A 40,629-nucleotide genomic window follows, 5' to 3' on the forward strand; every position below is an offset into this window, starting at 1 on the left:
ATATCTGTAATCAATATGTCTATGCTATTTTCACGAATCAATTCTAATGCTTCTACTCCGTCAGCAGCAACCATCGTATCGATGAAATTAGAGAATTCCCTCTTGATCATCGCTTGAATACCTAATCTAATATTTTTTTCGTCATCTACTATTAATAACTTATACATTGCAGTTACCTCCCAGATGAGTTAACACGGTATTTTAATCATTACTTTTGTATGCTGCCCTTTCACACTTTGAATTGACATCCCGTATTCGTTTCCATAATGTATTTTAATTCTCTCATGTACATTTCTAAGACCGATACCGCTTCCATTTTCAGATTCTTCTGTGCGTGACGATGATAAGCTTATCTTCTCATGCAACTCAGCAACTTCTTCTTGCGTCATACCTATCCCATTGTCCGTTATTTCAATATAAATATTTTTCATTTCAACCGAAGCTCTTATATCAATGATTCCTTGTTTGTTATATATGATCGGTGAAATTCCATGTTTGATCGAATTTTCAACGATAGGCTGTAAGGACATTTTTAACACTTCATGTTCTTTCAATTCTTGTGGGATCGTCAGTGTTAATGTAAGACGATTATCTAGACGTAAGTTCATAATATCAACATAGTTTTGAATATGGCTTAACTCTTCAGACAAACTTACAAAATCGTTCTTCCATTTTAAGTTATAGCGCATAATATCACCTAATGATGTGACAGCATCAGATACTTCGTAATTGCCTTCAATTTCAGACATCATCTTAATATTTTCTAACGTATTATAGAGAAAATGGGCATCTATTTGAGTTTTTAATGACCTTAATTCCGCTTCTTTTGTAATAGCTTGTTTGTTAACTGCATCTGCAATTAAACTATTAATTTTTCCTAGCATATTACGGAAATGGTTAGCAAGCTCTCCAAATTCACTACGTTCATCTACTGTAACATCCACTTCAAAATTTCCCTTTTCAACTTTTTTCATCGAATCTATAAGCAAATACATATTTTTCAATAAATAAGAAATTAATTTATACGTGATAATAGACAAAATAATTACTAAAAGGATAATACCACTTAATACTAGATTTCTCGTTTTAGCTGTTTCAGAATATATACTTTCAAGAGATGTAATACTTAACATGTAACTGTTTAACTCATCCATATATGTCGACACTGCGAGGAATCGTTTTTCATTATTCATAAATTGAAAGGATGAAGTTAACTGATTATCAGTTCCAACGAACTTCTCTCTCAATTCATTAATATTCAAATTATTCTCTTGAATAAACGGATTAAAAGGATTATGAACTAGTTTCAAGTTTTGATCAAATACAACAATTGCAGACTCATTTTCGTTCACATTACTAAACATTTTCGGAAAAAAATTCTCTTGCAGCATACTAATTTCAATAATCGCTAAGTGCTCACCTTTAGGGTATTCCAATTCTCTTAAAACAGAAATTTTCGCATCACTAATGTTGAGCGAGCGATTAAGAATGTCAACGTTGTCATTATCGAACCACCAAAGCTCTATGCCATTTCGATTCATTACTTCCTCAAACCATGGCTTATTGTTTATACGACTTTCATCAAATATAACTGGCCACATTTCCTTTATATTAGGGTTAGCTGTATATATACGAATATCATTAATATTAGGGTTATTAAATTGTAACTTAATAATATTTGAATACACATTCGACTTAAAATAAAGTAAATCAGTCGTATTACTGTCATGGTTTTTTTTAATAAAATCAAGAAAATCACGATCTGAAATGACAATTTGCGCTGTTCTTCTCATCGTTTCAATATGGTTCATAATATTAATTTTCTCTAATTCTAGTAAATACTCTTGCTTTTTTGTTGCGTCTCTAATTGCACTGTTAGAGATTTGTTCAGTATAATATAGCGTAAATGCGATAACTGGGACCATAATAATAACTATATAGAGTATAATTAATTTTGTTTGTAATGATAATGAACGGTGATTTAACCGATAGGATGCTATTTTCCTGAAAATTTTCATCTGTTACACATCCCATAAAATGATAGTTAATTATATTATATAAGATTTTAATATAAAAAAGTGTGACAACTTCATTAGAAATGAAAATCTACCATAATTTTCAGCTCGTTCCACCTATAGGCATGTGGAATTTACTTTCTTCGACTAGTAAGTGACATAGAAGGCAACAACAATGAAAGCATTATTATATAGATTTTCATGGGCAACATGGTTTAAATAATTGAAGATGGCTAAACAAATTTAAAAAAGATATCTTCATACTAAGAATAAGCTTATATAGCTGGCTCTCGACTTCTAAAAATACAATATAAATATTGACTCATAGCTTCAAGTGAAAATGACAATTTTGCTTTGTAGAATAATTCTTAAATCATCGTTTACGCATAAATTGTTGCTTTAGAACAAGTAAACAACTAGATATCGTTGCGAAAACGATGTCTGTTGAGTAAAACGACATCTTTATCTTCTATTTTATTTTCGGAAAGAACCTTTTGTTTTAAAAGAGCTTACCATCATGTAACGGTATAACAAAAGACCACGACACTCCCCCCTGTCTAAAAGAAATAAAAAAAAATGCTTTCAAAGGATAATTCCTTCGTAAGCAGCTTTTTTACTCTTTTATTATTATTTTGAAGCATCTATTTTCGCCTTATTTTTTTCATATATATCTTGGCGATATTTATCAATTTTTTCCTGACCAAACTTATCACGTTTTTCAAGGAATTCGTCAAAAATCTTATCGAATTCTTTGTCTGATTCAGCTATTATTAGTTTTGGTAAAACTTTTCCCCACTCTTGAGCAATTTTTAGAGCCGCAACACCTTCTTCAGATGTTCCTGTTGGGTTATAACCATCGAATTCGGCGAAACTTGTCGTTTTACCCTTCGTCCAATCTTCCATCTGTTTGAATGGTTCTACAGATGGTGGCATCCATGGAAGAGTCATGTTTGTATCCATTAACATCCAATACTTATGAGATGCTCCAATTTCTAAGTCAAATTTAGCACGGTCAGCATCTAATAACTCTTGAACATCAGCCGTGAACTGAGGTTTTCCGTCAACAACCTCATATGTTTCACCTTCTATACCGAGGAAAGTATCTTTTTGACCTTCTTCACTAATTAAATAGCTCAAGAAGGCAATCGCTCTCTCCTTATCTTCTACTTCTTTAGAAATTAACGTTATTGTCCATCCAGAGATACTGTCTCCAGCAAGGGTTGGTTCATCACCGTTTGAGTTAGCTGGTCCGTCTACAGCTATATATACGCTGTTAGGATCTTGAGCATATAATGCTTGCTGTTGTGCAGCCATATCACTACGTTGATAAAGCATCGCAAAATATCTACCTTGTGCTATTTTTTCTTCCATTTGTGGACGTTTATCGATAAAAATATCATCCGCAATTAAACCCTTCTCATTTGCTTCTCTTAACGTTTTTAACCAAGATAAATATTCAGAATCTAATCTACGATCATACACTTTACCATCTTTTTCCCATGGTATCGCTAAGAAATTTTGTAAATAATCTTCTAATGAAGAGTTACCTACATCAGTAAACTCATTTAGTCCAAGTGGAATTAAAGGTGCGCCATTCACTTCAGGAAATTTCTCTTTTGCTGCTTCAAGAGCATTTATGAATCCTTCTGGAGTGCTCATGTCAGGGCTACCAATTGCTTCATACATATCTTTTCTAACTAAGAACGTTTGGTTTGATGATTTAAACTCACTATATTTTTCAAAGTCTTTCGGTGAAGATGATGCGTTCGGATAGCCGTAAACGTTTCCATCTTCTTGTTTATACCATTCAAGCTTCGCACCATCAGCTACTTTAAAGAAGTAAGGATCGTATTGGTCAGCTAGCTCATTTAATGGAAGTACTAATTCTCCCTCAATCATTTGCTTGACTGCATCTTCCCACCAACCAATTGTAATAAAGTCAGGTATTTTTCCAGAAGCAATCATCGTATTCATTTTTTCAATTTCATTACCTGCTGGCGATTGGAAGTTAATCGATACTCCAGTTTTATCTGTTACATATTTTGAGATAGCATCTTCTCCCCATTTATGAGCAAACCATGAGAAGTTTACATACCAATCAAACTCTATCGGAGATGTATCAGCCTGCCATGCAGGTTCATCAGCAGTTCTTGTCGTTTTTTCTCCTTCGTCTTTCTGGGAAGCGGTTTCATTTGTTTCCTTACTTCCACATCCTGCAATAATGGAAAGAAATAGTGCTAACACTAATAATAATGATAAGCCCTTTAAAGAAAATACTCTTTTCATAATAAACCCCTTTCTTTTCCTTTTATAAGTTAGAATCTGTTTATGATACTCGTTAGTTAAATACTTTCATAAAGAAAGAGGAACAATTTATTCTATCATAACATCCATTCCTCTTTCTATTAAGTACTCAGTACCATTCAGAGTCCAATATATTTAAATATCTTTTTTAAGTAAAAAGATATTCAAAACAAAATCATATTACCCTTTTACTGATCCAATTAACATTCCTTTAACAAAGTATTTTTGTAGGAATGGATATACTAGGACGATAGGCAATGTCGTAACGACCATCGTTGCTAGTTTAATAGATTGTGATGTAACAGTTCTTGTTGTTATGCCTCCAGGCGCATTAGCTAGCATCTGATTAGAACTGGATTCAGCTACTACCCTATATAAATACGTCTGTATCGGTTGTAAATCAGGATTATTAACAAATATTACCCCTGCAAAGTAGTCATTCCATTGATAAACACCTTGGAATAAGGCTATCGTCGCAATAACAGGCATTGACAACGGAATAATGACTTTAATAAATATCATAAAATCATTGGCGCCATCCATTTTTGCTGCTTCCTCTAGTGACGGTGGTAATTGCCTAAAGAAAGAGACGAAAATAATAAGGTGGAAGAAATTAAACAGTGTCGGGATAATGTATACGAGAAAATTATCAAATAAGCCAATATCTCTTATTAATAGGAAGTAAGGGATTAAACCTCCGTTAAAGAACATCGTAACAACACCGATAAACATGTATATCTTTCTACCAGTTAAATCTTTTCTCGAAAAAGCATACGCTACCATAGCGGTAAAAAACACATGTGCAATTGTTCCGATGACTGTCTTGGCAATTGTAACTCCAAATGATGTAACGATACCCTGGTTAGAAAATACTGCTGCATAGTTTTCTAGCGTAAATTCTCGTGGCCACCAGTAAATTCCTCCTTGCATCGCATCGACACCATCATTTAAAGAATTTACGATAACATACCAAATTGGGTAAATGGTGATAAAACATATGAACAGCATTAATAATAAGTTAAAAGTATCAAAGATATATTCGCTTTTTGTTCTTCGATTCAATTTAAATAGCTTTAACATAAGTCAGTCACCTCCTAGAATAACGTTGTTCCGTCTAGTTTTTTAGTAATCTTGTTTGCACCTAACAACAATATGAAGGCGATGACTGCTTTAAATAACCCAATTGCTGCTGCATAGGAGAAACGACCATTTTGGATACCCGTTGAATAAACGTATATGTCTATAACATTACTAGCGCTTTCATTTAATTGATTACGTAATATTAAGATTTGATCAAAGTTTGAATTTAACACACCACTGACAGCTAGGATAAATAAGATTGTAATTGTTGGACGAATCGATGGTAAAGTTACGTGCCACATTCTTTGCAAGCGACCTGCCCCATCAATTCTTGCCGATTCGTATAGCTCAGGAGAGACACCTGCGATTGCTGCTAAATAAATTATCGCTGACCAACCTAGCTCTTTCCATATATCGGATGTGATAACAATTCCCCAAAAGTATTTCGGATCAGCTAAATAACTTACTCGCTCATCGACGATTCCTAAACCTAGTAGAATATCATTAATAAATCCGATATCAGCTAACCATGTTGTGACAATTCCGCCTAACACAACCCACGAAAGAAAGTGAGGTAAATAGGTAATTGTTTGAACTGCTTTTTTGAATTTTAATGACGTTAGCTCATTTAATAATAGTGCGAAAATAATCGGTAATGGAAAACCAATAAATAGTTTAATTAAACTAATTCCAAGTGTGTTTTTCAGTACATTTACAAATTCCTCATCTTGCAAAAATTCCTTGAAATGCATTAAGCCGACCCAAGGCGCTTCTGCAATCGATTTAATAATACTGTACTCTTTAAAAGCTATAATAGCCCCATACATAGGGATGTAATTAAATATAAACATCCATACGACTCCGAGAAGAGCCATGACTTGTAAATATTTTTGTGAAATTATTGTTCTGGATACTTTTTTTACTTTTTCTTTTTTTGTACTGGTGATAATGACTTCCTCAGAAGCTTGGTCAATTTTTGCATCCATATGTTCACCACCTCTTATACTCGATGTGTTCTCTCTACATATATTGTAAGAAATGTTTTCGCTCCTTTTAAGTAAGGAAATTTTGTATTAGGTCACATTATTTTAGATATACATACCCTCAAAAGGATTGATATGAAAGCAATGGAATCGTTTTCTTAAATTGTTCACATTTTATAATTTACATCTTCTTTGTTGTTTATTTTTTACTAAATCGTTTTCGTTATGGCTATAATCGAGAACACAAAAAGGACAAGTAACCTGTTACTTGTCCTAGTAATAAACATACGATTCTACAGAAACGTTGTATATATTTTTTAGCTCTAATCACTTAGTAGAATGACTTACCAAAGCTTGTTATGAAGTTGTTGCTGATATTGTTTAAAGGCAGAGGAATTCGAAGACACTGTTCTTTTTTCCATCAGTTGATTAAAACGAATCATTTTTTCGTTTAACCTATTTGTTAATTTGATTTTTTCGTCTTCATTTTGAGTTGATGCAATCAACTGTTCGATTGTCATCATTTCTTTCTTTAATTCATCTGCTTCCTGCATCATTCCAGCATTTTTTAACAATTTATAGCTCATACGGAGGTGTTCTGGTATATGTGATAAATCTTCTAAGACTAGGGGCTTTCCCTTACCCGGAAGGTGATTAAAATCCCCGTCGCTATATGCCCTTTTTATTTTATCTTCGGCAATGATTGATACAATATCCATACTTTATCCCTCCTTTGTGTAATAATTCTTTATATTCTTATTATATCTTATAAGCTCCGTCGTGTTCACTTATTTAATTTTAACTTTGCTAACGCTTCAGCTAAGGCAGGGTTTTTCAAATCATCACTTTGTTTATCTTGTTTCTTTAAATAGTTCGATACTTCTCGTTTCGAAACATTTTTATTTTTCGAGCTTTTTCTACGTTCATTAAAAGTAGATAGTTTTTCACGATGACCACAGCTACAGACAAAAATTTGTCCTTCTCCTTCTCCACGTAGCTCTAGTTTTTTTCGGCAGTTCGGGCACCGTGCATTCGTTACTTTTGAAACATTTTTCCGATGACCACATTCACGATCTTGACAAACAAGCATCTTCCCTTTCTTACCGTTTACTTCTAGCATTGGTTTTCCACAATCAGGGCATTTTTTTCCTGTTATATTATCGTGCTTAAATTTCTTGTCACTATTTTTTATCTTATGAACAACATCCTTTGCGTAATGTTTCATTTCATTTATAAATGCTGTTTTTTGGAGTGATCCTTTTGAAATAGCCTCTAGTTTTTGTTCCCATTCTGCTGTAAGTTCCGGTGATTTTAAATCCTCAGGAACTAGGTCAAGCAGTTGTTTCCCTTTGGAAGTAATAAAGATACTTTTCCCTCTTTTTTCTATTAAAAAGCTATTAAATAGTTTTTCAATAATATCTGCTCTTGTAGCTACCGTACCAAGTCCACCAGTTTTTCCAATTGTATTTATTAATTGTTTATCGTTCTTTTTCATATAGTTTTTAGGATTTTCCATTGCAGACAATAAGCTAGCTTCAGTGAACGATTCAGGAGGTTTCGTTTCTCCTGTTGTTTGAGAAACTGCTGTTATTTGCAATACATCTCCTTTTGAAATGCTAGGTAACGTTTGTTCAGAAATAACATCGTTTACTTCGTCATCAAATTGATTTTCATAAACCTCTTTCCACCCTTGGTTTATAATACGCTTCCCTTTGGCAATAAATTGCTCACTAGCAATTGATGTAACTATTGTTGTTTGTTCATATTCAAATGGAGGGAATAGTACAGCTAAAAACCGTTTCACTACTAAATCATATATCTTTCTCTCTTTGTCACTAAGTGAGCTTAACATGGCTGATTGCTCAGTTGGAATGATGGCATGGTGATCAGAAACCTTACTATTATCAACAAAGGATTTCTTCGACTTAATTGGTTGTTTCAATATTTTCATTGCTAATTTTGCATATGGCTGAACACTACAAGCATCAACTCTATCCTTTAATGTTGCCACAATATCTGTAGATATATATCTTGAATCTGTACGTGGATATGTTAATAATTTATGCTGCTCGTACAGCTTTTGCATTATAGACAGCGTTTCTTTCGCAGAATACCCAAAGCGCTTATTAGCATCTCTTTGTAGTTCTGTTAAATCATAAAGCTGTGGTGCATAGCTCTTTTTAGCTGTTTTATTCACATCCACAACTTGTGCATGTTTATTTTTTACTGCTAAAAGAGTGTTTTCACATTTATCTTTTGAAAATGTTTTAGTGTCCTTTGTTTTATTATCTAACCACACTAGTTTCAAATGATCCTTCGTTACTGCTTGAATTCCATAATATGTCTTTGGATTGAAGTTACGAATTTCTTCTTCTCTTTTTGCAATCATTGCAATTGTTGGTGTTTGCACTCTTCCACAAGACAACTGAGCATTAAATTTAGTCGTTAATGCACGCGTTGCATTAATACCTACATACCAATCAGCTTCAGCCCGGGCTACAGCAGAAGCATATAGGTTTTCATAACTTTTTCCATCCCTTAATTTTCGAAAGCCCTCTGTAATAGCCTTATCTGTAACAGATGATATCCAAAGGCGCTTGATTGGTTTATTAATACGTACTTTTTCAAGAATCCACCTAGCTACAAGCTCACCCTCTCGACCAGCATCTGTGGCAATAACTACTTCCTTAACATCTTTCCTATTTAATTGTGCCTTTACAGCATTAAATTGCTTACTCGTTTTTTTAATAACTACGAGCTTTGCACGGTTAGGAAGCATTGGTAAATCTTCTAACTTCCATGACTTATATTTCACGTCATATGCTTCTGGATCAGCTAATGTGACTAAATGACCTAGTGCCCATGTGACGATGTATTTATCTCCTTCAAAAAATCCATTTCCTTTTTTCTTACATTTCAATACTCTTGCTATATCTCTGCCTACTGAAGGCTTTTCAGCTAATACTACAGTCTTACTCATCAAAAAATCCTCTCTTTGTTTGCTACCTTTTAGTTTAACATATTTGCTAAGAGCATTTCTCTGTATGGCCACCTCACTACGATACAAAATATATTGCCAATACCATTATGCTATTATTTCTAAACATACAACCAAAGCATTCATTTACATTACGAGTTTAACAGAGTACAATGGCTATCCATTGAATAGCATCAAGCTACTTACACTTTCTAAAGAAACTATAACGATTAAGCCCCTTCACCTTAAGCACTTGGCTGTAAGTAAAGGGGCAAATACAATAAATTTAGTGAATTATGCCGATGAAATGCCTAATTGTTTTATTTCTTTTAGCCACGTTTGTCTTTTGTCATCTGTTGATTGGCTTATAGGTCCGATTGTTGTAACCTTAACGGGATTAATTCCGCAAAACTTAAGCGTACTCCTTTTCATGGCATTATGTCCCGGCTTCCCATAAACTAAATTGTAATACCATTTTGGTGAATCCATTGTAACAATTAACCTCGTAGACCTCCCTTTTAATAGTTTTTCAGGAAGCGGGCCTTCAGTATATTTAAAAGCAAATCCCGGTGAAAAAACCCGATCTATAAATCCTTTTAATAATGCAGGCATCGTTCCCCACCATGTTGGATACGTAAATACAATATGATCCGACCATTTTATGAATTCCTGAGCCTTCTGTAAATCTTGCTCAAACTCCATTGTTTGACCATACCCTTTAAGAATTGGATTAAATTTCAACTGAGCAAGAGAAAGCTCTCGAACTTCGTTATCACCTTCTAATGCACCATCTTTATAGGCTTTCCCTAACGCTGAACAGAAACTATTACCATTTGGGTGTCCATTAATAATTAATATGCCCTTCAAAATAAAACCCTCCCAATACGAATTATTCACACTTTTTTCTAGCTGTTACTTAAGATCTAAACACGTATACATATAGCATTCAGGGAGCTTTTCTTCTATAAACATTGACTGCTGAGTAATACTACATCTTTATCTTCTTGCTTAGGAACTATAGCAACACAGTTTACGTAAAGAGCCTTACGAAAAGAATCTTCATATAAAAGACTCATTAAACGTTTATCTACGTTTGTCTTCGTTCAATAAAATTAATTCCTACACCCATCATCAACACACCCATCAAACATAAAATACTAATTGGAAAGATAAAATCACTCATTGAATAATCATATATAACTGCTCCCTTTAAGAGCTCCATTCCATAAGTAAGCGGTAAAACCTTCGAGATTGCTAATAAAACTTCAGATGTAACGATTTCAATTGGCCAATAGGCTCCACTAATCATCGCCATACTTACAGAAATAATTGGGATTAATGCATTAAAATGCTGAATATTTTTTACAAATCCTGTTAACATCACTGATAAAGCTACGATGGAAAAGACGTAAGGTACGAGGAGCAATAGCACTTTCCAAAACGCTCCATTAAAATCTATATTTGTTAAGTATCGAAAAACGAGAAATATGATGACAACTTGGAAATAACCTGCTAAAAATGTATACATCAGATTACCAACATACATTTCCCATTTACGTACAGGTGACAATATCATTCGATCCCAAACCCCGTCTTTTTTTTCTTGTAAAATACTTGATACATTAATGGCAATCGTAAATATAACAAAGAAAAGGGCACTTCCAAACAAACCTTGCACATTTGCATCATATAAGAATGCATCACTTGAATGAAAATATTCTTTATTGATCGTAAAAACTTGATTATTTTCTAATGAGTTAAATGCCTCTACTATAGGCTCAGTGCTGAAATCCTGTTGTTCGGCTTCCACTATTAAAGCCTGTATTTGCATATGATTGATATACTTTTGCTGTACGTATTGCTTAATGACCATTTGGTTTTCTGTGTTTGCAGCAATAATGAGATCGAATCCTCGCTCTTTAAGAATCACTCCCGCCTCAGCTTTTCCTTCTGCTACTATTTCATTTAGTTCTTCTTTGCTCATTAAATTAAAACTGAATGCATCAGATTTTTTAAGCTCATTTATAAAGTCAGTCGTTGCTTGTTCTGACAAGTCACTATATACAGGTACGCTAATTGATTGTTCAGTACCCTTACCTATAAACAATGCAATAAGCATACAAACAGCTGTCATAATAATATATGCCCATGGTTTTCGCATTAACAACCGGAATTTTGTCTTTAATATCGTAATCATAATGCACCTCTCCTTTTCGGAAAGCTCACGATTGAACATAATAGAAGAACAATTCCTATTATTAATAAAGTGAGTAATGATGGGATTACATCTGTTATAGAATACCCTTGTAATATTTTCAAATAAGCTGTCATACCTGCTCCATTAGGTGTGATTTTCGAGAAAAATGCCATAGACTCAGACATTTGTGCTGTAGGCATCATACTCCCACCTAAAAAAGCAATAACTGGAATACCAACTGAAGAGAAAAAGGTAGATATTTCTTCTGATTTGAAACGATAATTTAACGATGTCATAAGCACAGCGAGACCACCTGTCGTAAAGCATATTGACAATGTAACAACTAAGAATGCTCCTAATGAACTCCACGTTACTTGATAAACAAGGGCGACGACACCATATAATATACATAACTGGAAAAATGCTAGTAAGACAGCCGAACAAAATATACTTGTAAAATAGACCCTCCTAGATACGTTTGCTAACATGATACGATCAAAGACGAGCGACTCTTTTTCAACATGGGCAAATGACCCTATCGTTGTTGCGATATACAGAACGAACATGACACTCATCCCTATCGCATAGTAGCCGAGAGAAGTAACTGGCTCCCGTTTTGTCACAGTTTCCGTGTTGACCTCAATATCATTTGGATTGGCATATACTTGTTCTGTTATCACACCTTGTTTTCCCAAAGTAACAAATGTAGAAAGCTGATTTTGAAAAAACATTATTACGTCTTCAACTATTTTTGATGTTATATCTTTGCCTTCATTAACATAAAAACTTAGCTCTGGTATGGTATCTGCAGTAAAAAACATTGAATTCAATATGTCATACGTAAAGTTTTCTGGTGTTTCAATGATCACAGCATATGTGTCATCACTTTTTAACTGTTCAATCTCGTTCCCATCAAATTCTTCAATCGATAAGAACGATGAAAGCTCCTCATTTCTAAATATTTCATTTTTCATAATGTCAATCGGTGATAGTTCACTTGCAACTGCTGTAATGACTTCTTTTTGCTCATCCGGCAATTGTTTTTCTGCTAAATCATTAATAAAACGATTGATTTCATCCTGTTCACTTCCAATTTGAATAAGTGCTACTTTAGCATCGATTTCAAGATGATCACCATCCATCACACCGCTTAAAGCAAAACCTAAAATCGTGATTAATATTAGTGGCATACCAAGTAACAACAGCAATTCTGGCCGATTTCTAAGAAATAGTAACAATTGTTTTTTGAGTAAATACCAAAACATATTCATCACCTCAATTCCTTAATGCTCTTCCTGTTAAATGAAGAAAAACATCTTCTAATGTAGGGACTTTTACTTCAACCGAAGTGATCGTTGTATCAGTTTCCTCAGCGAGTCTAAACAATTCACTAAATAAATTCACTTCCTTAGCTACAATAATTGTAACTAATTGATTTTCAGTTGATAGTTTATTAATAAGAGGGTGATTCTTAAGTGAATAAATAAAGTCATCCTTCAACCTCTCAACTTTTATTTCTAGCGTTTTTTCATTTGATAAAATATTTTTGATTTCATCCTTTGTACCAGAAGCAATAATTCTTCCTTGGTCCATAATATAAATTCGATCGCAAATAAATTCGACCTCCTCCATATAGTGACTCGTATATAAAACCGTCATTTGCTTTTCTTGATTTAAATGTTTAACAGTCTGTAAAATATAATTTCTAGATTGTGGATCAATTCCTACTGTAGGTTCATCCATGATGATAATTTCTGGTTCATGTAAAAGGGCTACACCGATATTTAAACGACGCTTCATCCCACCTGAAAAGTTTTTTACTAATTCCTTTTTCTTCTCTTCAAGTCCAATAATTTGAAGAACTTCTTCAACTTGTTTTTTAAGCTGTGATCCTTTTAATCTATGAACACTGCCAAAAAATTCAAGATTTTCTTTCGCAGTTAAATCAGGATATAATGCGATGTCTTGAGGGACAACTCCAAGTATTTCTCTAAGCGACTGCGGATTTTTTAACACACTAGTATTGTTTAAGCGCACATCACCACTCGTAGGTGCTATGAGTGTAGAAATCATCGAAATAGCAGTAGATTTTCCTGCTCCATTTGGCCCGAGCAGACCAATTGTTTCTCCTCGCTCTAAAAACATATTTGCTCCATCCACAGCGACGATTTGTTTGAATTTCTTCTTCAACTCTACAACTTCTAACAATATTATCGCCTCCTCTTTCTAACTAACTATTTATATCGTACAGTCTTTCACTGACATTTCACACTGTCTGTCGTCACCACTTTGAATGATAAACATGACCTTAGTCACATGATTATTCAAATGTGCAAATTTTCGCCTTACTGTCCAATTATCTTCTTTTACTGTCTATGCTCATGCGCTTTCTGTCTGAATTTCTTCTTTTACTGTCCGTATTCATATGTTTACTGTCCGAACTTCTACTTTTACTGTCCAATTCATCACTTTTACTTTTACTGTCCGCACTCTTGCGTTTACTGTCCAAATCTCTTCTTTTACTGTCCGTATTCATATGTTTACTGTCCGAACTTACTTTTACTGTCCAATTCATCACTTTTACTGAAAGAAACGAAAAAAAGAGCCTCGTCGGCTCCCTACCTACACACTACGTTAGATCAATGTTTTCTCGGAATCCTAAATGCATTATCAAGCTTTGTAAACCCAATGTTAGGATAATAATCCATCGCTTGTTTTGAAGATAATAAAATAAGTGCCACTTGATCACCCACAAACTGTTGGGTGATCGCAATTAATTCTTTGCCAATTCCTCTTTGTTGAAATGGTGCTGACACAGCTAAATCAGATAAGTAACAACAATAATAGTAATCGGTTATTGAACGTGCAATACCCACAAGCTCATCTCCATTCCAAGCACTCACAACGATGTTAGAATGTGAAAACATCTTCTCAATTCTATCAAGGTCATCATAAGGTCGCTTTATACCAGAACTTTGGAGTACATGTGCAATATCTTGCGGACTTATTGGCATATTAATCTTGTAATTAATCACCGTACTTTTCTCCTTTTTATCTGCTTACGTAATATCATTTTTCACAGCAAAGATGGCAAGTTGTGTGCGATCCCGTAAATCAAGTTTCTGTAGTATTTGCGTAATATGGTTTTTTACAGTGCCAATTGACAAGTGTAGCTCCTGAGAAATTTCCTTATTTGTTTTTCCTTCGCCTACTAACTTTGTTACAGCAAGCTCACGGTTTGTTAATGGAATGTCTATTTTTTCCCGATGTCTATCTGTCAATAACCGAGGCATCACTTTAGCAGCTACTTCGTCATGTATAGTCATACCACCGTTTAAGCTACTATGTATTGCACTAACGAGTTTCGCTGGTTCAGCTGTCTTTAGCATAAAGCCATTTGCACCGTCTTTTAGTGCTTGCATTGCGTATTCATCATCATTAAACGTAGTTAATATTAATATTTTTACTTGTGGCCATCGCTGTTTAATTATTCTAGTAGCTTCGAGACCATTCATTTCGGGCATTCGTATATCCATTACAACAACGTCAACCAAATGCTTCTCCAATTGTTCAATTGCCTCATGGCCATTTCCAGCTTGAGCCACTACTTGAAATTGGTCTTCTTGTTCAATCATCATGACAAGTCCCTGCCTAACAATTGCCTGGTCTTCTACTACAATAATGTTATACATATTTATATAACCTCCTTTGCATATACAGGAAATGATCCTTTAACTACAAAATGAGACTCTGTTTGATTGAAGTTTATATCCCCATTTAGCTCTTCAACACGTTTCCGCATGTTACTTAGTCCAAATCCTATAGTAAAAGATTCAGTTTTAAAAATCTTATTCGTCACTTCAAAATAAAGATCTCCAACAGCTGATTTACCAATTGTTACAAATACTTCACGAGATTGTGCATGACGCATCGCATTTGTTAGTGCCTCTTGTATAACTCTATATAAAGTAACGCTTTGTTGATTGGATAAGCTCACAGATAAAGCTCCTTGTTTTGTCGTAAAATGCACGAGTATATGACTCTCTGATTCTAACTTTCTAATTAATTGAAGCACTGACGACAGACCTTCAAATTCCTCATCTTTTAGTGTTTTAACCGCATGCCTCGTTTCTTCTAAACTTTCACGAACAAGTTCTTTCAAAATTCCATATTCCTGTCGTTTTTCTTTCATCGAAAGTATTTCGATTTGCATAAGCAATGCTGTTAATTTATGACCGACCGAATCATGAATCTCACGAGCAATTCCTGTTCTTTCTTCTAATCGAGCTGCCCGTTCATTTCGTAAACTAATGCGTTTTAGATTTCGATATTCACCTAAAAGCTCCTCATACATGTCTTGTTTATAATTGGTCTCCGTCATTTTTTTATTTAACAAAATACTCAAATAATAACAAAATATGAGTATAACAACTAATTCAATATTTATAGCATTAGTAAAAATCAGCAGCATACCCATTAAACCGACACTAACAACTGAAAATAGTTGATATTGCTTTTGTGATAATAATGAAATAGCATCTATCGTTATATACAAAAATAGTAATTTACTAAATGTATTTTCGTCTTGAATAAACAAAACACTCGAAACAAACAACATGCAAAGAAGCAGAAAATAGAATATTATCTTTTTTTTAACAATAGGGATGAAAAAGAAACAGACGAACGACAAAGCACAAACCAAAATGGATATGTACCACCTTGTTGAATGAGATACTTCTACATAGAGAAACCCTCCCCACAAAGCTGAAAAAGTAGTCAACCTTATTAAAAAGGTTTTCATATATAACACACCACCTGCATACAATTTACCTAATTATTTTCTGTAGTTTTTATCCTTGTTGAACATAGTATATATTGATCATACCATTTTTTAACTTATAAAAAAATTCTAAAAATATCTTGCAAAACAGTCAAATCTATTGTAAATTTATATGCAATCAATATTTAATACATTAACTCATTCAACTTAAAAATGAATCAGGTGGTAAATGTATCCCACGTGATCCGGTAGCTCCTTCTTTTAGAGGTAGGAGTCTTAAAAACTAAGATAAATAAACAATTCATCTTATCAAGAGAGGTGGAGGGACTGGCCCTTTGAAACCTCAGCAACCAGCCATATTTATGGTCAGGTGCTAAATCCAGCAAGCGAAATGTATATACTTTTCGCTTGGAAGATAAGGAGAGCTGATGATTAAACTCAAAGCCTTCTTATCAGAAGGTTTTTTTTATTACTCTTTTATAGATTTATAAGTCCGTACTTAACGTTCTAAAACTACCACAAAACTTTACCACTTTAAACAAGTATAGAAAATCAATTGAAATGAGGAGGAATTTATATGACGAAAATAAATATCGAAACAGCATGTGCCCAAATTGGAAACAGAAGTGAAAATATTACTGGGACGGTCAATCCACCTGTCTATTTGTCAACAGCCTACCGTCACACAGGTATAGGTGAGTCTACAGGGTATGATTACATTCGAACGGGTAATCCAACTCGACAAATTGTCGAACAGGCAATAGCACAGCTTGAGGAAGGTGATCAAGGCTTTGCTTGTAGTTCAGGTATGGCTGCGATTCAAACAGTTTTAGCTCTCTTTGAGCAGGGAGATGAGCTGATCGTTACACATGATTTGTACGGAGGAACATACCGGTTATTTGAAGAATCTTTTCGAAGAAATGGCTTTACTTTTCACTATGCTGATTTTAGTAACATAAATGCTATAGAAGAATTAATAAATAGCAATACGAAAGCGTTATTTATAGAAACTCCAACAAATCCACTTATGCAAGAGGTTGACTTAAAAATTGCAGCAAAGGTTGCAAAGGAAAATGATTTGTTATTAATCGTGGACAATACATTTTATACTCCACTGCTACAAAAACCTATAACTCAAGGGGCAGACATTGTCATCCATAGCGCAACAAAATACTTGGGGGGTCATAACGATGTGCTAGCAGGGTTAATTGTTTCAAAAGGAGATGAGCTATCTGCTCAACTTGGTAATTACCATAACGCAATTGGTGCTGTGTTATCACCTTTTGATTCATGGTTACTCATCCGTGGAATGAAAACTCTCCATTTACGTCTAAAACAGCATGAAGAAAATGCAAAAAAAATTGCTTCATTTTTGAAAGCGCATGAAGATATTGTAGAAATCTATTATCCACAGCGTGGTGGCATGTTGTCGTTTAAAATACGAAATGAAAAATGGGTTAATCCATTTTTACAAAACTTACGCCTTATCACTTTCGCTGAAAGCCTTGGTGGTGTTGAAAGCTTCATCACCTATCCAGCTACACAAACACATGCAGATATACCTGAAGAAATAAGAGTTGCAAACGGAATTTGCAATCGCTTATTAAGATTCTCAATTGGTATCGAGAATGCTGATGATCTCATAGATGATCTTACATCAGCATTAAAAGCAGCTAAGGAAGGGGTGAACACATATGTCTAATTCATTTTCTGATCAAACTAAGCTACTTCATAATAAGCATAAAGTAGATCCTCATACAGGTGCAGTAAGTGTTGCGATTCAGCATGCATCAACATTTCATCAAGCTGATTTAGAAAATTTTTCAAAATATGACTATAGTCGTTCTGGTAATCCTACCCGTGAAGCTTTAGAAGAGACGATAGCTGAATTAGAAAATGGTGTGAGAGGCTTCGCTTTTTCCTCTGGTATGGCTGCCATATCAAGTGCTTTTATGCTGTTATCAAAAGGTGATCATGTACTCATAAGCGAGGATGTGTACGGTGGAACATTTCGGGTTGTAACAGAGGTACTAACAAAATTCGGCATCGATCACACATTTGTAGACATGACGAACCTACAGGAAGTTGAAGACTCTATCCAAACAAATACGAAGGTAATATATATTGAGACACCGTCAAACCCTTTACTTAAAGTGACTAATATTAGAGCGATTGTCACACTAGCTAAAAAACAAGGTTGCCTCACATTTTTAGACAATACGTTTATGACACCAATTTTACAGCGACCATTGGATTTAGGTATAGATATCGTTTTGCATAGTGCAACCAAGTTCATATCAGGACATAGTGATGTCATCGCAGGGCTAGCCGTTGTCAAAGATGAGCAGTTAGCCAATCAACTTGCCTTTATTCAAAATGCATTCGGTGCCGTCCTTGGGGTTCAAGATGCTTGGCTCGTCTTACGGGGCATAAAAACATTGCACGTCCGCATGACACAATCTTCGCAAAGTGCATTACAGCTTGCACAATTTTTACAACAACACCCTAAAGTTGAGGAGGTTTACTATCCAGGTTTAACTGACCATGAAGGATATTCCCTTCAACAAGAACAGTCTACTAGCCCAGGTGCTGTATTATCTTTTAAGTTAAAGGATGCTGAAAGTGTACGTACTGTTTCAAAGTATATAAAAATACCAGTATTCGCCGTTAGCTTAGGTGCTGTTGAATCCATTCTATCCTATCCAGCAAAAATGTCGCATGCAGCTATGCCAGCTCAAGAAAGAAATAAAAGAGGAATCACTGACGGACTTTTGCGACTATCTGTTGGTCTTGAAAACCCTCTTGATCTTATAGCAGATTTCTCACAAGCATTAGATCAACTTCCAACACATCATTCAGAGTATAAGGTGAGCCTATGAAACTACTAGAACGTTTAAAAAATGACATTTTAATTGCTGATGGTGCGATGGGGACACTCCTCTATTCATACGGTGTCGACTATTGTTTTGAGGAACTTAACCTCACTCAACCAAATCGAATCCAACAAGTACATGAAGCATATATTCAAGCAGGAGCTAATGTTATCCAAACTAATACGTATGGAGCAAATCGTGTTAAATTAGCTAGATACGACCTTGAAAATAAAGTAACAGAAATTAATAAAGCTGCAGTTCAAATAGCAAAGCGTTCCATCGGGAAAAGTGACGAGCATTATATATTAGGAACAATAGGTGGAATTCGTGGCGTAAGGAAAAGTATTGCCGAACTTGAGGAAATTAAAGAGGCTTTTATTGAACAGCTTGATGCACTGTTAGAAGCAAATGTTGATGGAATCTTACTAGAAACCTATTATGACATTGAAGAACTATACACCGTACTGCAAGAAGTAAGGAAAAGAACAACTAAACCAGTCATTGCCCAAGTGTCTATGCATGAAGTTGGTGTACTACAGGACGGTACCCCATTACATGAAGCATTTTCAAAGCTCGAGCAACTTGGAGCAAATGTGATTGGAACAAACTGCCGACTCGGTCCTTATCATACGATTAAGTCACTTGAGCAAGTTCCTTTGCCTAACAATGCTTACCTTTCTGCCTACCCTAATGCAAGTTTACCAGACTTAGTTGATGGAAGGCTGATCTATGAATCTGATGCTGAATATTTTGCAGACGCTGCTATTAGCATGCGCGAGCAAGGAGTTAGGTTGTTAGGTGGTTGTTGTGGAACGACACCAAAGCATATTGAGGCGATGAGAAAAGCACTAAATGGTTTAACTCCAATTGATGAAAAACGTGTAAAGGAACGTAAACCAATTTCAGTCAGTAAGCCTACCGTTACTGCTGAACCCCATTTACACGAAATGGTACAATCTAGACGCACAGTCATTGTTGAGCTTGATTCACCGAAACATTTGGACACAGATACATTTTTTAAAGGTGCACAAGCACTTCAACAGGCTGGGGTTGATGTGATTACCTTAGCAGATAACTCTCTAGCAACTCCACGCATAAGTAATGTTGCAGTTGCTTCAATTTTAAAAGAAAAATATAATATACGCCCTCTCGTTCATATTACTTGTCGTGATCGAAACATCATAGGACTTCAATCACATATTATGGGTATTCATACACTTGGTATTAATCAAGTATTGGCTGTAACTGGTGATCCGACTAAGGTTGGTAATTTTCCTGGTGCTACTTCAGTATATGATGTTTCATCATTTGAATTAATACAAATGATCAAACAATTTAATAACGGACAGTCTATCTCAGGAACGTCATTAAAACTACAGACGAACTTCGGTGTTTCAGCTGCCTTTAACCCAAATGTCCGTCATTTAGAACCAACCGTAAAAAGGCTTGAAAAGAAAATCGCATTCGGTGCTGATTCATTTATTAGTCAGCCTGTGTTTAGCCAAGAGCAAATAATCCAAATATATAAAGCGACCAAGCATTTACAAGTTCCTATCTTTCTTGGTATTATGCCGTTAACAAACTATCGTAATGCCCAATTTTTACACCATGAGGTTCCTGGTATTAAGCTTGCTGATGACATATTACACCGTATGAAGAGCTGTGGAGACGATAGAGAAATATGCTCAGCAGAAGGTGTGAAAATTGCACAGGAGTTAATAGATACGGCTATGGAATATTTTAAAGGAATCTATTTAATTACACCATTTTTACGCTATGACATGACTGTAGCATTAACAAACTATATCCGTAAAAAAGATGGAGTAAGAGAAAGGAAGATTCATCATGTGCTTTGAGCATTTTCAACAAGAGATCAACAAGCGAATCTTAATAATTGATGGAGCAATGGGGACGATGCTTCAAGAAGCAAACCTTACGGCTGAAGATTTTGGAGGAGAAGAATTTGACGGCTGTAACGAACATTTAAACATCACAGCTCCTCATGTCATTGACTGGGTTCACCGATCTTATTTAGAAGCGGGGGCTGATATCATTGAAACGAACACTTTTGGAGGAACCCCCCTCGTTCTAAATGAATACCAACTCGAACATAAAGCCTATGATATAAACAAAATTGCAGCTGAAATTGCCAAAAAAGCAGCCGAGGATTTCTCTACTACTGATAAGCCTCGCTTTGTTGCTGGATCTATGGGACCAACAACAAAAACACTTTCTGTTACTGGTGGAACAACATTTTCTGAATTAGTTAATGAGTATGAAACACAAGCTAAAGGCTTAATTGATGGTGGCTGTGACCTTTTATTACTTGAAACATGTCAAGATATGCTTAATGTAAAAGCTGCTTTTTTTGGTATTAACAATGCTTTTACATTAACAAATAAAACCTTACCACTCATGGTTTCAGTTACGATAGAACCGATGGGTACAACGCTTGCTGGACAAAATATTGAAGCATTTTATTTATCTTTAGAGCACATGCAACCAGTATCCATCGGCTTAAATTGTGCGACAGGCCCTGAATTTATGACCGACCATCTGCGCACATTGTCACATTTATCTCAAACAGCTGTGAGCTGTTACCCTAATGCTGGTTTACCTGATGAAGAAGGTCAATATCATGAGTCTCCACAATCATTAGCAAGGAAAATAGCAGGCTTTGCTAAAAATGGTTGGCTAAACATTATTGGAGGGTGCTGTGGGACAACACCTGAACATATCCGAGCGATTGCAAAAGAGGTAGAAGGTCTTAAGCCTCGAAGTGTCCAAGAAGGGAATCATCAACACACTGTAGCTGGGATAGAACCCCTTATATACGATGATTCTATGCGACCGTTATTAGTTGGAGAGCGTACAAATGTAATCGGCTCAAGAAAATTTAAAAACCTCATTGCTGATGGTAAGTTTGAAGAAGCTGCTGAAGTCGGTAGAGCACAAGTAAAAGGTGGGGCCCACGTAGTTGATATTTGTCTAGCTGATCCAGACCGCGAAGAGCTAGATGATATGGAGCAATTTATTCAAGAAGTTGTTAAAAAGGTGAAAGTACCACTCGTTATTGATTCTACAGATGAAGCAGTAATAGAAAAAGCGCTATCTTATTCACAAGGAAAGGTGATCATTAACTCAATTAACCTAGAAGATGGAGAAGAACGTTTTGAAAAGGTCGTTCCACTTATTCATCGATATGGGGCTGCTGTTGTTGTTGGAACCATTGATGAAATTGGCATGGCTGTAACGAGAGAACGGAAGCTAGAGGTCGCACAGCGTTCCTATGATCTACTAGTAAATAAATATAAACTTAAGCCAGAAAATATTATATTTGACCCTCTGGTCTTCCCTGTAGGTACAGGTGATGAGCAGTATATAGGCTCAGCGAAGGAAACTGTTGAAGGGATTAGGCTTATTAAAGAAAAATTACCACATTGTTTAACAATGCTTGGCATAAGCAACGTCTCTTTCGGATTACCTGGTGTAGGACGTGAAATTTTAAATGCTGTTTTCCTTTATCATTGCACAGTAGCTGGTTTAGATTATGCAATTGTCAATACACAAAAGCTTGAAAGATTTGCTTCCATTCCACAAAAAGAAGTGACTTTAGCGGAGAATTTATTATTTGAAACAACAGATGACATTCTAGCTGAATTCACAGCTTTTTATCGTGGGAAGAAGAAGGAGCCGAAAAAAGCAGCCATCAATAGATCCCTGCCAGAACGACTCGCTGAGTATGTGATTGAAGGTACGAAGGAAGGTTTAATTCCTGACTTAGAAATCGCCTTAACTAAATATGATACACCGTTAGATATTATTAACGGACCTCTTATGGAAGGTATGGCTGAAGTCGGTCGTCTCTTCAACGACAATCAGCTGATTGTAGCGGAAGTATTACAAAGTGCAGAAGTGATGAAAGCTTCGGTTTCCTTCCTCGAGCCTTATATGGAAACAAATGATGAAGCTGGTCATGGAAAAGGGAAAGTATTATTGGCAACTGTCAAAGGTGATGTCCACGATATAGGTAAAAACCTTGTAGAAATTATTTTAAGCAATAATGGCTTTCATGTCGTTGACCTAGGAATTAAAGTGACACCACAACAGCTGATATCAGCCATTCAACAAGAACAGCCTGATATCATCGGCTTATCAGGGTTACTCGTTAAATCAGCTCAACAAATGGTCTTAACTGCTCAAGATATGAGCCAATCAAACATATCAATTCCTATATTAGTTGGTGGAGCAGCTCTATCTCGAAAATTTACTGATCGAAAAATTGCTCCCGAATACGAAGGTCCAGTCCTATACGCGAAAGATGCGATGGATGGCCTTTCAATCGTTAACCGCCTGCAAGATGAAGACGAAAAGAATAAGATTTTATCAGATGTCGCAACGAAGAAAGAAGCTTATAAACAGATCAATACAGCTACTAAAAAAGAAACTGCTGTAGCCGTATTAGAAAAAATTAAATCTAGTGTAGCGACTAATATTCCAATAACATTGCCAAATGATTTAAAAAGGCATGTCTTAAAAGGTTATCCTATAGGTCATCTTGAGCCATATATTAACATGCGCATGTTATTAGGGCATCATTTAGGGCTCAAAGGAAAGGTAGATCAGTTAATAGCTGAACAAGATGAGCGAGCACTTGCCTTAAAAGAAGTAGTTGATAACTTACTTCTTGAAGCAAAAACAGCTAGCCTATTACGAACTGCAGCTGTTTATCAATTTTTCCCTGCTCAATCAAAAGACGATGACGTCATCATTTACGACCCAAATGATAAAACAATAATCCTAGAACGTTTTACGTTTCCTCGACAACGTAAAAAGCCATATTTATGTTTGGCTGATTATATTCGTTCAGTCGATAGTGGTGAAATGGATTATGTTGGTTTCTTCGTCGTTTCAGCTGGCTTTGATGTGAGAGAAAAGGCAAATATGTTAAAAGAAAAGGGTGAGTTTTTAAAAAGTCATGCCATTCAAGCACTCGCACTTGAGCTAGCAGAAGGGTTTGCCGAACGTATTCATCAAATGATGAGAGATCAATGGGGATTTCCTGACCCAGCTGACTTTACAATGCAGCAGCGCTTTGCAGCCAAATATCAAGGTCAACGCTTTTCATTTGGTTATCCAGCATGTCCTAATTTGGACGATCAAGGAAAGCTTTTCCGCTTATTAAAGCCAGATGACATTGGAATTTCTTTAACTGATGGCTTTATGATGGAACCTGAAGCATCTGTCTCGGCTATTGTTTTCTCACATCCTGAAGCGAAATATTTTAACGTGATCGAAAATAACTAATTGTATGGAATTGAAACAAATTAAGGGAAACCTCAATTATTATAGAGGTTTCCCTATTATGTTCAATACCTTTGTCAATAAAATCTATTGAGCGACAGACATGCAAACTTCATAAAACTTATTAGGTTCTTCAAAATTTGGAGCATGAGCAGAATTCTCAAACCATATAAGCTCTTTTTTGGGTGCTTCCACTATATTAAAATAATCCACAACTAATTCGTGAGGCGTCTGATAATCATAACGCCCAACACAATAATACACTGGAACTTTAAATGTATGAGCCTGTTTAATTAAATTTACTTCCATCAACTCATCCCAAAGATTATTAATAGAAAAACGTTCTCCATTTGCCATATACTTTACTAAATCGACAAATGAATATTCACGAAATGATATCGATGAGAGAATAAACTTACTTAATGACATATTGTGAAATGAGCCACCAAATTTCCGTAACCATTTTCTTTGTAAAAATAAATCTACCTGATTTTTATATGGGGGATTGCCAATTTTCATCAACTGTTCAAGCGCTTTTTTATTATTCGTTTCATTTGCTTTATGTAACGTATATTCATAGGAGATTTCTTCATTTCTCACCATATTGACTACTTGACCAACACCAATATATGCGTGTATTAATTCAGGATACTTCGACATGAACAGAGACCCTAATACACTCCCCCATGAATGACCAACTAAATAGAGTTTTTCTTGCTTAAAGCGCTGTAGTAGCTCTTCAATAAGTTCATGAAGATCAAGCAAAAACTGATCTATATTCATGCTAGAAACTGGGATATTACTAGCATAAGATTTACCAGTCCCTCTTTGATCCCAATTCACTACTACAAAATGTTCTTCTAATTCTCTTTGAAATTTCGGTGCAAAACCTATTTGGGCAGTACCTGGACCCCCGTGCAGAAAAAGTAGTATTGGATTCTTTTTATTCTTCCCTCTCATTAAGACACATTGTTGAATTTTTCCAAGTCGCAACATTTCAATAGATGCGACGCTCTCTTCGATAAGTCTACCATTTAAATCTTTAAAACTAGGCGTTTTACTTTTAATCATCTGCATCCTCCCCTAGTCTTCTTAATATACGAATACTAATTTACTGCCAAGTACCGTTACCCTTTGACTATACTTGATAACGAATGTTTAAGTAACAGCCTTTAGCAGGTTATTGCTTCCACCTAAAGGAGGATTATATACCAACCAAGTCTAGTCCAACCTCCTACTATCTGAAATATTTTGATGTGACATCTCCACAACGTCGAGCAAAAAAGCACCCCATTTCTTACAGAATAAATATTAATTCCACATTAATAGATAAAGGAGCACTATTGATAGAACACACCGAAGAAAAATTTAAAGGGAGAACTTTATCCGACTTTAAAGAAATAACACCAATCATTGTAAGCTCTACCACGATTGTTACTAAATTTGAATAACAAGCTAGACAAGGGTATTTGATACTAACCATTTTAGCTACCACAATATGTTTAGTTATCGTACGAAAACAAATTGTTATTCCAAAGCAGCTTAAAATGAACAGATTTAGTTTTTTCAGCAGTATACCACTAGGACATGATCTATGTTGTTACCAATTCAATTTACTAAAATATTCTACAAAGTGATTGGACATTACAGCAAAGATTCCGCTCCCAAATGAGTTGTCAATGAGTCTTTATCTTTACAAATAGACAGTATGTCAATAAAGTGGATAAGCACTTACTTAGGCATTTAATATCATTTTGCTATTTCAATATTAAAAAGAGTGTTTTTTGTAAAATAACGATCGTATACATCAGAAAAAGCTAGAAGGTGAGGTGAAAATTTAAATTAGACATTACTTCAAATGTTAACAATGTTAGTAGTTTGTTGGCCATTTTAATTAGAAGGGAGAAATTTTATGTCTTCTCGTATTAACTCTAAAGTTAGATTGTTATTTCTATCAGCCATGACGATATTGATGCTTTTTGGAATAGTTATAGGTTCGACAAATGCTGCTCCAACAGATGAACACCCCTCCTCAAATTGCTATAAAAAGATTTCTCGTTATAGTGGATGGGAATATGATAACAATCAACAAATTAACATTAATTTCACGTACACTCAGAATGGATCTTATGATTACAGTTATCGCATTGATCTCGCTGGTGAAGAATGGAACGAACATTTTAGTTTCTTTAATTTCAATGAAGTATCCAGAGGAAATAATCTAGCAATAGAAAGTGATGATTATGGGGATACTGGATGGGTCGGTGCTGCTTATTATGCACGTTCACCAAAGGATATATATTTAAATGAATATTACCATAAAAATTATTCTTGGTACGGATTTGTTGAATATGAACGTACTGCCATTCACGAATATGGTCATACTCATGGATTAAGTCATACTAGTTGTACAACTGAAATTATGAGTAATAACTCTAATAGAGATATTAGTCAAGTTGATCTTGGTGATGGAGATATTAGTGGTATTAGAAGTATTTATTAAAAGGAGGAATCAACATGAAAAAATGCCTCATTGCATTGGTTACGGTAATTACATTAGTAGGTTGTAACAATATTATTCAAAGTTCTAATCCTGCTAAAGCTCCTAGTCAACAAGGCGTGGATGCTAACCCTTCAGAGGTTTTCGCAGATGTGAATGAATTAGCCCAAAATACACCTATCGTAATAGTTGGGCAAGTAAAAACTGAAGGCAAGGCATTTGATTATAAGGGGATCAACTTCTATGAATCTACAATTCAGATTAAAGATATTTACCGAGATCATGATAATAGTCTTTCGAAAGGAGACACAATTACACTATTACAAAATGATATAGGTGAATTAGACCCTCTTGTCAAAAAAAATGAAAAAGTTCTATTCTTCTTAAAGAGCTATGAAGGTCCAGTTATTGATGATGCTTACAGATTTATGGGACTTTATCAAGGTCATTACAAAGTCAAAAAAGATGGAGAAATTGTTGCTGTCGGTAGTAAAAAATTAGAAGGTGTAGAAGGGCTATTAGCTTCAGATCTTAATGCTATGTTAGAAGATTCTCCATACGTACCAATTGAATTAGACGTAATGACTGAAGAAGAGATTGAGAAAGCAAATGAAGAAGAAAGAAAACTAAAAGAAGAGCATGATAATACCAACTAATATATCAATAACAACTTTTAATAAACACTTTTACCTCACCAATAGTAGTTATTTACAACATTAAAAACAACCCTATTAACGTTCTTCTAGTTTTTAGTAAACCTCCAACAAAGGACTAAAAAACACTCTAATGACGTTAACCACATAAGAACCTGTTTTGATCTAAGGTTGATCAAAACAGGTTCTTTTACAAAGTCTGTTTTCGTATAATTGTTGTTTTTCCTACAAGCCACACTTTTTCTACATTAATATGAAGACAACAGCATAAAATTACTACCTGCTAATCTAATTAATAACAATAGCAACAAAGTTTACGAAAAGATCCTTTCATATTAGAACCATTCATTCGCATATTGTTTAATCCTCTATATAATGGATACTATCTAGTAAACACCCGCTATCACGATAACTATTCATATTGATAGCAAATCTCATACTCATCCTTCATTAACCAACTTTTACACGCTAAACCATATTCATGATAGATCTCTTTACCAATTTCCAACATAATACTTCTGCTTGAATTTGGAACTTCTGAGTTTTCATTTTTTATATATAGAATATCCTCATCATTCCAACTCATAGAAAAACCACTTTTTGCTTCACTATAATAAACTGTTTGAATTTTATCATTCTCATCATGATATGTAACATCTACCCATATTTTCACGCCACCAGCTGCGCCACCGTATGGCATATAGTAGGCATTTGCAGTGTATTTCATTGTTGGAGAACTCACTGGAATTAAGTAAGACTCACCCTTAAGGCTATCAAATGTAAAGAAATAGTTCCTATAAACAAATAATCCAAGAAACAAGATTGCTCCTGACAAAGTTGCAAGTAATAATTTTGTAGGAAATTGTTTCTTTTTAACAAAGAAGATTATTAATTTGATAGTAAAGATGAAAAATACTAGTAAAGTAGTAACAAATATAAAGAAACCGATTATATTTAATAAAATTGATATCCCCCATTTTTGAGCCTTTATGTTATTTATATTACATGAGCACTAATAACAATGATTAATACTCCAAAACCTTGACTATCACCCATTTTTATAGCAAGGTTTTTAATATTTAACTAAAAGCATTTAATCTCCAAACCAAACTTTACTTAAATGTTTTATGCCTTCATCAATTTTTTCTGATGACATCCCTCCAAAGCCAAGGATAAAATGTGCGGTATCTGTTGTTGACTCACCCACCCAATATTTTTCAGCTGAATATATATTAACTCCAGCAGAAATTGCTTTTTCATGTAGCTCTGTTTCATTACGATATGGAATGCTAATAATTACATGAACTCCTGCATGTGTACCTTGTATGTTCACTTTATTACCCATATAGTTATGGATTGCTTCAATTAATACACGATGCTTTTGAGCATACACTTTACGCATTTTCCGGATATGACGTTCAAAATGACCCTTATCTATAAAATGTGCTAATGTTTTTTGAATAAGTGCAGCAGCTGGTTGGCTGTACGTTACAAAATGAGAATGATATATATGTAATAGCCTTGTTGGTAAGACCATATAATTCACTCTGATAGCTGGCATAAAAGATTTTGAAAAAGTGCCAATATAAATGACACGTTCATCTCGATCCAGTGCTTTTAATGCAGGTATCGGATTTCCCTGATAACGAAATTCACTGTCATAATCATCCTCAATAATAAAGCCATTATTATGGCTTGCCCATTGTATGAGGCGAAGACGTTTTTGTATAGGTAGAACCATCCCCATTGGGAATTGATGTGACGGTGTGACATATACAGTTTTAGCGCTTCCCTTTGCCAGTTGATCTATATTTAAACCATCCTCTTCTAGTGATATAGCTTCTAGATTAAAGCCATGATTTGCAAAAACCCGCTGTGCACCATCATAACAAGGGTTTTCTACGGCAACCGTATCATTTGTCTTCATAAGTATTTGACTTATAACACTTAACATTTGATACATACCAGCTCCGATAATAATCTCGTCAGTCGTACAAGAAATTCCTCTTGCTTGATATAAATAATGAACAAGCTGCTGCCGTAACTGAATATCACCTTTTTTATCACCATAAAATATGAGCTGATCATCATTAGATGCCAACACTTCATTCATGTGTCTTTTCCATAGCTTATAAGGAATATGTTCAAGGTCAACATTTCCATATCGAAAATCGTACGTAAAAGGCTTTTCCTGTTGAACATCTGCCGTATCTTTTTTAATAGGTATGGTATGTATTTGAGATAGAAGATCTTTGTCCAGTTCGTTAACAATTAATCTTTTCCGCGGCTCACTTCTTACGTACCCTTCTGTAATCAATTGTTGATACGCATACTCTATTGTATTTCTACCGACACATAAATGGTCGGCAAGGCTACGAATTGATGGAAGTTTTGCTTGTGGTGAAATTTTACCAGTTTCTATTTCTTTTATAAAGTATTGATACACTTGCATATATAATGGCGTATCACTTGCCTTATCTAAGTTTAATGTGACTTCAAGCATGTGTTCCTCCTATCTATCCCCTAGTGAAATGTAAAAACTGTACCTTTTCGAATAGTCAGATTGTTAATACAATTACTTTACTAAATAAAAGGAGGGACTTCAATTGTATACAATGAGAAGAGAAGAAAAAGAAAGTGTTAATCGACAAAAAGTTAATGAATTTTGTCACCGTATCAAAGCGGGGTATTTAGGTTTAGCAGATGGTCATTTACCGTATGTCGTTCCACTTAATTATGTATGGATGAATGATTGTATATATTTCCACGGAGCTGAAGAAGGGAGAAAACAACGTATCATTGAAGAAAACCCACACGCTTGCTTCACAATTGCAGAAGATCAGGGTACAATCACAAATCCTGTACCAGCACATACAAGCACTGGATATTATAGCGTTATGATCTTCGGTAAACTCGAAATCGTACATGACATTGAGGAAGCAACCGATGCTATGCACGTCATGCTTGATAAATATGTGCCAGGCTATTTTAGTGATAAACTATCAAAGCATCACGTATCTTCATATCGTTCTTCTAAAAATAGTAAAACAGTTGTGTACCGCCTTCGTGCTGAACAGGTTACAGCGAAAGAAAACAAATTAATAGATGAGGCACTATTTTACAATGGTCGTACAAGAGAGCAAGATTTAGAGGGAAGGTTATCTGAATAACAAAAATTTATGAGATTTTAAATAACCTCCCTATGTTGACTTTTCTTTATGTACAGGGAGGTTACATTTCAATTTCATCTATTTTTTAGCTATGATATATCTTAGCTTGTAAGTTCTTTCGGTTTGATCTATATACACTAACTTTTCATCTATTGAGCCTGTTTGAATGACTTCAGCATGTTTGAAATGGTTCAATAAGTCTTCCTCACTAAAAAAATGAGCGACTTTTCCTGGCTTATATTCAAATGTGTCCTTTTCTACCTCAACACCTTGACCATAAGAAGTATCTTTGTTCGAAAAACAGGTTAAAAAAATCATTCCATCTTCAGCTAACTGATCAATACACTTCTGAATAAATGTCACTCTTTCAGATAACAAAAACAAGTGCAATAGATTATAACAATAAATCCCATCATATTTTTTATGAGGAATAGGTAGATCGAATACTGACCCTTCAATATACGTCGTCTGCTTATCCTGTTCTTTAGCAGTAGCAATAGCTTGCTGTGAAAGTTCTATTGCATCCACTTTAAAAGTAGTCGCAAGTGCTTTCGAATTTCTTCCATAGCCTGCGCCTGGTACTAAAACAGTTTTTACACCATTGTTCAAGAAAAGTTTAGTAGCAGCCTCTACTGTATTACTTGGCAGTTCTCCCCATATCTTTCCTTTACTAAAACGTTCATCCCAATAACCTTTCATGATACCCGTCCTTTATAGTTATAAATTATAACTAAGTTTTAGCTTATGAAACAACTCATTATTTGTTTTAGTTTACATATTTTAATGCTTCAATTTCCATTCCATAATTAGCTTCATACAGCTTGTGAAATATGTCTATTGCTTGATAAAATTTATTGTCATAAGTTCCATCATCATCAACTGTCCATGAAGTAGCTAACACGGTATGACAGTAGCCCCAGAGCAGTAAGCGTTCTTTATTAAGCTTCAATTCCTGCGTAAGAATATCAACTCTTTTTGCTACTACGGCGTAAGCGTTTTGGTCAGGTAATTTATTTAGCAGAAATTGAATTAAATCATATTCGATTTCACCGACTAACCCTTTAGGATCAATTGCTGTCCATATTTCATCTGTAAATGATAGAACATTGTAATGATGAAAATCTCCATGAAGGAGAAAGTGTTGTTCTATCGTTCGATTTAAATATGTAAAAACTTTCAAAGCTACTTCTAGTGTATGTTGCGAAATAGGGCCAAATCCTTCTGGGTGTTCTTTTATCAGGTTCCGAAGCTTTTCTTCTCTACCAAGTGTTGATGCGATTCTAGTTTCCTTTGGAGCACGTATAGATAGCTTTTTGATTACGTTAGCGGCTAGTCGACAAGCTCTTGCATCATCTTCAATTTCTGCTAAAGTGTGTCCAGGTGAGATTTTTTCCATTATCATTATTCCTTTGTCTTTGTCGAAATCGATTAGTTGAACCATGCCTTTGCCACCGAATAACGTTAACGCTTCAATCTCATCAAGAAAACCTTCTCCTGGAATGCAAATTTTCACTACTACTTCCCTCTCATCATTCATAATTGCAGAGGCAACGTAATTTATCGAAAGGGTAAAAGGTTCTTTTATCTTCAAATGCCACTTTTGCTCGCAATCACGAATTAATTCAGGTAGCCTTTGTAACCAAGCTGCTCCTTCTTCTTTAAAATATAAATGAACTGTTTTAACAAAGTGATCTTGTAATTCCATGTATGCCCCCGTCTCTACAATATTCCATGTGATTAATTAAGGTCTATCCCTTTCAAGCCTTAAATAAGGCTCTATTTAGCTAGCCATTAACGAAGAAGTTTTACCCTTAATCTGATAGCTTTTTATTCAACTTAATATATATACGGAAAATTCATAGAATAGTTTCAAATTTTGGTATTTTTATATAATTTTAGTTGTTAGTAATCGTATTAAGAAATAGTGACACAAGCATAACAAGGTGAATTGTATTTTAATGATGGAACTCTACAACTAAGTTTCCAAATGTCCTTCTTACTAAAACGCTGTTTTCTCATAAATTGTTGTTTTTTCGTAATAATAGCTAAATTCGATAATAACTAACGTTCGGGACATCTTTTCTTCTGTTCAACGAAGACTAACATATAAAACGAGTTTTCATGGTAATAATTTGGTAACCATAGCAACAAAGTTTATGAAAAAAGCCTACAAAATAAAAGACCAATCCACGTTGTGAATTGCTCTTTTACAATAGCTGTTTGTATTAATTGTTGTTTTTCTTTTAGATACGTTCACTACTAGAAATCTGGGCATCTTTTCATCTGAAATTCGATGACAAACGTTTATAAGCACTTGCTTTTTGGTTAATCCACACTGTTTACCAGCTTCTCTATTCTAGTTTCAACTCTCCCCAAGGTAACCGTCAAGACTATTTTCGAGATTTCTTATTCACTAACTGCTTCTTTTGTGCTAGTAAATTCGAAAACCTAGCTTCAAGCATTTGTTTTTCATCTTCATTTGTGATTAGTGATAATCTACTTACCACCTCTGTTAACTCCATTTCAACCGCTAACAAATTCGTTTCTTCTTGTTGGTGTTCAACAGAATCATTTGACTCTAATAATTTATCTTTCAAAACACCTTTGTCATGCTCAATTTGTAAAATATGTGTCGCCAATTCTTGGACGAAATAACGATCATGAGTTACAAACAAAATTGTTCCTGGATAAGATGTTAACACCATTTGTAACGCTTCTTTTGTTTGAAGGTCAAGGTAATTGGTCGGTTCATCTAATAACAGAACATTATAATCTCCTAAAAAGACTTTTACTAATTCAGTTTTTACCCGTTCTCCTCCACTTAACATGGAAACTTTTTTATGGACATTTTCCCGTTTAAATCGTAGCCTCGATAACACAGTTCTAATAAATTGCTCTGAATAATGACTGGATTCTTTTACATTTTCTAAGATCGTTTTATGCTCATCTAGACTATCTAATTTTTGATGGAAATATCCTATGGAAGCAGGTTTAGCAATAGAAATATCATCATGCCTTGTTGCTATCATATTTAATAATGTTGTTTTGCCTACACCGTTTCTTCCAATTATAGCAACTCTTGCCCCTGGTTTAATGGCACCGTTTAAGTCACTAAATAACAAACGATTTCCCATTTTTACACTTACTTCATTAAATGCAATTGCCCTTTTGCTATGAATTTTCTTAAACTGACTAATGTCAAAGGTGATATCTTCTTCTTGCTTTGGTTTTTCCTTTTTCTCAAGTTGATCAATTCTCGATCTAAGTGCGTGGACACCTTTATCTAATTTCGCTTTCTTTTGACCAACACTTCTTTTATGCAATCTCGCTTCAGAATTACCCATGCGGCTTGGTGCTTTTTTCAATGATTTTGACTTTTGGCTTCTTTCTACTGCAGCTTGTTCTAGACGTTGTTTCTCCTTCACATATTGCTCGTACTCAAACTGCTGTCTATCTTTCAAATGTTTCTTTTGCTCAAGATATGCTTCATAGTTGCCATCATAGCAATGTACCTTTCCTTTATCCAATTCCCAGATCGTGGTACAAACTTGATTAAGAAGTTGTTGATCATGAGAAATAATAATGACACTTCCAGCAAATGCTTTTAACTCTCTTTCAAATTGTTGTATTCCTTCTACATCTAAATGACTTGTTGGCTCGTCAGCAACGATTAATTTAGCATTTGCAGACAAAGCTGATGCTATTTTCTTTCTCGTTTCTTCTCCCCCACTTAAAAATTGCTTCCTTTCTTTAGGAATTCTCCAATGACCATTCAATTTTTGAGGAATATCGCTAACTTCGAGATCTTCAAGCTGCGGTATATAAGCAATCGGACAATATACGTTGACAATTCCACTATCTGGCTCAAGTTGTTCCACTAAAATTTTCAATAACGTAGATTTCCCTTCCCCATTTTTACCGACAACCCCTATTTTTTCACCATTAAACACTTGTAATTGTTGAATATTTAATATCGTACGGTCTCCATAAGACTTTTCAATTTGATTCGCATCTAACAATAGCATAAAAAATCCTCCCTACAATTCTAGAGAGGATTAGCTGTAATATTTAGGTATGTAATGATGTTAAAAAGCTCAGTAAAAACGGCTCAATTTTTCAAAAAGATTAGAAATTGGCACATTTACTCCAATTATTCTTCACCATTTTTTTGAACACATCATTCCTGCTATAATTTCAACCATATTAATGGTCCAATTATAACGCATATAAAAATAGTACCTAAAAATGCATAGACTAATCCTATCTAGACAACATTTATTAAAAATAAACTATTTAAATAATGTCTAAAAAAATAGGATTAATTCCACATTAGTTTAAGTACCGTTCCTTTCCACTTTAATTATTTTTATCATTACATAAATTTGCAATTAATGTCAACCACATTTTTTTCTTGACATCAATAAGGGAACGAATCATTAATGCACGTTACAGTGTTCTTTGCCCAATCACTTCTTATGATCGTATATCCAACACCATCGTGGTAACATCCCACCTTGAGGCCAACCATTTCTAAGGTATTCTTCATTTACGTACCCACAATTATATAGCGTTTTTCGCATCGCATAATTATCATGTCGCGTATGTGCTTCTATTCGTACAATATGAAATGTATTACTTATATATTCTATAAACTGTTATCTAATTTCCTGCTCACTTTTTTCAACAGCTTATTATTTAAACGATTAATATGTTCCTCATTTTCAACCAATATTCTATATGAATCTATTTTCGATATTATACGAATTAATATGTAGACACCAATGGCAATTAAAGTTATGAATATTGGATAGTAAGGCATTAGAACATCTGAAGCCACAAATTCTTTTTTTACTAAAAAAAAGGATATCCCACCTGCTACAATAAAACAAACTCCAACTATCATTAATGAGGTATTCTTTTTCTTAACATCTTCGTATCTAACTTTCAATTCTTTAATATAGTTTTGATCAAATGTTAAAGCTTTTTTCTGAAGTATTGCATATCGATTTCCTTCCATAAAACTTGCTGTAATTGCTCCAATCCCAAATACAGCAAGAAGACTAATTAGGACGGTAAAGATTAAAGGATCTTGTTTAAAAACGAAATAAGGTATTGTTGAAAGAATAAGAAGGCTAAGTCCTATGGCAAAATATTTATAAGCTTTACCTTGAGATAGAAGATACCCTTCTGCCATTTCTTTGCTTACATAATATCCCTTTTCCTTTTCTTTACTGTGTTCAACATTATCTTTTAGCAAATAATCAATTGACACATCGAAAATATTCCCAAGCATTAGTAGTTTTTCGATTTCGGGATAACCTTGCCCGTTTTCCCATTTACTAACAGCCTGCCTTGTAGTGCTTAATTCCTCAGCTAAGGCTTCTTGAGATAAGCCTTTTTCTTTTCTTAATTTAAACAGTTTTTCACTAAATGTCATATATAAACTCCTTCCTTTTAATAGTTAAATTGTATTAAAACATTGCTTTAAATTCCATATTCCAGGAGATGCAATTTGTCAACTTGCGGTTGCAACTGTGTTATCCAGTGTTTTTTCAATTATAAGTCTTATGTAAAATACGAAAAAAATTCATTTAACACTTATAATTAAGAATTCAAGGAAAATAAAATTTTAGCTATTTAAAACATAAAAATCCAATATCTCCTTAATAATTCACATTTCTAATTCTGCTAAACTGTCATATCGTTTAAGGGGCACACCCTCATATTCCCTACCTAATTTTATCATAAATGGAAAACTTATAGTTTTTACAACATGACAAAAAAAATTGACGCGGATCTGTATTTCAGATTTGCACCATATTGTGGAATAACAATTCTCAGGTTGGGAAAAAACTAATAGACTCATTAATCATTGTCGTTATTAATTTCATTATTAGTTCATTTTCTATCGTGATATGTCCCTTAATCCAGTGAAGGTTAATGGAATTGTAGATTTCAATCCAAATATACTAGTATCTCTTGGATTTACCATACTACTGGAATAGTTATTATTTCTTATAAATTAACAAGGAATCGAAATTGATTTTACCATAAACTTGATAGGTTAGTGCCAATAAGGTTGTTCCATCTCATTAACAACACCTGAACGAGGGTTCACTAAAAAGTACCTTCCATCCACTTCAAAATGGTAATCCCGATAACGAATAAAGAACCGCGTATCTTCCGTGTATATAGGAACCGTGTCTCTGTACCTTTCTTCATTCTGTACAACAATGCCAGACACGTCATACCCACTTTCATAAACCAATTGTTTAGCCTGTTCAAAAGTGTAGGTCGGTCTGAAAAAGATAAAGAGTAATAAAGGAATAATAAATAATATGATTAAAGATGGCTTTATCCTTTTTCTCATCGATCCCCGTATCAAATAAACGTATGAGAAATAAACCACAGTCGTCAGAAAGGGAATTAATATACCCATATTGAAGACATCCCTGTAAAGAGTAGAATTTATAAATTCAAAAATGCAAAATTCCATAATTGCAGCACTTAAAATATACAGCATAATCTTTTTGTTCTTCTTCATTTTTATCTCCTCGGTTGATTGTATCTATGTCTAAGATATACTCAGTCTCATTAAAATAAGTCCTTACATTCATAATACCAAGTAAATTATTCTATGTGTTTTCTAAAGAAACAATCTTTACGAGAAGAGCCATACATAAAGAAAGACTCTCTTAGTTAGAGTTTTAATAGTCCTTGAATATATAACCTAGATTATTATATCATTGGAAAACAAACAAGATTTTCAGCATATTTAAGGAAGTGTTTTAATGATTATAGAAGTAGATTATTTTCAACACAAAGATTATATTCTCGTTCCTGTAGAGGTAGGAGAGAATATTGATAAAATTCAGGATAAATTTAATGCTTGGATATATGATAAAAATAATGACCATAAATATTGGATATATCGTAATGGAATAAAGGACGGTCTGCTGATAAATACAGAAGGGCTTGTATATTGGCTAAACAACCATTATTTAAATAATACACAGGAAACTGTCGTAAAAGTAGAAAGTACGCCAGAGATTATTAGTAAAGCAGAAAAAAGAATATGGTTCTAAATGTACATTTATGAGCTGTGACAGATCTTTTTTTATTTAGATTGCTTGTAACAACTTCCCTTGTGGTTAGCCCGATTTGAACAAGATTTCTCAATACATAAAGAAAGACGCTTTTCGGAATTATTTCTGAAAAGCGCCAGATTGCTGAAGATTTAATTTCTAGTTAAACTTTAATTTACTTAAAAGCACCCTATAAAGGTTGAACAGCTTTTTATTCAGATAGTCTTTCTTTTCAATATACAAAACCCCTTTAGATAACCATTTCCAAAGGGGGGATATCGTCTCATCATTTTTGTGAACATCGTAACTTTATTTCAAATCTACAGCACAAGTTTTGGTTTTCTAGCTTGATATGATTCCTCTTATGTAACTGGACAAGTACTCTACAATAATGAAGGGGTGATAATCAATGGTTAACTAAAAACTTAATCATCTGTTCATTTACAAATTCAGGTTTTTCTAAGCTTAATAGATGTCCTGCTTCTGGAACAAGTTCAACTTGAATATTTTCCACTAAATTAGATGCTCTTTGATAGGCTTTTCGCACATCACAAATAACTTCTCCTTCTCCTAACAACAATAGAGTAGGTACCTCTATTTTTCTTAATTCTTCATCATTTATAACAAAAGGAGGGATCTTACCTTTCATCATACCATGTTTAAATCCAGCATGAAATTGAGATACAAAAAGATCATCCAATGTCTTTTTCTCAACCAACAACCAATTCATGAAATTCTTTACTACAAAGTGATAAGGAAATTTAGCCAAGGTTAAGATTCGTATAATAAATAGAGAATAAATTTGGGCGAACGTCCCAGCTGGATTCATTAATACCATCTTTTTTATTCTTTGTGGAATGAATAGAGAGAATTGAGCAGATAAAAATCCACCATAGGATAACCCTGCCAAATAACATTTTTCTATATGTAAACAATCCAAAACCTGCTCAAACCACATAGTACATTCTTCAATTTTTGATGGATAGTTTTTAGGAACACTTTTATTAAGGTCCCCAAAATAGTCAACTGCGTAAATTTTAAAGTGCTTGCTCAACTCTTGAATATTCGGATACCACATTGTGGAACTGCAACCCATCGCATGTATTAAAACTAGGGGTTCACCATCTTCAATCCCACACGAAACAATATGTGTTTCACCTTGCTCAGTTGATACATAGTAAGATTCTAAAGGAACCTTCCAAAGTGATAAACTTTCTACATAGCTTTTATAGTATTTTTCTTGCTTCAGGTTGGTTTTAAATTTAATATAATCTCTCAATCCGCACACCTCCATCAACAGATTCAGATCACAAATTATTCCTTTATTCAATAGTTAATACCATATATTAATAAATATTTAGTTTATGAAACTTTTTATTGTCCAGAAATCTATATTGTTATTATAATAATGTTCTAAAAAATATCATGTATCTTAAGTCACTTATGATGGTGACTCAAGTAATAAATTATCAAGCACATTTATAGTATCTCATAACTTTTATCCTCCTTATTCATTCCTCCTTTCGTGACCGATTTAGGGTTTTCTTTTTTAATTATTTTCATATTTTTATAAAAACATCAAACCCATTTGTATATACATATGATACGGTGCTATCTCCTATATTGCCCTCACTTCTTAGTACATTTCAAGTGGGGGACCTTTAATCAATAATTGATATTTTTGCTATTATGTTTCATTAATTTTATAATCTAATATTTTGCTATATAATAAATGATAAAGATTTCTATAACATAAAAAATACATGTTTGGAGAGATTAATATTGGAAATCTTAGCATATATTGTATTTCCTGTACTTTCGGTGATACCTGTGATCATCATTTACTTGATAGGAGAGTTTTTCAGAAAGAAACGATCCGTTTAAGCTAAGCTTCTTCATGTGAACGCCCTCCATTCTTGGGGCGTTTTTTGCTTTAGTAACCACAATGCTTATTTTGTTTACTAAATTCAAAACCATTTTTTGTTATACTTAATTTGTAGAACCGCAGGATTACTTTACAATCATAAATGATTGGAGAGATTTATATTGATTGGTGGCCTTGGCATTATTTTTTTAGGTATTATCATTTTATTTCTTGCCATGTACTTCCTATATTGGGTAATAAAAAGTGCAATTAAAAACGGAATGAACGAATCATTAAATACCAAATTAATAGAAAGAGTATTAGAGAAAATGGACGAGAAAAAATAAGAAAATGTGTACACCTTCGATATATACGAAGGTTTTTTCTTTTACTAGTAGCCACAATTACTCTTGAGTTTCCTTATTAATAACCTGTGTTTTTTATTTCTCAACCGTTCTTGATCTTGTTGTATTTCTTTAGATAATCTTTCATGTTGCTTTCTCGCTTGTTGTTCCTCTGCTAATAACTCGATAGCTTGTCTAACCATGATAGATGACACATCACCAACAATAATTGTTTTCAATTCTATTCACCTCACTAATTCTTGAGTTTCCAAAACACTGTACCTATAAAACTGTTTATTTTGTCTAGTTCCAAAACACTTATCAGTGAATAAACATAACTAAACAACAAAGAAAGGTATGTTTATATGATTAAAAATTTTTGTGATCCAAGTCAGAATGAAACTAAAATTATCTGTGACCAAAGACAAGAACCCCTGGTACCGTTATCCATAGGAACACCCACTATGACAAATTCAGTATCAGTATTTAATAAAGGGGAC

At 34.2% G+C, this 40,629-nt stretch carries 34 protein-coding genes and 1 riboswitch (1 of these 35 cut by a window edge); of the genes, 9 read left to right on the forward strand and 25 right to left on the reverse strand.

Annotation, left to right across the window (positions count from 1 at the left end):
• The 15 genes from SLH52_RS19080 to SLH52_RS19150 form a co-directional block, all read right to left on the reverse strand.
• On the reverse strand, positions 1-167 hold the 5' portion of the coding sequence (locus SLH52_RS19080; RefSeq protein ID WP_320210839.1) for a response regulator. Its footprint begins 1,360 nt before the window's first position; only the first 167 of its 1,527 coding nucleotides appear in the window; the start codon lies at positions 165-167; its stop codon lies off the left edge, out of view.
• Between the two features lie 21 nt (positions 168-188).
• Positions 189-2,018, reverse strand: a complete 1,830-nt coding sequence (locus SLH52_RS19085) for a histidine kinase (protein WP_320210840.1) — start codon at positions 2,016-2,018, stop codon at positions 189-191.
• Between the two features lie 624 nt (positions 2,019-2,642).
• Complete coding sequence (locus tag SLH52_RS19090) at positions 2,643-4,301, reverse strand: extracellular solute-binding protein (RefSeq protein ID WP_320210841.1); 1,659 nt, start codon at positions 4,299-4,301, stop codon at positions 2,643-2,645.
• Positions 4,302-4,499: 198 nt separating this feature from the next.
• Complete coding sequence (locus tag SLH52_RS19095; protein ID WP_320210842.1) at positions 4,500-5,399, reverse strand: carbohydrate ABC transporter permease; 900 nt, start codon at positions 5,397-5,399, stop codon at positions 4,500-4,502.
• Positions 5,400-5,413: 14 nt separating this feature from the next.
• Positions 5,414-6,385 (reverse strand): ABC transporter permease, encoded by a 972-nt coding sequence (locus SLH52_RS19100; protein ID WP_320210843.1) that lies wholly within the window; start codon positions 6,383-6,385, stop codon positions 5,414-5,416.
• A gap of 341 nt (positions 6,386-6,726) precedes the next feature.
• A complete protein-coding gene (locus tag SLH52_RS19105; protein WP_320210844.1) occupies positions 6,727-7,101 on the reverse strand; it encodes a DUF1992 domain-containing protein in 375 nt (124 codons plus the stop codon).
• 65 nt (positions 7,102-7,166) lie between these two features.
• Positions 7,167-9,362 carry a DNA topoisomerase III gene (locus SLH52_RS19110; RefSeq protein WP_320210845.1) on the reverse strand — a complete coding sequence of 732 codons (2,196 nt, stop codon included), beginning with the start codon at positions 9,360-9,362 and terminating at the stop codon, positions 7,167-7,169.
• Positions 9,363-9,653: 291 nt separating this feature from the next.
• Complete coding sequence (locus SLH52_RS19115; RefSeq protein ID WP_320210874.1) at positions 9,654-10,229, reverse strand: NAD(P)H-dependent oxidoreductase; 576 nt, start codon at positions 10,227-10,229, stop codon at positions 9,654-9,656.
• Between the two features lie 217 nt (positions 10,230-10,446).
• Entirely contained in the window at positions 10,447-11,556 is a 1,110-nt protein-coding gene (locus SLH52_RS19120) for an ABC transporter permease (protein WP_320210846.1), read from the reverse strand.
• Positions 11,553-12,827: an ABC transporter permease gene (locus SLH52_RS19125; RefSeq protein ID WP_320210847.1), complete on the reverse strand. Its 1,275-nt coding sequence runs from the start codon at positions 12,825-12,827 to the stop codon at positions 11,553-11,555. The genes SLH52_RS19120 and SLH52_RS19125 overlap by 4 nt, the downstream gene beginning before the upstream one ends.
• 4 nt (positions 12,828-12,831) lie before the next feature.
• Positions 12,832-13,764: an ABC transporter ATP-binding protein gene (locus tag SLH52_RS19130; RefSeq protein WP_320210848.1), complete on the reverse strand. Its 933-nt coding sequence runs from the start codon at positions 13,762-13,764 to the stop codon at positions 12,832-12,834.
• A 148-nt stretch (positions 13,765-13,912) separates the two neighbouring features.
• Entirely contained in the window at positions 13,913-14,131 is a 219-nt protein-coding gene (locus SLH52_RS19135) for a hypothetical protein (protein ID WP_320210849.1), read from the reverse strand.
• A 64-nt stretch (positions 14,132-14,195) separates the two neighbouring features.
• On the reverse strand, positions 14,196-14,591 hold the full coding sequence (locus SLH52_RS19140; protein ID WP_320210850.1) for a GNAT family N-acetyltransferase: 396 nt from the start codon (positions 14,589-14,591) through the stop codon (positions 14,196-14,198).
• Positions 14,592-14,615: 24 nt separating this feature from the next.
• A complete protein-coding gene (locus SLH52_RS19145; protein WP_320210851.1) occupies positions 14,616-15,248 on the reverse strand; it encodes a response regulator transcription factor in 633 nt (210 codons plus the stop codon).
• Positions 15,249-15,250: 2 nt separating this feature from the next.
• Entirely contained in the window at positions 15,251-16,357 is a 1,107-nt protein-coding gene (locus tag SLH52_RS19150; protein ID WP_320210852.1) for a sensor histidine kinase, read from the reverse strand.
• A 282-nt stretch (positions 16,358-16,639) separates the two neighbouring features.
• Positions 16,640-16,758: riboswitch (SAM riboswitch) on the forward strand.
• Between the two features lie 155 nt (positions 16,759-16,913).
• On the opposite strand from SLH52_RS19150, the gene SLH52_RS19155 reads away from it, so the two are divergent.
• The 4 genes from SLH52_RS19155 to metH are packed head-to-tail and all read left to right on the forward strand — an operon-like array spanning position 16,914 to position 24,516.
• On the forward strand, positions 16,914-18,038 hold the full coding sequence (locus tag SLH52_RS19155) for a methionine biosynthesis PLP-dependent protein (protein WP_320210853.1): 1,125 nt from the start codon (positions 16,914-16,916) through the stop codon (positions 18,036-18,038).
• A complete protein-coding gene (gene metC, locus SLH52_RS19160; RefSeq protein ID WP_320210854.1) occupies positions 18,031-19,215 on the forward strand; it encodes a cystathionine beta-lyase in 1,185 nt (394 codons plus the stop codon). Before SLH52_RS19155 ends, metC begins: the two co-directional genes overlap by 8 nt.
• A complete protein-coding gene (locus SLH52_RS19165) occupies positions 19,212-21,065 on the forward strand; it encodes a bifunctional homocysteine S-methyltransferase/methylenetetrahydrofolate reductase (protein WP_320210855.1) in 1,854 nt (617 codons plus the stop codon). The genes metC and SLH52_RS19165 overlap by 4 nt, the downstream gene beginning before the upstream one ends.
• A complete protein-coding gene (gene metH, locus SLH52_RS19170; RefSeq protein WP_320210856.1) occupies positions 21,055-24,516 on the forward strand; it encodes a methionine synthase in 3,462 nt (1,153 codons plus the stop codon). The genes SLH52_RS19165 and metH overlap by 11 nt, the downstream gene beginning before the upstream one ends.
• Before the next feature lie 84 nt (positions 24,517-24,600).
• Here the strand turns inward: metH and SLH52_RS19175 are convergent, their stop codons facing one another.
• The gene (locus SLH52_RS19175; RefSeq protein WP_320210857.1) at positions 24,601-25,584 is read right to left on the reverse strand and encodes an alpha/beta hydrolase; all 984 of its coding nucleotides are present in this window, start codon (positions 25,582-25,584) and stop codon (positions 24,601-24,603) included.
• Between the two features lie 841 nt (positions 25,585-26,425).
• Between SLH52_RS19175 and SLH52_RS19180 the strand changes: the two genes are divergently transcribed.
• Both SLH52_RS19180 and SLH52_RS19185 read left to right on the forward strand, forming a co-directional pair.
• Positions 26,426-27,016: a matrixin family metalloprotease gene (locus SLH52_RS19180; protein ID WP_320210858.1), complete on the forward strand. Its 591-nt coding sequence runs from the start codon at positions 26,426-26,428 to the stop codon at positions 27,014-27,016.
• Positions 27,017-27,030: 14 nt separating this feature from the next.
• On the forward strand, positions 27,031-27,669 hold the full coding sequence (locus SLH52_RS19185; RefSeq protein WP_320210859.1) for a hypothetical protein: 639 nt from the start codon (positions 27,031-27,033) through the stop codon (positions 27,667-27,669).
• A 409-nt stretch (positions 27,670-28,078) separates the two neighbouring features.
• On the opposite strand, the gene SLH52_RS19190 is transcribed toward SLH52_RS19185, so the two are convergent.
• Together SLH52_RS19190 and SLH52_RS19195 are read right to left on the reverse strand one after the other, a co-directional pair.
• Entirely contained in the window at positions 28,079-28,486 is a 408-nt protein-coding gene (locus SLH52_RS19190; RefSeq protein ID WP_320210860.1) for a DUF5412 family protein, read from the reverse strand.
• A 273-nt stretch (positions 28,487-28,759) separates the two neighbouring features.
• Complete coding sequence (locus SLH52_RS19195) at positions 28,760-30,169, reverse strand: PLP-dependent aminotransferase family protein (RefSeq protein ID WP_320210861.1); 1,410 nt, start codon at positions 30,167-30,169, stop codon at positions 28,760-28,762.
• Between the two features lie 112 nt (positions 30,170-30,281).
• Between SLH52_RS19195 and SLH52_RS19200 the strand changes: the two genes are divergently transcribed.
• Positions 30,282-30,836 (forward strand): pyridoxamine 5'-phosphate oxidase family protein, encoded by a 555-nt coding sequence (locus SLH52_RS19200; RefSeq protein ID WP_320210875.1) that lies wholly within the window; start codon positions 30,282-30,284, stop codon positions 30,834-30,836.
• Positions 30,837-30,914: 78 nt separating this feature from the next.
• Here the strand turns inward: SLH52_RS19200 and SLH52_RS19205 are convergent, their stop codons facing one another.
• The 5 genes from SLH52_RS19205 to SLH52_RS19225 all read right to left on the reverse strand — a co-directional run bounded on the left by SLH52_RS19205 (position 30,915) and on the right by SLH52_RS19225 (position 37,206).
• The gene (locus SLH52_RS19205) at positions 30,915-31,535 is read right to left on the reverse strand and encodes a class I SAM-dependent methyltransferase (protein ID WP_320210862.1); all 621 of its coding nucleotides are present in this window, start codon (positions 31,533-31,535) and stop codon (positions 30,915-30,917) included.
• A gap of 67 nt (positions 31,536-31,602) precedes the next feature.
• Positions 31,603-32,541: an aminoglycoside phosphotransferase family protein gene (locus tag SLH52_RS19210; protein WP_320210863.1), complete on the reverse strand. Its 939-nt coding sequence runs from the start codon at positions 32,539-32,541 to the stop codon at positions 31,603-31,605.
• 685 nt (positions 32,542-33,226) lie between these two features.
• Positions 33,227-34,861: a ribosomal protection-like ABC-F family protein gene (abc-f, locus tag SLH52_RS19215; RefSeq protein WP_320210864.1), complete on the reverse strand. Its 1,635-nt coding sequence runs from the start codon at positions 34,859-34,861 to the stop codon at positions 33,227-33,229.
• Positions 34,862-35,481: 620 nt separating this feature from the next.
• Entirely contained in the window at positions 35,482-36,273 is a 792-nt protein-coding gene (locus tag SLH52_RS19220; protein ID WP_320210865.1) for a helix-turn-helix transcriptional regulator, read from the reverse strand.
• A gap of 627 nt (positions 36,274-36,900) precedes the next feature.
• Entirely contained in the window at positions 36,901-37,206 is a 306-nt protein-coding gene (locus SLH52_RS19225; protein ID WP_320210866.1) for a hypothetical protein, read from the reverse strand.
• A 421-nt stretch (positions 37,207-37,627) separates the two neighbouring features.
• Here SLH52_RS19225 and SLH52_RS19230 point away from each other — a divergent pair, with 421 nt between their 5' ends.
• Entirely contained in the window at positions 37,628-37,921 is a 294-nt protein-coding gene (locus tag SLH52_RS19230) for a hypothetical protein (protein ID WP_320210867.1), read from the forward strand.
• 406 nt (positions 37,922-38,327) lie between these two features.
• On the opposite strand, the gene SLH52_RS19235 is transcribed toward SLH52_RS19230, so the two are convergent.
• A complete protein-coding gene (locus tag SLH52_RS19235; protein ID WP_320210868.1) occupies positions 38,328-39,200 on the reverse strand; it encodes an alpha/beta hydrolase in 873 nt (290 codons plus the stop codon).
• 767 nt (positions 39,201-39,967) lie between these two features.
• Between SLH52_RS19235 and SLH52_RS19240 the strand changes: the two genes are divergently transcribed.
• Positions 39,968-40,132 carry a hypothetical protein gene (locus SLH52_RS19240; RefSeq protein ID WP_320210869.1) on the forward strand — a complete coding sequence of 55 codons (165 nt, stop codon included), beginning with the start codon at positions 39,968-39,970 and terminating at the stop codon, positions 40,130-40,132.
• 44 nt (positions 40,133-40,176) lie between these two features.
• Here the strand turns inward: SLH52_RS19240 and SLH52_RS19245 are convergent, their stop codons facing one another.
• A complete protein-coding gene (locus tag SLH52_RS19245; protein ID WP_320210870.1) occupies positions 40,177-40,368 on the reverse strand; it encodes a hypothetical protein in 192 nt (63 codons plus the stop codon).
• Positions 40,369-40,629 lie beyond the last annotated feature (261 nt).

This window comes from Cytobacillus sp. IB215665, from assembly GCF_033963835.1.
GTDB lineage: Bacteria > Bacillota > Bacilli > Bacillales > SM2101 > Nanhaiella.

Bases quoted from the DNA above. Each gene is read 5' to 3' on its own strand.
- SLH52_RS19085 (WP_320210840.1), bottom strand. From the start codon at position 2,018: ATGAAAATTTTCAGGAAAATAGCATCCTATCGGTTAAATCACCGTTCA.
- SLH52_RS19090 (WP_320210841.1), bottom strand. From the start codon at position 4,301: ATGAAAAGAGTATTTTCTTTAAAGGGCTTATCATTATTATTAGTGTTA.
- SLH52_RS19095 (WP_320210842.1), bottom strand. From the start codon at position 5,399: ATGTTAAAGCTATTTAAATTGAATCGAAGAACAAAAAGCGAATATATC.
- SLH52_RS19100 (WP_320210843.1), bottom strand. From the start codon at position 6,385: ATGGATGCAAAAATTGACCAAGCTTCTGAGGAAGTCATTATCACCAGT.
- SLH52_RS19105 (WP_320210844.1), bottom strand. From the start codon at position 7,101: ATGGATATTGTATCAATCATTGCCGAAGATAAAATAAAAAGGGCATAT.
- SLH52_RS19110 (WP_320210845.1), bottom strand. From the start codon at position 9,362: ATGAGTAAGACTGTAGTATTAGCTGAAAAGCCTTCAGTAGGCAGAGAT.
- SLH52_RS19120 (WP_320210846.1), bottom strand. From the start codon at position 11,556: ATGATTACGATATTAAAGACAAAATTCCGGTTGTTAATGCGAAAACCA.
- SLH52_RS19125 (WP_320210847.1), bottom strand. From the start codon at position 12,827: ATGAATATGTTTTGGTATTTACTCAAAAAACAATTGTTACTATTTCTT.
- SLH52_RS19135 (WP_320210849.1), bottom strand. From the start codon at position 14,131: ATGAATTGGACAGTAAAAGTAAGTTCGGACAGTAAACATATGAATACG.
- SLH52_RS19145 (WP_320210851.1), bottom strand. From the start codon at position 15,248: ATGTATAACATTATTGTAGTAGAAGACCAGGCAATTGTTAGGCAGGGA.
- SLH52_RS19150 (WP_320210852.1), bottom strand. From the start codon at position 16,357: ATGAAAACCTTTTTAATAAGGTTGACTACTTTTTCAGCTTTGTGGGGA.
- SLH52_RS19155 (WP_320210853.1), top strand. From the start codon at position 16,914: ATGACGAAAATAAATATCGAAACAGCATGTGCCCAAATTGGAAACAGA.
- metC (WP_320210854.1), top strand. From the start codon at position 18,031: ATGTCTAATTCATTTTCTGATCAAACTAAGCTACTTCATAATAAGCAT.
- SLH52_RS19165 (WP_320210855.1), top strand. From the start codon at position 19,212: ATGAAACTACTAGAACGTTTAAAAAATGACATTTTAATTGCTGATGGT.
- metH (WP_320210856.1), top strand. From the start codon at position 21,055: ATGTGCTTTGAGCATTTTCAACAAGAGATCAACAAGCGAATCTTAATA.
- SLH52_RS19175 (WP_320210857.1), bottom strand. From the start codon at position 25,584: ATGATTAAAAGTAAAACGCCTAGTTTTAAAGATTTAAATGGTAGACTT.
- SLH52_RS19180 (WP_320210858.1), top strand. From the start codon at position 26,426: ATGTCTTCTCGTATTAACTCTAAAGTTAGATTGTTATTTCTATCAGCC.
- SLH52_RS19185 (WP_320210859.1), top strand. From the start codon at position 27,031: ATGAAAAAATGCCTCATTGCATTGGTTACGGTAATTACATTAGTAGGT.
- SLH52_RS19195 (WP_320210861.1), bottom strand. From the start codon at position 30,169: ATGCTTGAAGTCACATTAAACTTAGATAAGGCAAGTGATACGCCATTA.
- SLH52_RS19200 (WP_320210875.1), top strand. From the start codon at position 30,282: ATGAGAAGAGAAGAAAAAGAAAGTGTTAATCGACAAAAAGTTAATGAA.
- SLH52_RS19205 (WP_320210862.1), bottom strand. From the start codon at position 31,535: ATGAAAGGTTATTGGGATGAACGTTTTAGTAAAGGAAAGATATGGGGA.
- SLH52_RS19210 (WP_320210863.1), bottom strand. From the start codon at position 32,541: ATGGAATTACAAGATCACTTTGTTAAAACAGTTCATTTATATTTTAAA.
- abc-f (WP_320210864.1), bottom strand. From the start codon at position 34,861: ATGCTATTGTTAGATGCGAATCAAATTGAAAAGTCTTATGGAGACCGT.
- SLH52_RS19220 (WP_320210865.1), bottom strand. From the start codon at position 36,273: ATGACATTTAGTGAAAAACTGTTTAAATTAAGAAAAGAAAAAGGCTTA.
- SLH52_RS19225 (WP_320210866.1), bottom strand. From the start codon at position 37,206: ATGAGAAAAAGGATAAAGCCATCTTTAATCATATTATTTATTATTCCT.
- SLH52_RS19230 (WP_320210867.1), top strand. From the start codon at position 37,628: ATGATTATAGAAGTAGATTATTTTCAACACAAAGATTATATTCTCGTT.